Raw genomic sequence first — 57,671 nt, 5'->3', positions numbered from 1 at the left:
GGTTGCCGGGCAGTTTGGTTTTGCCTCTGCCGTGCCCGTCATGAATCAGATCAACAGCCTGCTGATGAGTCGCCTCGGCAGACGTGACGTTCCGGGCGATCCGCGGCCGGCCTCGGTGACGGTGGCGACCATTTGCTGGCCTGGCGGTCAGCCGTTGCCCGCCGGAGACGAAAACTGTCGCCAGCGGCGGCAAAGCTGGGTTGCCGCCGACACGCTGCCGCCTACATTGCTGGCTCCCGGTCAGGAGAGCCTCAGCGGATTACGCCTGGGCTACTGGCAGAATGCGCAGGGACTGCGCGTCGCAGCAGACTGCCCCGACGCCACCCGCCATGAACGGCTGGTCTGGCCGCTGCCGCTGGAGGCCTGGCTGCCGCCTCAGGAGCGGCGGGCGCAACGTCTGCCCCCTGTCGATGCCCGGTGTCCGCCGTTACAGCAGGGCAGCAGCGCACCGCTGATCGTTACCGGCGTGATTGAGGGGCAAATTGTCAGACCGCTGCCGGGCAGGAGCGCGCTGACAATGCCGGTCGCGGTGCAGGGAGGGCAGGGCACACAGCGCTGGTGGTTCCTGAATGGTGAGCCTCTGATGACGCAGAACGCCGCAGACAGCCTGTCGCTGCAGCTCGATCATCCGGGCGAGTATCAGCTGGTGGTGATGGATGAAGAGGGGCAACTTGTCTCGGTCACCTTCAGCCGGGGCTGACGCTTTTTTGCGCTAAATCATAACTATGGCGCGTCTGCTTCGACTCAGATCAAGAATTTTCATCAAATTAGGGATCTCTGATAGGCAATGCCGGACTCAGCCCCTATAATCGGCGCCGTTTCTTAACCGGGGCGGACGCCACCGGTTTCTTCAGAACGTCAAGACAGAGGTCATCATGGCAATCGAACGTACTTTTTCTATCATCAAGCCAAACGCCGTCGCTAAAAATGTGATTGGTGCTATCTACAACCGTTTTGAAAGCGCTGGCTTCAAAATCGTTGGCGCAAAAATGCTGCAGCTGAGCAAAGAGCAGGCTGAAGGTTTTTACGCTGAGCACCAGGGCAAGCCATTCTTCGATGGTCTGGTTGAATTCATGACCTCTGGCCCGGTTGTTGTTTCCGTGCTGGAAGGTGAAAATGCCGTTCAGCGTCACCGTGACCTGATGGGTGCGACTAACCCGGCAAACGCACTGGCTGGCACACTGCGTGCTGACTACGCTGACAGCTTCACCGAAAACGCCACGCACGGTTCAGATTCTGCTGAATCCGCTGCCCGCGAAATCGCTTATTTCTTTGGCGAAAACGAAATCTGCCCACGTACCCGTTAATCGCCTGGCGATAAACGTTACGTAGGCTTTACAAAAATCTGCGTAGGGGAGGTCACTCCCGCCTGTTATCAGGCTGCAGATGTTGTACAATATTGCGCCTTCATTGACTCAGCTTAATGAAGGCGCAATTTTTTTCACCTATCCCTGAACAGCGCCATAACGTGTAACAACGAGGCCAGAGAATATTATGTCCGAACAGATTGTGACGTCCGCGTCAGCATCCCCTATTGTCGTCTCCCCCAAAAGCCAGAAAATAAACCTGCTGGATCTCAACCGTCAGCAGATGCGCGAATTCTTCCTGTCGCTGGGCGAAAAGCCCTTCCGCGCCGATCAGGTCATGAAGTGGATTTATCACTACTGCTGCGATGACTTTGAGCAGATGACCGACATCAACAAAAAGCTGCGTAACCGGCTGATGGAGCTGACGGAGATCCGTGCGCCAGAAGTGGCAGAAGAAATGCGCTCTACCGACGGCACCATCAAATGGGCCATTCGCGTGGGCGACCAGCTGGTGGAAACGGTCTATATCCCGGAAGGGGACCGCGCCACGCTCTGTGTCTCTTCACAGGTGGGTTGTGCGCTGGAGTGTAAATTCTGTTCGACCGCACAGCAGGGCTTTAACCGTAACCTGCGGGTGTCAGAAATTATTGGTCAGGTGTGGCGCGCGGCGAAAATTGTCGGCGCAGCCAAAATCACCGGCCAGCGTCCTATCACCAACGTGGTGATGATGGGCATGGGCGAGCCGCTGCTCAACCTCAATAACGTGGTCCCGGCGATGGAGATCATGCTGGATGACTTCGGTTTTGGTCTGTCGAAGCGTCGCGTGACCCTCTCTACCTCGGGTGTGGTGCCCGCGCTGGATAAACTGGGCGATATGATCGACGTCGCGCTGGCGATTTCCCTGCACGCGCCTAACGATAAGCTGCGTGATGATATTGTCCCGATCAACAAAAAGTACAATATCGAAACCTTCCTGGCGGCGGTGAAACGCTACATTGGCAAATCCAACGCCAATCAGGGACGCGTGACCATTGAGTATGTGTTGCTGGATCACGTCAATGACAGCACAGATGATGCGCATGAACTCGCCGCATTACTGAAAGAAACACCGTGTAAAATCAACCTGATCCCCTGGAACCCCTTCCCGGGCGCGCCTTATGGCCGTAGCTCCAATAGCCGCATCGATCGTTTCTCCAAAGTCCTGATGGACTATGGTTTTACGACCATCGTGCGTAAAACCCGTGGCGACGATATCGATGCCGCCTGTGGTCAGTTAGCCGGTGAGGTGATCGACCGTACCAAGCGTACGATGCGTAAAAAAATGGCGGGTGAAGCCATCTCTGTGAAGGCTCTCTAGAAGAGTGACTCAGAGCGTTTCCTGAAGTGATGACGCGTGGCAGGCTGCAGCCTGTCAACGTCAACCGGATGGAAACGATTATGCGTAACGGATTACCTGCCGTTTTACTGGCGCTGTTTGTTGTAAGCGGGTGTGTCAGCCAGCATCACGAACCCGGAGCAGAAGAGGTGCGTCTGCAGTTAGGGATGCACTATCTGGCGGGTGGCGACTATGCCGCAGCTGAGCGAAACTTTCTGCGGGCACAGGCCGCCGCGCCAGAGGATTACCGGGTCTCGCTTGCGCTGGCTCGACTGGCGCAGAAGCAGGGTAATCAGACAGCGGCGCAGGCACGGTTTATACTGGCACAGCAGCAGGCCCCGGATAATGGTTTTGTTGCTAACAATTACGGTGCGTTTCTCTGCGCTTTAAGGCAGTATGGCGAAGCGCATCAACAGTTTAGTCGGGCAAGCGCAGCACCGCAGTTTGATGCACGCAATGACGCGCTTGAACTGGCAGGGTTTTGTTATCTGCAGGCTGGCGATATTGCCGCTGCCCGCAGGACACTACGCCAGGCCATTGAGGCTGACAGACGCAAAGCTGATTCGCTGCTGTCGGAAGCTGAAAAGCAGTTGGCAGATAACCATCTGGCGAAGGTGCAGGTTTTGCTTGATATTTACCAGCAACAGCTGCCCGCAACGGCACGAAGTCTGGCGTTACACTTACGTTTCGCCGCGCTACAGGGAGATGCCGCTGACGTTTCACGTTATGGCGACCAGTTAGCGCGACGTTTTCCGCAATCGATACAGTACCAGCGTTATTTAGCTAATGAATACTGAAGCCACTCAAGAAAACTCTGCATTACATTCAACAGGTGAACGCCTGCGTCTGGCCCGTGAGCAGATGGGGCTGACGCAGCAGAACGTCGCTGAACGCCTGTGCCTGAAACTTTCTACCGTGCGTGATATCGAGGAAGACAAATCGCCTGCCGATCTGGCCTCCACGTTCCTGCGCGGATACATTCGCTCCTACGCGCGTCTGGTGCACATTCCTGAAGAGGAACTGCTGCCGATGATGGCGAAACAGACACCGATTCGGGCTTCAAAGATCGAGCCGATGCAAAGTTTCTCGCTGGGCAAACGCCGCAAGAAACGCGACGGCTGGTTGATGATTTTCACCTGGCTGGTGGTGTTTGTGGTGGTGGGTCTGACCGGTGCCTGGTGGTGGCAGAATCATAAAGAGTCGCAGGATGATTTGGTGCCGATGACCGATCAGAACAGCAGCAGCGGTGATAGCGGTCAGTCGATTCCGCTGGGTGAATCCAGCGGTGACAGCGCGGCACCTGCCGCGCCTGACGAAAGCAATACCACCAGTGACAACAGCGCAGCCAGTGCGCCAGCGAGTGCGGCGCCGGCCGCCACTGGCAGCAATAGCGCGACCACCGCACAGCCGGATACCACCAGCAATGCCGTGGTTTCACCGAGCCAGGCGCCCGTGGACAACTCAGCGGCTGCGGCCGCGAACACGAATACCAATACCAGCACGGCACCTCAGATGCCAGTAGGTGCAGCGGCGGTCAGTGAACCGGCTGCTGACCCTAATGCGGTGGTGATGACCTTTAACGCCGACTGCTGGCTGGAAGTGAGCGATGCCACCGGCAAAAAACTGTTCAGCGGCATTCAGCGCAGTGGTGGTAAACTCAGCCTCGCAGGAACGCCTCCGTATCGTCTGAAAATTGGCGCGCCTTCCGCTGTTCAGGTGCAATATCAGAATCAGCCCGTTGATTTAAGTCGTTTTATCCGTAATAACCAGGTTGCTCGCCTGACGTTGGGTGCGCAATAACAGCGTATCGCGTACCGGGCAATTGTGGAGAAGAAATATGCATAACGAAGCACCCATTATCCGTCGTAAATCCAAACGCATTTACGTCGGCAAGGTGCCGGTCGGTGACGGCGCACCCATCGCTGTCCAGTCGATGACCAACACCCGCACCACTGACGTGGAGGCGACGGTAAATCAGATCAAAGCCCTTGAGCGAGTCGGTGTCGACATCGTTCGTATCTCGGTGCCTACCATGGATGCCGCAGAAGCATTCAGGCTGATCAAACAGCAGGTAAACGTCCCGCTGGTTGCAGATATTCATTTTGACTACCGCATCGCCCTGAAAGTCGCCGAGTATGGCGTCGACTGCCTGCGCATCAATCCCGGTAACATCGGGAACAATGAGCGCATCCGTATGGTGGTCGACTGCGCGCGCGACAAAAATATTCCGATTCGAATCGGCGTGAACGCCGGTTCGCTGGAGAAAGATCTGCAGGAAAAGTATGGCGAGCCGACGCCGCAGGCGTTGCTGGAATCTGCCATGCGCCATGTCGATCATCTCGACCGTCTTAACTTCGATCAATTTAAAGTCAGCGTTAAAGCTTCTGACGTTTTCCTCGCGGTTGAATCTTATCGTCTGCTGGCGAAACAGATTGAACAGCCACTGCATCTCGGTATCACCGAAGCGGGCGGCGCGCGGGCTGGCGCAGTGAAATCGGCGATTGGACTGGGTCTGCTGCTGTCAGAAGGGATCGGCGATACGCTGCGTATCTCGCTGGCCGCCGATCCGGTAGAAGAAGTCAAAGTCGGTTTCGATATCCTCAAGTCACTGCGCATCCGTTCTCGTGGCATCAACTTCATCGCCTGTCCGACCTGCTCACGTCAGGAGTTCGACGTTATCGGCACGGTCAACGCGCTGGAGCAGCGTCTGGAAGACCTCATCACCCCGATGGATGTCTCCATTATCGGCTGCGTGGTCAACGGACCCGGCGAGGCGACTCTCTCTACGCTGGGCGTGACCGGCGGCAGCAAGAAGAGTGGTTTCTACGAAGATGGTGTGCGTCAGCGCGATCGTCTCGACAACAATGACATGATCGATCAGCTGGAAGCGCGCATTCGTGCTAAAGCGTCGATGCTGGATGCCAGTCGCCGTATTGATGTGCAGCATCTGGAAAAATAATGGCGTACGCGGTTTACGTGCGTGACTTTTTTGACTGAACCTGTGCGGTTTCATCCTCATAAGGTATGATGCCGGACAGGTTTTTTTGCATTAAGAGATTCTAACGTGGCGAAGAATATTCAGGCGATTCGCGGGATGAACGACTACCTGCCTGCGGATACCGCCCTCTGGCAACGGATTGAAGGCGTTCTCAAGCAGACGCTGGCGAGCTACGGTTACAGCGAAATTCGCTTACCGCTGGTGGAGCAAACCCCACTGTTTAAACGCGCCATCGGTGAAGTCACCGACGTGGTTGAAAAAGAGATGTATACCTTCGAAGACCGCAACGGTGAAAGCCTGACGCTGCGTCCGGAAGGCACTGCAGGTTGCGTGCGAGCCGGTATTGAACACGGTTTACTCTACAACCAGGAGCAGCGCCTGTGGTATATGGGCCCGATGTTCCGCTATGAGCGTCCGCAGAAAGGCCGCTATCGTCAGTTCTACCAGATTGGCGTGGAAGTGTTTGGTCTGCAGGGACCGGACATCGATGCTGAACTGATCATGCTGAACGCCCGCTGGTGGAAAGCCCTGGGTATCTCTGAGCACGTTCGTCTGGAACTCAACTCTATCGGTTCGCTGGAAGCACGCGCGCATTACCGCGACGCGCTGGTCGCCTTCCTTGAACAGCATAAAGAGGTGCTGGATGAGGATTGTAAACGCCGCATGTACACCAATCCGATGCGCGTTCTCGACACTAAAAATCCTGATATCCAGCAGCTACTGAATGATGCGCCACAGCTTGGCGACTATCTTGATGACGAATCACGCGAACATTTCAGCGGCCTGTGTGCCCTGCTGGATGACGCCGGGATCAGCTACACCGTCAATCAGCGTCTGGTACGCGGTCTTGATTATTACAATCGCACCGTGATTGAGTGGGTCACCGATAGCCTGGGTTCACAGGGCACGGTATGTGGTGGCGGTCGCTATGATGGCCTGGTTGAGCAGCTCGGTGGGCGCGCAACACCTGCCGTTGGCTTTGCCATGGGCATGGAGCGTCTGGTGCTGCTGGTTCAGGCGGTTAATCCTGAATTTGAACCGACGAGCAATGTGGATGTCTATGTTATCGCTTCAGGTCAGGGCGTGCAGTCTGCAGCAATGCAGCTGGCTGAGAAATTGCGTGATGAAGCGCCAGAACTGAGGCTGATGACCAACTTTGGCGGCGGCAACTTCAAGAAACAGTTTGCCCGTGCTGACAAGTGGGGCGCTCGCGTCGCACTGGTGTTAGGCGAGGACGAGGTCAAAGCCGGTCAGGTCGTGATTAAAGATCTGCGCCGTGGCGAGCAGCAAACGCTGGATCAGGCAGAGGCTGCTGCTGTCTTGCGCTCGCTGTTACAGTAAGCGTGACACAGCACCAACCATAGAAAGGAGAGGGATTGCGTGGAAGTGTATAGCAATGAGAACGAGCAGACCGACGCGCTGCGCAACTTTTTTGCCAACAATGGCAAAGCGTTAGCTATTGGCGTGGTGATCGGCATTGCTGCGCTGGGCGGCTGGCGTTACTGGAGCAGTCATCAGGACGATACGGCGAAGACAGTATCAGCGCAGTATCAGCAGCTCACCAGCGCCATGCAGGCGGGCAAACCGGAGACGCTGGAAGCGGTAAACCGTTTTGCCAGTGAAAACAGCAACACCTACGGTGCGCTGGCTGCGATGGATCTGGCGAAGCAGTATGTTGACGCCGGTCAGCTTGATAAAGCCGCGACGCTGCTGCAAAACGGACTGAAAGATACCAAAGATGCCAATCTGCAGGCGGTGATTAACCTGCGCCTGGCACGCATTCAACTGCAACAGAATCAAGCGGATGCGGCGCTTAAAACCCTTGACGGTGTGAAGGGTGATGGCTGGACAGCCATTGTGGCCGATATTCGCGGCGAAGCGCTGCTGACCAAAGGCGACAAGCAGGGCGCGCGCGATGCCTGGAGTAAAGGGGTTGAATCTGACGCCTCTCCGGCATTGAAGCAAATGATGCAGATGAAGATGAATAACTTAAGCTAAGCCAGTCAAGAGAGAGCGCATGGAATTACGTAAATACCTGCTGCCGGGACTGATTTCAGTCACTTTGCTCAGCGGTTGTTCGCTGTTTAGCGGCGAAGAAGATGTAGTAAAAATGGCCCCGTTGCCGAAGGTGGAAAATCAGTTCACGCCACAGAAAGTGTGGAGCACCTCGGTAGGCGATGGTGTCGGTGATTTCTACTCAAATCTGCATCCTGCCTGGCAGGATAATACGGTTTATGCTGCCGACCGCTTTGGTATCGTCAAAGCGCTCGATGCCGCAGACGGTAAAGAAAAATGGAAAGTCGATCTCTCTGAGAAAACCGGCTTCTTCTCGAAAAATCGCTCAGCCATGTTATCAGGTGGCCTGACGGCTGATGGCGATCGGGTCTATGTTGGCAGCGAGCGCGGCCAGGTTTATGCCCTCAACAGCAGTGATGGTAGCCTGGCGTGGCAGACGAAAGTCGCCGGTGAAGCACTGTCACGTCCGGTAGTCAGCGATGGTCTGGTGCTGGTTCATACCAGCAACGGCATGTTGCAGGGCCTGGATCAGAGCAGCGGTGCCGTGAAGTGGAGCGTCAACCTGGATATGCCAGCGTTGTCTCTGCGCGGTGAATCTGCTCCGGCTGTCGCTTTTGGTGGCGCGATTGTCGGTGGCGACAATGGTCGTGTCAGTGCCGTGGTGCTGAACCAGGGACAACTGGTCTGGCAGCAGCGTATTTCCCAGGTCAGCGGTGCCACTGAGATCGATCGTCTTAACGATGTCGATACCACACCGGTTATCGTCAATGGCGTGGTTTACGCGCTGGCGTATAACGGCAATCTGACAGCACTGGATCTGCGTTCCGGCCAGATTTTGTGGAAACGCGAAATTGGCGGTGTGAAAGATCTGATTGTGGATGCCGGCCGCATCTATCTGGTCGATCAGGACGATCGTGTGATTGCGCTTAACGCTGACGGCGGTGTCGCCATCTGGCGTCAAAGCGATCTGCTGCATCGCAACCTGACTTCGCCGGTGCTCTACAACGGCTATCTGGTTGTCGGCGACAGTGAAGGTTATCTGCACTGGCTGAACACCACGGATGGTCGTTTCGTTGCGCAGCAGAAACTGGATAGCTCAGGCTTCCAGACCGAGCCGGTGGTCGCCAGCGATAAGCTGCTGATCCAGTCGAAAGATGGTGAGGTTTATGCGATTACCCGTTAACGGGTACACGTCTGGCAGGTGAAATCCTCCGTTCCGACGGCTCCTGATTTAATCAGGGGCCGTTTCGTTTTTAGTCAGGCATGGTATTCTTTGCGCCTTAAGCCTGAACTTGACGGCCAGAGCCGTTATAATCACGCCATTCGGGCGATTAATTATTTATTGAGGCATTTTGTTATGGTACCTGTGGTCGCGCTGGTTGGGCGTCCCAATGTGGGAAAATCTACGCTATTTAACCGCTTAACCCGCACACGTGATGCGCTGGTAGCGGATTTTCCTGGACTGACTCGCGATCGCAAATATGGTCGCGCCGAAGTGGAAGGGCGCGAATTTATTGTTATTGATACCGGTGGTATCGACGGCACCGAAGAGGGTGTTGAAACGCGGATGGCCGAGCAGTCACTGCTGGCGATTGAAGAAGCGGATGTCGTGCTGTTTATGGTCGATGCGCGTGCGGGCATGATGGCCGCCGATCAGCAAATCGCTAAGCATCTCCGTTCCCGCCAGAAAGCGACTTTCCTGGTGGCCAACAAAACTGACGGGATGGATCCTGATCAGGCGGTTGTGGACTTCTATTCACTGGGCCTGGGCGAGATCCACGCCATTGCGGCATCGCATGGTCGTGGTGTGAGCAGCCTGATAGAAGAGGCACTGCTGCCATGGATGGACAAAGTTGAGACGGTCGAGCTCACGGAAGAAGAAGAGAACCAGGCGTACTGGGCTGCGCTTGAAGCTGACGAGATTGCTGAGCAGGAAGCCGCAGAGGAAGAAGAAAACTTCGACCCGACGGGCCTGCCGATCAAACTGGCGATTGTTGGCCGTCCTAACGTAGGTAAGTCAACGCTTACCAACCGTATTCTCGGTGAAGACCGCGTAGTGGTCTACGATATGCCGGGTACCACCCGCGACAGCATCTATATTCCGATGGAGCGTGATGGACGTGAATACGTTCTGATCGACACGGCGGGCGTGCGTAAGCGTGCCAAAATCTCTGACACTGTAGAGAAATTCTCGGTGATCAAGACGCTGCAGGCGATTGAAGATGCCAACGTGGTGATGCTGGTGATTGATGCCCATGCCGGTATTTCCGATCAGGATCTGTCGCTGCTTGGCTTCATTCTCAACAGTGGTCGTTCGCTGGTGATTGTGGTCAACAAATGGGATGGCCTGTCGCAGGAAGTGCGTGATGAAGTGAAAGAGACACTGGACTACCGTCTGGGCTTTATCGACTTCGCCCGCATCCACTTTATCTCTGCGCTGCACGGCAGCGGCGTCGGCAATCTGTTTGAGTCGATCACTGAAGCCTATGACTGTTCGACGAAGCGTGTAAACACCTCGCTGCTGACCCGTATCATGAACATGGCGGCAGACGATCACCAGCCACCGCTGGTACGCAGTCGTCGCGTTAAGCTCAAATACGCGCACGCGGGGGGCTATAACCCGCCTATCGTGGTAATCCACGGTAATCAGGTTAAGGATCTGCCCGATTCTTACAAACGCTACCTGATGAACTATTTCCGTAAATCACTCAACGTGATGGGAACGCCAATTCGTATTCAGTTCAAAGAGGGTGATAACCCTTATGAAGGCAAACGTAACCTGCTGACACCAACGCAGCAGCGTAAACGTAAGCGTCTGCTGGCGCATATGAAAAAGAACAAGCGTTAAGAATAGAGGGCCATCTGGCCCTCTTTTTTTTACCCTGAATAAACCGGAGCAGGGAGAAAATAGTGACTATTATTTGCGAAAAATGTCAGCAACCGCTGTCGCTCAGTGACGGTGAATTTATCTGTAATACCTGCGGTACGCATTACCCCGCACAACCCTGCTGTCCGGCGTGTCATCAGCCGCTTGAGGTGCTCAAAGCCTGCGGCGCGGTGGACTATTTTTGCCGGAACGGACATGGCCTTATCTCCCGCAAGCGCGTCCTTTTCCAGCCGCCAGGTCACTGACGCCGCTTTCAGCTACGCTTAAAACGTCTGAGAATTCAGAGCGACGACTGGCTCATTTTGTAGCAAAAATGCTATTGCGCCGTAACAAATGAGTTGTGGATGTTCACTCTGTAATGTACCAGGTGGTACAATCCTGCCGCGTCGTGGGAGGGGCAAGCCACATCCGTGTTCTTCCGGCCCCTCGATCTCACGGACGCGGGTCTGTTTATATTCGATTTGAAACCGAGCGGTGCCCGGCGCGGACTGACTTAACGCGCCGGCGTCCGGATGGCATCTGTCCGGGCGCTCTGTTTATTCAGGAGAGTAAGTATTATGGCTGAAACATCCTCCCGCTCCGGAAAGGGGCTGGGAATAGCATCCGTGCTGCTCGGACTGGTGCTGCTTGCCACCGGTCTGTTTTTTGCAATTGGCGGCGGCAAACTGGTTGCACTTGGTGGCAGCGGGTACTTTTTAATTGCGGGTATCGTCACTGTACTCTCCGCAATTCAGTTCTTCCGTCGCAAATCCTCGGCAGTGGTTCTGTTCCTGCTGGTCTTTGTCGGCACCCTGATCTGGTCGCTATTCGACGCGGGCCTGGAGTTCTGGCCGCTGGTATCACGCCTGATGGTGCCTGCCGGACTGATGCTGCTTGCCTTCCTGATCTGGCCTTCACTGCGTAAGCATGAAGGTAAGCACTCACTGGCAAAACCCTCTTATGCGTTCTCTGCGCTGCTGGCGGCAGGCATGGTTGTTACGCTGGTGCAGATGTTCCAGCCACATCCTACCGTTGCAGGCACGGGCGAAGAGCTGCCGCTGATCCCGGTAGATAAAGCGAAACAGCAGAAAGACTGGAATAACTACGGTAATACTCCGCAGGGCAGCCGCTTTGTGGCGCTGGATCAAATCACCCGCGACAACGTGAAAGATCTGCAGGTGGCCTGGACCTTCCGCACCGGTGATACCCCTGTCAGCCCGACCGGCAACGGCGCAGAAGATCAGCAGACACCGTTGCAGATTGGCAATACCCTTTATCTCTGCACACCGCACAACAACGTCATCGCCGTTGAAGCCAACAGCGGTAAGCAGATCTGGAAACGTGAAATCAATGCCAAAGCGGAAGTCTGGCCACGCTGCCGTGGTCTGGCTTACTTTGACGCCACGAAACCGCTGCAGCAGCCAGATAAGCCGGGGTCTTCACCTGTGACTGCCGCAGTGTTGCCAGCCGGTGACAGCTGTCAGCGTCGTATTCTGATGAACACCATCGACGCGCGTCTGATTGCGATCAATGCTGACAACGGTGAGTTCTGTGAAAACTTTGGCGATCACGGCATCGTTGATCTCAAAGCGGGCATGGGCAAGGCACCGGATCCGCAATATCAGCTGACCTCAGCGCCAACCCTGGCTGGCACCACTGTGGTGGTCGGCGGTCGCGTAGCGGATAACGTACAGACGGATATGCCGGGTGGCGTGTTGCGTGGCTTTGACGTTATCACCGGCCAGATGCGCTGGGCGTTTGACCCAGGCAATGTTGACCCGAATGCGATATTGATGCCGGGTAAAGATTATACCCGCAGTACGCCGAACTCATGGGCGCCAATGTCTTACGACCCGGCAATGAACACCGTGTTCATTCCAATGGGCAGTTCGTCGGTTGACCTCTGGGGTGCGAACCGTACTGAGCTGGATCACAAATATGGCGCATCGGTTCTGGCGCTGGATGCCACGACCGGTAAAGAGAAGTGGGTCTATCAGACCGTGCATAACGATCTGTGGGACTTTGACCTGCCGATGCAGCCAAGCCTGATCGACTTCCCGCAAAAAGATGGCACTACCACACCTGCGGTAGTGATTGGCGGCAAAACCGGCATGATCTTCGTGCTTGACCGTATGACCGGCAAGCCGCTGACCAAAGTCGAAGAACTGCCGATGCCGCAGGGTCATATCCCGAACGAGCAGTACACCAAAACGCAGCCACACTCGACCGGGATGCCGCAGATTGGCAACCAGACGCTGAAAGAGTCTGACATGTGGGGTGCCACGCCGTTTGATCAGCTGGCCTGCCGCATTGGCTTCAAATCCATGCGCTATGACGGCCTGTTCACCGTGCCGGACACCGACAAGTCTCTGAGCTTCCCGGGTTCGCTGGGCGGTATGAACTGGGGCAGCATGTCGGTCGATCCGAACAACCACCTGTTGTTCGTCAATGATATGCGTCTGGGTTTGTGGGTTCAGATGATCCCGGCTGATACCAGCAATATTGCGCGTGGCAGCAACGGCGGCGAAGCGATCAACACCGGTATGGGTGCCGTTCCGCTGAAAGGCACGCCATATGCTGTGAATAAAAATCGCTTTATGTCACCGCTGGGTATCCCATGTCAGAAACCGCCATTTGGTACGCTGTCGGCGATTGACATGAAAACGCAGAAAATCGTCTGGCAGGTGCCGGTCGGCACGGTGCAGGATACCGGACCATTCGGTATCAAGATGCGCGTGAAAATGCCGGTTGGCATGCCAACGCTGGGCGGTACGCTGGCCACGCAGGGCGGCCTGGTGTTCATCGCGGGTACGCAGGATTACTATCTGCGCGCCTTTGATTCTTCAACCGGGAAAGAGGTGTGGAAAGCACGTCTGCCGGTGGGCAGTCAGGGTGGCCCGATGAGCTACGTCTCACCGAAAGATGGAAAGCAGTACATCCTGATCTCGGCAGGTGGCGCACGTCAGTCACCGGACCGTGGTGATTATGTGATTGCTTACGCGCTGCCAGACAGCAAGTAACAACGCTTAAGGAAAAGGGCCGACATAGTCGGCCCTTTTTTTTGCTTATTTGCCGTCGCGCCACAGCGCCTGCAACTCAGGCGGCGCCACCTGTTCCGGAATCAACAGCACTATCGTCCCAACCTCGCGGTGGGTTGCATACTGAATCTGGATGCGAAAATAGCGTTGATCGCCACTGCCCACCTGCGCGGCTTTCTCCTCAGGTTCGCCCAGCGGCATCGCCTGCTGCAGCGCATGGCAGACGCGCTCTCTTTCTGGCGGCGGCAGCTCGCCCAGCATAAAGCGTCGTTCGGCGCGTAGCCCCGGAATAAAGGCCATGCCGCCTTCACGCGCGACGATGATGGTGGCGTCATCAGTGAGTTCGGGCAGGTCACTCATAGCACGCCAACCTCCTTCCACGCCTGTTCAATGGCACTGCCGACCGATTCGTTGAACCGTTTTTTACCATGCTGAACGGTGAAGCGGGCAAAGGTCTTAAAGTCAGCATCCTGTGGCAGTTCGTCGTCACACACCGTATCGTACCAGGCATATCCCGCCTGTTCCCACGCATAACCACCCAGCGCTGTTGCTGCCAGATAAAAAGCCCGGTTAGGGATGCCGGAGTTGATATGAACCCCGCCATTATCTTCACGTGTCTTCACGTAGTGATCCATGTGTGCCGGTTGCGGATCTTTGCCCAGCATCGGGTCATCATAGGCAGAGCCAGGTTCAGACATCGATCGCAGACCACGCCCATTGATGCCGCTTGCCAGCAGGCCTTCGCCGATAATCCAGTCCGCCTCATCGGCGCGCTGTTTTTTACTGAACTGTTTCACCAGCGAGCCAAACACATCTGACAGTGACTCGTTCAGTGCACCAGCCTGCTCGAAGTAGATCAAGCCGGCTTCATTTTCCGTCACGCCATGCGCCAGTTCATGCGCCACAACGTCAATCGCAATGGTGAAGCGATTAAAGATTTCGCCGTCACCATCACCAAATACCATTTGCTGACCGTTCCAGAAGGCGTTCTGGTATTTGTCACCGTAGTGCACGGTACCGAGCAATTTCAGCCCCTGATTATCCAGCGAATTACGCTGATAAGCCTGCCAGAAGAAGTCATAGGTTACGCCAAGATAGTCCCAGGCTTCCTCAGCCGCTACGTCGTCATTGCCGGGCTGGCCCTCCTGACGAATCAACTTACCTGGCAGGGTCTGCTGACTTTGCGCATCATAAATTTCACGATCCACGTGGCCGCCTGCCGCGGTTTTTGCCACCGGCTGCTTTTGCCAGTGTTCCGCCATCAGGTGCTGGACGTGTGTCAGGGTGCGACGCGCCTGCTCCTGCTGGTGGCCGGAACCGTGCGCGATGATTTTGCGAAGGATATAGGGAGGAATAACGCAATAAGCCATCTGAAACTCCTTGGCGACAGGGAATGTGCCAGAAAGTATAGACCCGTCAGGCTGGTTAGACCTCATTAGTGAGGCCAGCGTTAAGTGTAAAAGTGTGAGCTGACGGGCAGAGTCAGGAGGCGGTTTTGCGGCGGCGCTTTTTCTCAGGCAGTAACTGCGTCACCTGGCTTTCAACCCAGCCATCATCAAGACGGGTACGGAGCAGGTCGCCGCTCTGGAGCTGTGCGGTTTTCTTCACCACCTGTCCGGCAGTGTCGGTGGTCACGCTAAAACCACGCGCCAGCGTCGCCAGCGGGCTGACGCCTTCCAGTTGCGCCACCAACTGACCAAAGTGCTGTTTGCTGGTGCTCAGCTGTTTTGTCATGCTCTGCTGCAGGCGGTAGTGCCAGCTTTGCAGCTGTTTTTGCGCATCGAACAGCCGCTGCTGAGGCTGCTGGGCATTGAGTCGATGCGACAGGCGATCCTGCTGACGCGTGGCCTGACGCAGGTGGGTTTCCATTGCTTCCCCCAGTCGCTGCTGCAGGCGGAACAGGGCGGTCTGCTGACGGGCCAGACGCAGCTGCGGATGCTGCTGTTGCAGACGATGTTCAAGGCGGGAGTAAAGCCGCTGCTGACGTGCCAGGTAGTAATCCATCGCCATCTCCAGCCGCTGTTGCTGTGACTGCAACTGACGCAGTAACTCCAGCTGGTTACGGCTGACAATTTCAGCCGCGGCGGAAGGGGTGGGTGCACGTAAATCGGCAACGAAGTCGGCAATGGTGACATCGGTTTCATGACCCACCGCGCTGACGATGGGAATGCGGCTGGCAAAAATGGCGCGCGCCACGCGTTCATCGTTAAAGCCCCACAAATCTTCCAGCGAACCGCCGCCGCGTCCGACAATTAATACGTCGCACTCGTTGCGCAGGTTGGCGATTTCAATTGCGCGGACGATAGCCGCTGGCGCATCGACGCCCTGAACCACGGTCGGGTAGATGACCACGGGCAGGGAGGGATCACGGCGATGCAGCACGCGTAACACATCGTGCAGCGCCGCGCCGGTGGAAGAGGTGATTACCCCGACCTGACGCGCTGGTTCCGGCAGCGGTTGCTTATGCTGCGGATCAAACAGCCCTTCGGTGGCCAGTTTTGCTTTCAGCAGTTCAAACTGCTGCTGCAGCAAGCCTTCACCCGCCGGATGCATACTTTCGGCAATCAGCTGATAGTCACCGCGTGGCTCATAGAGAGTGATGTTGGCGCGAACCAGCACCTGCTGACCATGCTGCGGACGAAAGGTAACGCGTCGGTTACTGTTGCGGAACATAGCACAGCGAACCTGAGCGCCATCATCTTTCAGCGTGAAGTACCAGTGACCGGATGCCGGTTGCGTGAAGTTGGAGATCTCGGCGCTGATCCAGACCAGGCCCATCTCTTTCTCCAGCAGCTGACGCACTGTCGTATTGAGACGGCTGACGGTAAAAATATTGGCGATGGGTGGCAGCGACATGTGACGAAGATCAAATTCCAAATCAGCAGGTTAATTCATCGATACTACAGGGCTGTCAGTGCGGATCAAGAGTTTTTCGTAAATAATGCTGGAGGCAATCGATTACGGCCTGTATAATGCCGCGGCAATATTTTATCTATTCTCAATCACCCGAGGTGGAGTATTGCCATGTTAAGAATCGCTAAAGAAGCACTCACTTTTGACGACGTTCTGCTCGTCCCTGCACACTCCACCGTCCTGCCGAATACGGCCGATCTCAGCACCCAGCTGACCAAAAATATCCGTTTAAATATTCCTATGCTCTCCGCTGCCATGGACACCGTGACCGAGTCGGGTCTGGCGATTGCGCTGGCACAGGAAGGCGGCCTTGGCTTCATCCATAAAAATATGTCAATCGAACGCCAGGCGGACGAAGTGCGCAAGGTGAAGAAACATGAAAGCGGCGTGGTGACTGAACCACAGACCGTCCTGCCAACCACCCCACTGGCTGACGTCAAAGCGCTGACCGAGCGCAACGGCTTTGCGGGCTATCCGGTGGTTAACCGCGACAACGAACTGGTGGGTATCATCACCGGTCGTGACGTGCGCTTTGTCACTGACCTTTCACAGCCTGTCTCTGCAGTCATGACCCCGAAAGATCGTCTGGTGACGGTAAAAGAGGGCGAAGCGCGCGATGTGGTGCTGCACAGGATGCATGAAAAGCGCGTTGAGAAAGCGCTGGTGGTGGATGACAGCTTCCATCTGCTGGGCATGATCACCGTTAAAGATTTCCAGAAAGCTGAACGTAAACCTAACGCCTGTAAAGATGAGCAGGGTCGTCTGCGTGTCGGTGCGGCAGTTGGCGCAGGTGCAGGTAACGAAGAGCGTATCGATGCGCTGGTTGCAGCGGGCGTTGACGTGCTGCTGATTGACTCTTCACACGGCCATTCTGAAGGCGTGCTGTCACGTATCCGTGAAACCCGTGCCAAATACCCGGACCTTGAAATCGTCGGCGGCAACGTAGCCACCGGTGCCGGTGCACTGGCGCTGGTTGCGGCAGGCGTCAGCGCCGTTAAAGTGGGTATCGGCCCGGGCTCTATCTGTACTACCCGTATCGTAACCGGCGTGGGCGTTCCGCAGATCACAGCCGTCTCTGACGCAGTCACCGCGCTGGAAGGCACCGGTATTCCGGTGATTGCCGATGGCGGTATCCGTTTCTCCGGCGACATCGCGAAAGCGATCGCCGCCGGTGCGTCCTGTGTCATGGTCGGTTCGATGCTGGCGGGGACCGAAGAGTCACCGGGCGAGATCGAACTTTATCAGGGCCGTTCGTTCAAATCCTATCGCGGTATGGGTTCACTGGGCGCGATGTCTAAAGGCTCTTCTGACCGCTACTTCCAGACCGATAACGCCGCTGACAAACTGGTGCCTGAAGGTATCGAAGGTCGCGTGGCCTATAAAGGCCGTCTGAAAGAGATCGTGCATCAGCAGATGGGCGGCCTGCGCTCGTGCATGGGCCTGACCGGTTGCCCGACCATTGATGACCTGCGTACTAAGGCGGAGTTTGTCCGCATCAGCGGCGCCGGCATCAATGAGAGCCACGTGCATGATGTGACCATCACCAAAGAGTCACCGAACTACCGCATGGGTTCATAATCCCGATTTCCCGCCCGGCTTCAGCCGGGCGCTTTTATTGATCAAGTCACCGTTCTGGAAAACCCTCAATGACGACGGAAAATATCCATAAGCATCGCATTCTGATTCTCGATTTCGGCTCACAATATACTCAGCTGGTTGCACGTCGCGTGCGCGAGCTGGGCGTTTACTGTGAACTCTGGGCATGGGATGTCACCGAAGAGCAGATTCGCCAGTTCAATCCAAGCGGCATCATCCTTTCCGGTGGTCCGGAAAGCACCACCGAACTGAACAGCCCGCGTGCGCCTGAATATGTCTTCAGCGCTGGCGTGCCGGTGCTGGGTGTCTGCTACGGTATGCAGACGATGGCGATGCAGCTGGGCGGTACCGTTGCTGGCTCAACCGAGCGTGAGTTTGGTTATGCGCAGGTTGAAGTGACGACGCCAAGCGCCCTGGTTCGCGATATTGAAGATGCGATCAGCGCCGCTGGCAAACCGCTGCTGGATGTCTGGATGAGCCACGGCGACAAAGTCACGGCGATCCCGGCTGACTTCGTAACCGTTGCCAGCACAGAAACCTGTCCGTTCGCCATTATGGCTAACGAAGAGAAGCGCTTCTACGGCGTGCAGTTCCACCCGGAAGTGACCCATACCCGCCAGGGCCTGCGGATGCTTGAGCGCTTCGTTATCGACATCTGTGAATGTGAAGCCCTGTGGACGCCAGCCAAAATCATTGAAGATGCGGTTGAACGCCTGCGTGTGCAGGTCGGCAACGACAAAGTGATCCTTGGCCTGTCAGGTGGTGTTGACTCCTCCGTGACGGCAATGCTGCTGCATCGCGCCATTGGCGACCGTCTGACCTGTGTGTTCGTAGATAACGGCCTGCTGCGCCTGAACGAAGCACAACAGGTTATGGATATGTTTGGCGACCACTTCGGCCTCAACATTATTCACGTTGAAGGCGAAGCGCGCTTCCTCGACGCGCTGGCAGGTGAGAATGAGCCGGAAGCGAAACGTAAAATTATCGGTCGCGTCTTTGTGGAAGTCTTCGACGAAGAAGCGCTGAAGCTGCAGGACGTTAAGTGGCTGGCACAGGGCACCATCTATCCGGATGTTATTGAGTCTGCGGCCTCTGCAACCGGTAAGGCGCACGTCATCAAATCGCATCACAACGTCGGCGGCCTGCCGAAAGAGATGAAGATGGGCCTGGTTGAGCCGCTGCGTGAGCTGTTCAAAGATGAAGTGCGTAAGATTGGTCTGGAGCTGGGCCTGCCTTACGACATGCTCTACCGCCATCCGTTCCCGGGTCCAGGTCTGGGCGTGCGCGTGCTGGGCGAAGTGAAGAAAGAGTATTGCGACCTGCTGCGCCGTGCCGATGCCATCTTCATTGAAGAGCTGCATAAAGCGGATCTCTATAACAAAGTCAGCCAGGCCTTCACCGTCTTCCTGCCGGTACGTTCAGTCGGCGTGATGGGCGATGGCCGTAAATATGACTGGGTTGTCTCGCTGCGTGCGGTGGAAACCATCGACTTTATGACCGCACACTGGGCGCACCTGCCGTATGAGTTCCTTGGCCGTGTCTCTAACCGCATCATCAATGAAGTCGACGGCATCTCCCGCGTGGTGTATGACATCAGCGGTAAGCCACCAGCGACGATTGAGTGGGAATGATTTAACGTCTGGCAACAGCCTGCACGTATAAGCAATAAAGCACCTCTAAGCCCGCATCACTGCGGGCTTTTTCATTAGTGCACTGGAGAATTTTGCCTCGTCAGGCAGTCTGTTGCAAAAGCCTGACAGGTTGCAGGATTTGAATCTGATGCCAGAATCGACAGTCGATGTTACGCCGCCTCTTACAGGCAGCGTACGGTAAAAAAAGCGAAGTCATTTTTCTAAAGACTGGTCAAAACGTCTACAGGTCATGCTGATATGGCTTTCAGCTCACTGCAGAACTCTCCTGATAATCATGTCATGCAGACGTTTGCTTAATCCTGCCAGCCATGCGAAAAGTGGCGGCTATGCTACCAGTATTATCCTGATATCGTTCACATTCGTTAATGTTGGTCCCGTTATCAGCAAATCATTGATTGCGTGAAAATAGCTGTAGCTGTCATGCGCGTTCAGACAGGTGAGTGCATCAAGCCCGCGATTTTTTCCGCGCGTCAGCGAATCCGGATAAATCATCGCGCCCGCTGCATCTTCGGTGCCATCAATGCCGTCGCTGTCACCCGCTATGGCCCAGATTCCCCTTTCTCCACGGAGTGCGCAGGCTAATCCCAGCAAAAACTCAGTGTTACGGCCGCCTTTACCCGCACCTTCATTACTTACGGTAACCGTTGTTTCCCCTCCCGACAGCAAAACAGCAGGGCCCTTCAGCGGCTGACCATGCTGCTTCACCGATTTCGCAATGCCTGCCATGACGGTTGCCACTTCCCGGCTCTCACCTTCCAGGGCATCACCGAGTATCAATGGGGTAATACCATGATTACGCGCAGCCCTGGCTGCGGCCTGTAATGCCATTGCTGGTGTGGCAATCATCCTGACCTCACCAATGGGCAGCATGCCTGACAACGCCAGCGGCTGGCTCAACACATGGCGAACCTCGGCGGATACCGGAATAGCGTAGCGCTCGAGCACCTTCAGTGCATCTTCTGGCGTGCTGTTGTCAGCCACAGTCGGACCTGATGCCACATCTGCCGGATTGTCACCCGGGACATCGCTGATAATCAATGAAACCACCCGTGCAGGCTGCGCCAGTGCAGCCAGCCTGCCGCCTTTTATCGCCGAGAGGTGACGCCTGACCAGATTCATTTCCCTGATGCTGGCACCGCTGTGCAGCAATGCACGGGTAACAGACTGTTTATCGGCCAGCGTGATACCCGGCGCGGGTAATGCCATCACGGCGGAGCCGCCGCCTGATATCAGCGCCAGTACCAGATCGTCGGGTGTCAGGCCGCGCAGCGTTTCCAGAATCAGCATAGCCGCCGTTTCACTCATCGCATCTGAAACCGGATGGGAAGCCTCCAGAATACGGATACGCCCGGCGGGCACTGCATGACCATAGCGAGTCACCACCACGCCACTGACATCCACGTCTGGCCAGGCGGCATCCACAGCCGCCGCCATGGCGGCCGAAGCTTTGCCTGCCCCGACCACGATACAGCGGCCAGCAGGCTTCTGCGGCAGCGCCGCCGGAACGACAGGCCCGGGACGGGCACTGTCAACCGCCTGCTTAAAGATATCCTCCAGTATCGTTGCGGCCTGATTGTTTCTCATTGTTATGCAATCTCAGCAACGGTTGAACGGGATTCGATGAACTGCACCACAGCACGCGTGACATCGGCCGTTGTGGCCGTGCCGCCCACATCGGGCGTCAGGATGCCGCAGGTGCAGACATGTTCGATGCTTCCCATGATCAGTGCAGCGGCTTCATGCTCGCCCAGATGCTCCAGCATCTGTACCGCCGTCCAGAAGGTGGCGATCGGGTTAGCGATGCCCTTACCGGTGATATCAAAGGCTGAGCCGTGAATCGGCTCGAACATCGATGGAAAGCGCCGCTCAGGATCGATGTTCGCTGTTGGCGCTACGCCAAGGCTGCCAGCCAGCGCCCCGGCCAGGTCGGATAAGATATCGGCATGCAGATTGGTGGCGACGACCGTGTCCAGGCTCTGCGGGTGCAGCGTCATGCGGTGCGTCATGGCATCCACCAGCATTTTGTCCCACTGCACATCCGGGAACTCCAGCGCCACTTCAGCCGCAATTTCATCCCACATCACCATGCCATGACGCTGCGCATTGGATTTAGTGACCACCGTCAGCAATTTACGTGGGCGCGACTGAGCAAGTTTAAAGGCATAGCGCATGATCCGGGTGACGCCGACGCGGGTAAAGATCGCCACTTCGGTTCCGACCTCTTCCGGCAGACCTTTATGGGCGCGGCCGCCATTGCCTGAGTATTCTCCTTCGGAGTTTTCACGCACGATGACCCAGTCGAGGTCACCTGGACCCCGATTACGCAGCGGCGAGGTAACGCCAGGCAAAATTTTTGTCGGCCGCACATTCGCATACTGATCGAAGCCCTGACAAATCGGCAGGCGCAGCCCCCAGAGGGTAATATGGTCAGGCACATCCGGAGCGCCGACCGCGCCGAAATAGATAGCATCGAATTTTTTCAGCGTCTGTAAGCCGTCTTCCGGCATCATCACGCCGTAGCGTTTGTAGTAGTCGGAACCCCAGTCGAAAGTCTGAATATCAAATTTCAGCTGCGGATCGCGATGTGACAGCGCTTTCAGGACTTCAATGCCGGCAGAGATGACTTCAGGGCCGATACCGTCAGCAGGAATTGCGGCAATAGAGTAGTTACGCATGATGTTTCTCCGTATTAATTAATGAGTGTGAGGTTGATGAAGTTCTGTGGTCTGAGGCTTTTTCGCTTTTCCGGACAGAATCAGTACCGTCAGGGCTGAAATCAGCAGCAGTCCGGCCACGAAATAGAGTCCCCCGGTATAGCTACCGGTTTGCTGGCGGATGATGCCAATCATCATCGGTCCGACAAATCCACCGAGGTTGCCAATCGAATTAATGGCTGCAATGCCCGCTGCCGCCGCTGGCCCGCTCAGGAAAAGGGTAGGCATGCTCCACAGCGGGGGCTTGGAAGCGCTGATCCCAACGGTGACGAGTGTCAGGGCGATAATCACTGAGAAAAGGGTTGTGACGCTTCCGGCATAAATCAGCCCGGCCGCGGCCAGCAGACAGGCAGCAATAACATGCCAGCTGCGTTCACGGGTACGGTCCGAGTGGCGGGCCCAGAGGATCATGCCGAGAACACCGGCCACCGCAGGGAAAGCATTCAGGAAGCCGATTTCTAACGATGAGGCACCAAAGCTGTGAATAATCTGCGGTGCCCAGATACCCAGGGTATAAAGACCGGCTGAGGTGCCAAAATAGACCAGCGCCAGTGCCAGAACCCGCTTATCCGCCAGACCGCGCCATGCGCTGGTGTGGCTTTGCCCGGTTGCGCGCGCCTGCTCTTCAGCCTGCAGAGAGTTTTGAAGCCAGGTCCGCTCTTCTTCGGTCAGCCATTTTGCTTTGGCAGGACGGTCGGTGAGCCAGAACAGAACGACGATGCCCAGCAGTAAAGCGGGGATCGCCTCCAGCACAAACATCCACTGCCAGCCAGCAAAGCCCATCAGCCCATGCATCTCCAGCAGCGCAGCGGAGATAGGGGAGCCAAGCGCAGTAGAGAGTGGTGCTGCGGCCATAAAAATGGCGGTAACCTGCGCACGTTTTACAGCCGGGAACCAGTAGCTGAGATAAAGGATGATACCAGGAAAGAAACCGGCCTCGGCTACGCCGAGCAGAAAGCGGAGAATATAAAAACTGGTGGTGCCCTGAACAAATGCCATACAGCCGGAGACCAGTCCCCAGGTAATCATGACGCGGGCGATCCAGATACGGGCACCGACTTTATGCAGAATAAGGTTAGAGGGGACTTCAAACAGAAAGTAGCCAAGAAAGAAAATCCCGGCCCCCATACCGAAGACCATCGGCGAAAAACCTAGGTCCTGATTCATGGTCAGGGCGGCAAAGCCAATATTAACCCGGTCGAGAAACGCGATAAAATACAGCAGCATGATAAAAGGAATAATCCGCAGCGTTACTTTGCGCATTACCTTTTTTTCGAGGTCATTGTGCATATCAGGATGCTCCACAGTCAGGTAGGGTTGTTATCATTTTGTTGTGAACCCAGTATGCTGTTTTGACTGGCGTTATCATCGGCAAGGGTTTATATAAATAACTTGTATAATCTGAGTGCGGGCGAAAAATGGATATAAATCAGCTGAGATGCTTCGTAGTGGTAGGTGATGAACTTCACTTCGGCAGGGCTGCCCGGAAGCTTGAAATGATGCCTGCGTCACTCAGCCGTTTTATCCGCTTGCTGGAAGAGGATCTGGGTATACGCCTGCTGAATCGTTCTACCCGGAACGTTTCTCTGACCCGGGAAGGCGCGGAGTTTTTGAGTGAGGCTAAGTCCGTTGTTGCGGATTTTGATGCGTTACGGTTGCGGTTCCATAAAAACATCGCGTCGCAGAAAAAAACGTTGCGGATCGGTGCCATTGACAGCGCGGCGAGAGGATTACTGCCGAAACTGCTTAACCTGTTTGTCAGTGCGTTTCCTGATGCCGATATCCACATCAGTGAAGATAAATCGCACAGCCTGATCCCACGACTCACCTCGGGCTGGCTGGACCTGGTGTTTGTGCGACCGCCAGAACAAACAGATGTCATTCTGACCACTCGCTTTATCGCCCATGAAACCTGTGTACTGGCAGTCCCTGCTCATCACCGGTTGGTGCATTACGATCGGGTAAGCATTGAGGATTTTTGCAATGAGCCGGTGATTGTGCCGGAAAGACGTTCCCGTCCCCACAGTCATGACCTGACGATGAACCTGTTCAGAGCGGCCGGTAAATATCCGGTTATCGCTCAGTATGCTGAGGAAAAACAGACAATACTGAGCTTTGTTGCTGCTGGGCTGGGTGTGGCGCTCGTGCCATCCTCTTACCGCAACATGAACGCGGATGGCGTAACCTATCTGCCACTGGCTCCGGTCGACAATATAGCCGGGCTGCCACTGTGCGTGATGTGGCACCAGGGAAACAGGGATATCTACGTTAATGCGGTGCTTAATATCCTTGCGGACAATCTTGAGGTATTAACAAAAGAGCTGTAGTGGCAGGCCTTACTTCTGACTAAAAGAGTACGTACATCCTGTTTATATCTGCAGGTATAGCGCTAACAGTGAAAACGCCACGGTATGCCTCATGTTCGCTGATGCTTAGGTTTTATCAGAGCAACGACTTTATAGTTTCGACAAATTGGCGTTCACTCAGGGCAGTGTGATTCCCCTCGGGTTATGCCTGCAGCAGGAAGTCAGGGCCGGATAAAAAATAATGAGTTTATTAAAAGCGTTAAATACCCTGAAACAGTAAGGACGCTTTATGGGTTACTGACACCAGGGTTTTAATGCGAAGGCATGCGGTTATCACTTATTCAGGAAAACTCGCTCATCTATTGATGAAACCCTGCCAGGTAACGGATTACGATGTGGTTATCGCATTCGCCGTGCTGTTTTAACTTTTCAGCGCATCCCGCCTCGCCGCTGGCGTTTTATTATTCACTTTGCCGGAAATTACGCTATCCTCCATGCAGTAAAAGCCCGCAACTGACGTCAGTTGTGTCCCGCTCTTAACCGCCGCTTTCACCGATCGTCCGTATCCCAAAGCCGCCGCTTACTGAAACCGCCTGCTGAACAGGCGATTCGCGATTCTTACGTCACCAGGAATGTTGTCATGCTCTCACTTAAAGTGTTCAGCCTGTTTTTTGTTGTCGTACTGCTGCTATCGCTGGGAGCCAGCATTGCGCAGGCGACGCGTCACAGCGAAACCGCAGAGCCGGGCGGCTGGGCGACCGCCCGACGTGATTCGTCCGGGATAGCACCCGACCCGCGCGCTTTATATAGCCTGGCTATTGTACAGGTCTATGCTGCGCCGACCTATGGCTGGAAAGGGGCGGTGGCGGTGCATCCGTGGATCATCTTCAAGCGCGCAGGTGAAACTCGATTCACTCGCTACGAAGTGATTAGCTGGGGCAGCGGCGATAAAGTCCGGCGCAACACCAACCTGCCTGATGGCTACTGGTATGGCGCAAAACCGCGGCTGCTGGTGGAACATCGCGGACCGGAAGCAGAAGCGATGATCCCGCAGATTGAAGCCGCCATTCAATCCTATCCGTGGCCGACAACCTATCGCGCCTGGCCTGGACCAAACAGCAACACCTTCCTGGCGCATATTGGCCGCGAAGTACCCGCTTTAAGGCTTGATCTGCCCGCTAACGCGCTGGGTAAAGATTACCGGCCACTGTGGCGTCCGGTCGGGCTGCCGCCATCCGGGCGCGGTGTGCAGGTGTCGATTCTGGGTGTGGCGGGAGTGACGCTGGGTGCAGAAGAGGGATTTGAAGTGAATCTGCTGGGCCTGAACATGGGAGTCGATTTCACACCGTTCCGGCTGCGTCTGCCGTTTATTGGCGGCCTGGGAAATGACAACCTTCAGCAGGATAAGCCCTGACAGTCTGGCCCCGTCAGGGGCCGTTTCACTTCAGCACACGCCAAAGTCACCCTCTTCGTGATAGAGATTGACGCTCTCTGCTTTCACTTCGATCTCTTTTTTCGCCGCATCATCAACGCGTGCACACCATAAGGTGTCACCTTCGACGCGCAGCACCTGCATTTTCGGGCCGCCGGTTTTAGACTGAACAAAATCCTCTGCTTTAAACATATTGCCTCCGTTGTTAATCGTTTCTGCTGCCAGATGACTTCTGGCGCTGATCGTTTTTTGTGTGACGTTTTCCAGTTTATACCCTGACTGTTTTACTGCGAGAAAAAGTCTGCGCATGCTGAGCCGCACTAAGATAATTTCATAGGGTTGTCAGTTGACAACTTATCAATTCAGCGTCAGGATAGGGAAAAATATGGCAAGGAAGCGGCATCCCAACAAAGAGATCGAAACGGCGTTACGCTACGCCGAATCCCATGGCTGGCTGGTCGTCACGGGAGGCCATCACGCCTGGGGCAAAATGTACTGTCCGAAAAATCTGTTGATGTGCCGATGTGGGGAGTTTTGTCTGACCTGTATCTGGAGCACACCAAAAAACGCACATCAGCATGCCCGCGCGCTGCGGCGCGTGGTCGACAACTGTCACTATCTGAAGTCCTGATGCAGCACAAGGAGAAGCATATGGAATATTGTTTCACATTACGGTTCAGCCTGCCGGAAGGGCACGCGCCGGTGGATGAACTGCTGGAAACGCTGGCAGCGGCAGGCTGTGATGATGCGCTAATCGGCCTGGGCATGCCGGGCAGAATTGCACTGGAGTTCACCCGCGAGTCTGACTCCGCAACGGATGTATTGAAGCAGGCAGAAGAGGATGTGCTGCGTGCGATACCGGGAGCCACGCTGGTGGAAGCCGCACCCGATTTTGTGGGATTGACGGATGTGGCGGAGATCATCGGCATGACGCGTCAGAATATGCGTAAGCTGATGCTCAGCCACCGCCCGCCGTTTCCGCTGCCGGTGCATGACGGTAAAACCGCCATCTGGCACTTAGCGGATGTGCTGGAGTGGCTGATTCAGCGTGGTAACTATACGCTGCCTGCGGCGACCCGAGAGCTGGCACAGGTAACGCGGCAGCGCAATCTTAACGGGTCGCTGCAACGTTACGGCCTGCAAGCCTGAAGATTAGTGCGGCAGCAGGAAGATCGTCGCCAGTCCCAGGAAAATAAAGAAGCCGCCGGTGTCAGTAAGGGCGGTGATCAATACGCTGGAGCCGACGGCGGGATCGCGATTCATTTTAGTCATGACCAGCGGCACCAGCACGCCCATCAGCGCGGCCAGCAGCAGATTCAGCGCCATGGCCAGCATCATAACGCCGCCCAGCGCCATATTGTCATACATCAGCCAGGTGATACCGCCCATGATGCCGCCCCAGAACAGGCCGTTGATCAGCGCCACGCCAAGCTCGCGGACGATCAAAAACGAAAAGTTGCCCGGTTCAACCTGATGTAAGGCCAGCGCCCGCACAATCATGGTGATGGTCTGATTACCGGTATTGCCGCCGATACCCGCGACGATCGGCATCAGCGTGGCCAGCGCCACGATTTGCGAAATCGTCCCTTCAAACAGCCCGATAACCCGTGAGGCGACAAAGGCGGTACAGAGGTTAATCGCCAGCCAGGCCCAGCGTTTACGTACCGATTTACGCACCGGCGCGAACACATCCTCTTCCTGACTGATCCCCCCCATTTTACGAATGTTGCTTTCGTTTTCGGCATTCACCAGGTCGATGATGTCTTCAATGGTCACGCGGCCTATCAGCTTGCCTTTGGCGTCGGTGACGGCGGCAGAAATGAGGTTATAACGTTCAAAGGCGCTGGCTGCGTCTTCGGCCTTATCATTGAGCTGGAAGGTGGTAGGGCGCGCGTTCATCACGTCGCTCACCAGGGTTTTGGGTTTGTTAAGCAGGATGTCCGTCAGCAGCAGCTCGCCCAGCAGCTGATTATCTTTATTGGTGATAAAGAGTTTATCGGTACCGCCCGGCATGCTTTTGCGCTTGCGCAGAAAGCGTTGCACTGTTGCAAGCGTGACATCTTCACGCACCGTCAGGATATTGAAATCCATCACCCGGCCCACGCGGTCACGGTCAAGCTGCACCATATCGAGCATGCGGGCGCGCAGGGCGGGCTCTACAGTTGCCAGCAGGCGTCCGGTCAGGTCACGTGGCAGATAACGCGCCAGCCAGACCTGATCGTCGATATCCAGCGGCTGGATAGCGCGCAGGATATCGCGGTCGCTCATCTCTTCGGTGAGGCTGGCCCAGACCGTTTCAGACGCTTCAACCAGCACATGGCCGCGCCGCTCGTTCGGCACCAGCCGCCACAGCGCCTGACGTTCTTCTTCGGGCAGGGCTTCTAGAATATCCGCGAGGTCAGCGGCATGCAGTTGCAGAATGTCCTGTTCCAGCGCGTCACGCTGGGCCGCATTTTCACGTTGCTGTTCAGGATTGAGATCGCCCGATTTCTCCAGCAGGGCATCAACCAGGTCGTGCTCGCTGAGCAGCAGCGTCAGAATGCGATGACGTATTTCACTTAAACGTTGAGAGTGAGAGGCAGACACATTGGATCCCTTAAGTCTGAAAGCACCAGCACGAAGTGTAGCGTTTCGCCTGAAAAAGGGATGCAAAAAAGAGTCCAGTTATCTGGATAACGTTTAAGTTTCAGGTGCGTTTCAGGCGAAAGGTCGTTATTGGTTATTCGCTATCGCGTATCGCCTGATGTTATGGCAACCGGTTCAGGAATAGCTTTCTGTTGCTGATGATGCTCGAAGGCAGCAGGCAGGATAAAAATCAGGCGACTAAAAAGAATGATAAAACTAATCAGCAGCACAATGCGGGTCATGGTGCCGGTTTTTTGACGTCTTCGGGGAGAAATAGCGCTGTTCACGCGGGGTGGTTCCTGTAATGACCCCATCTGGGGCGACTGCAATATTTAGTCACAGTCGCCTGATGAAATCAATCGCTGTTGAAAAAAACAGCAGATAAAAATCAGTAACTCGCTTTTTGCGCCAGCAGCGTCGCAAACCGACAGGTGATGCGGTTGCCATTTTCATCTGTGCGATGCAACTGGCCAGGGTGCTCGTTGTACTTCACGATGTGCCAGTTGCGGTAGTAGTGGCTGAGCTCGCCTGATTTAAACGCAAAGGAGAAATCAGCCGGGCAGGGCATATCGTCCGTGTTCATCGCCGCCACGATCAGGTTAAAACCGTCTCTGACCGTACAGGCCTGCATGTCGGCAATCAGCTGCGGAATGATCTTCGGCTGCAGAAACATCATCACCACGGTCGATAGCACAAAGTTGAAGCCGCCATTAAAGCGCGTGTTGTTCAGGTCGCGCTGCTCGGTATGTATGCCGCTGAGATTTTCCTGCGCAATAATCTCCTGCAGGCGCGCCAGGCTTTGCGGATTATGATCCCACGCCGTGACGTCAAAACCGTGCTGATTCAGAAACAGCGTATTGCGTCCCACGCCACAGCCAAGGTCAAGCGCCTTGCCGACATTGAGCTGGGGCAGCGCCGCAACCACTTCGGAGTGGGGCGGCGTTAAACCATAGGTTTCGGCAAAATAGTTTTCGCCTGAAAGGGGTGCGGTTGGTTGTGTCATATTCATCATTTCAGTTAAACGGGCGCCAGGCGCCCGTGTTGTCAGACTTCTTCTTCGAGGATCAGTTTCCATCCCGTGACGTCATTCCAGTAAACCTGCTCCCGTTCAAGATCGAGCTGAACCAGGTTGTTCTGCGTGAAGTAGCCCGCCGGGAAGGTCAGCGTCCAGTGGCCATCATCGCATTTCAGGGTTAACGCCTCCGGACGCGTGGTGGCCTGTCGCTGATTATTCAGCAGGGTACCCAGGCGAAGCAGGAAGATCAGCGGCACAAACTGCTTTTTCTTGAACAGCGTCACGCGCGGCAGCTCATCAAGCTTTATCGCTTTACGATGGAATCTGACCAGCGCCGCCAGCAGCATCTGCTGATCCTGATTGAAGCCCGGCAGATTGGTGTTTTGCAGAATATAGGCTGAATGGCGTTGCAGGCCGCTGTGATTAATGGTCAGGCCCACTTCGTGCAGCATCGCCGCCCATTTCAACAGCGCGGCCAGTTGTGGATTCGCCAGTTTCTGATTCTGCTCGCGCCACTGCAGATAAAGCTGCTCGGTGGTGTCGAGCACGCGTCGTGCCTGATCGCTGTCGATAGCGTAATGGTTCGCCAGACTCTGTGCCGTACGGCTGCGAATATCCTGATGGCGGAAACGGCCCTCCATCTCATAGAGCACGCCTTCACGCAGCGCACCGTCGGAGAGGCGCAATTCGCGAATGGCCAGCGCATCAAATACGCCGCACAGAATCGCCAGCCCGGGTACAAACACGCCTTTACGCTCTTCCGACAGACCCGGCAGGCTGAGTGCAGCAAAGGATTTGTGTTTCATCACCTCGTCATAAAGCTTTTCGAGGCGCTCAGGCGTAATCAGCTTTTCTTTTTCATCCATCGCCAGCAGCACTTCGCAGGCGGCTTTGATGGTGCCGGACGCGCCCAGCGCATATTGCCAGCCATGCAGACGATATTGCCACGCCAGCGTTTCCAGCTTCTGCGCGGCCGCTAAACGGGCGCGACGGAAGTTTTCACGGCTGATTTCACCTTTCGGGAAATAGAGCTGGGCGAAACTGACGCAACCCATGCGTCGGCTCTCAACCAGTTGCGGTTCAAAATCCTCGCCAATGACCAGCTCGGTTGATCCGCCGCCGATATCGATCACCAGCTTGCGGCCTTTCTCCGGCTGGGTATGTTCAACGCCCATAAAGATCAGGCGAGCCTCTTCATGGCCCGAAATCACCTCGATCGGATAGGGGATCACCTCGGCCGCACGTTGCAGGAAGGTTTCGGCGTTGACCGCCTCGCGCAGCGTGTGGGTACCGACAATCGTCACGTTGCTCGGACTGAACCCCTGCAGGCGCTCGGCGAACAGGGCCAGGCAGGCTAACCCCCGCTCCATCGCTTCCTCGCTGAGGTTGTGCCGGGCATCCAGCCCGTCAGCCAGATGGACGCGCTGCTTAAGGCGGCCCAGTACCTGCATCGCACCATCGACAACCCGCGCAATCACCATATGGAAACTGTTCGAGCCCAGGTCAATCGCCGCAAACTCCTGGGGTTTTGGCGTACTTTTATGAGAAATTGGCATAGGATTTATTCAGGTTGTTCCAGTTTCTTGATGTAATCATAAATGGCCAGCTGCGATCGCACTTTACGACGATTGCCGCGCTGGACGTAATGGTTACTCAACTCTTTATCGACGATGCGGGCTTTCACCGTATCACTCAACTGAATAGCAATAATGTCGAGTATGCGCTGCCGGATGTGGGGATCGAGAATCGCCACTGCCACTTCGATACGGTAATCAATGTTACGTGTCATCCAGTCAGCGGAGGAGAGGAACACCTTCTTATCGCCGCCATTCTCAAAAATATAGACGCGATCGTGTTCCAGATAACGGTCAACAATACTGATGACACGAATATTTTCACTGATCCCGGGCAAGTCAGGGATTAATGAGCACATTCCGCGCACCAGAAGATTAACCTTCACCCCTACGCTGGAGGCTGTATAAAGCCGATCAACCAGACCTTTGTCCACCAGATTGTTGATTTTCAGAGTAATGCCGCAGGGCTTATTCTGCTGCGCATTAGCAATTTCGGTGTCGATTAGCTCATACAGCATCCGGCGCGAGTTCTGCGGCGAGACCATCAGATGATCGAACGTCACGGGCCGGTAGGGATTCTCAATAAAGTTGAACACCCGACGTACTTCATTGGTGATGCGCGCATCCGCGGTCAGCAACGAGTAATCCGTATAGAGACGCGCGGTTTTCTCGTTAAAGTTGCCGGTACCGATATGCGCGTAGCGCACAATCTCTTCGCCTTCGCGGCGTGAAATCAGGAACAGCTTGGCGTGGATCTTCAGGCCTGGTGCGGAGAAAATGACATGCACGCCCGCTTCAGTCAGGCGTTTCGCCCAGTAAATATTCGCTTCTTCATCAAAGCGCGCCTGCAGCTCCACCACCACCGTGACTTTTTTACCGTTGTAGGCGGCATGGATCATCGCATCCATGATGCGGGAGTGTTTAGCAACGCGGTAGATGTTGATTTTTATCGCCAGCACGCTGGGGTCGAACGACGCCTGGCGCAGCAGCTCCAGCACATGCTCAAAGGTGTGGTACGGGTAGTAGAGCAGCACGTCGCGATTGCGAATCGCATCAAAGCCGTTGCGGAAGCCATCAAAGCCGATGTGGCGAATCTGCGGCAGCGGGCGGTTCACCAGGTTATTTTTGCCGACGTTAGGGAAGCCGATAAAGTCTTTGAAGTTGTGGTAGCGGCCGCCTGGCAGGATGGAGTCCAGGTTTGAGATGGAAAGCTTGTGGCACAGCAGCGACACCATCGTGTCTGGCATATCGCGCTGATAGACGAAACGCACCGGTTCCGCCGTCAATCGCTGCTTCAGGCTGGAGGACATCAGTTCCAGCAGGCTCGACTCCATCTCCGTGACCAGGTCGTACTCGGCGTCACGCGTCATTTTCATTGAATAGGCGTTGAGCGCGTCGTAGTCGTAGAAGCCTTTAAAAATGTCATCCAGGCAGTAACGCAGGATGTTATCCAGCAGGATCATCGGTTTACGGCGGCGCGGTGGCTCAGCCGGTAAATTGATGAAACGCGGGACTTTGTCGGACGGAATTTCCAGCAGCGCATACTGAATATTGTCACCGCGAATGATCTCTACCGCCAGATAGGTGTAGTCATCTTTAAGGAATTCGGTCAGATCCGTTTCATGGGTGATCAGAATCGGCGAGATATGCTGACGCAGTTCGTGCTTGAAGTAGTGGCGCAGCCACGCCTGCTGATTGGATGAGAGCTGACGTTCGTTGATCAGGAAGATCTGGTTACGTGCCATCTCCAGCAGCAGATCGTTATATAACGCATCAAACTCCTGATCGGACTTCATTACCCGCTGCTGAATTTTCTTAAACAGATGGCGTGGCGTACTGGCGGAACCCTGCTCTTCACCAATCAGAATGCGGCGTTTGAGGTCGGCGAAACGCACTTTATAGAATTCGTCGAGATTATTGGAGTAGATACCCAGAAAGCGCATCCGCTCAATCAGTGGATTGCTTTTGTCTGCTGCTTCCTGCAAAACCCGTTCATTAAAGGATAACCAGCTTAATTCTTTTTCAATATAAAGCTTTACCTGACCCATTCTCACTCCATTTAGCGGTTGCAGGACTGAAGATCCAGTATCCACCAACATTATGGCGAGAGTATGGCAGCGTTGTCCAACGCCAGGAGTTGTCTTATCAATCGGCTACGGGCAACATAGCGGCTTATTTTGGCCTGCTAGCGGAACCGCATGAGCGCAAACCACATTCCTGTCCAATTCAGCGATCGTAAGCGTCGTGCTGTTGACCGTCTGACGCGGCGACTGGTCACCTGCTGTGGCGTGGCGATCCTGCTATTGATGCTGCTGCTCTTCTGCTGGCTGATTGGCGTGGTATTACCGCTGTTTAATGCGCCGGGCCTGCAGATCGCGGCCAGCCAGCAACTCTGGGATCGTGCGCCAGCCTTAGCGATTGGCAATCAGGGGAAGGTCGGCTGGCGCATCAGCGAGCGCGGTGCAGCGCGTTTTATTCCGCTGGATGGTCAGCCTGCGGAACCGGCACTGGCGCTGACCCCGCCACCCGGGGAGATAGTGCGGAGTGCCGATGAGCAGACGCTACTGCTGAATATGCAGGGTGCGCTGACACTGATGCAGCCAACCGCCGACCAGCAGTGGCGTTTTCCGCTGGGCGATAAACCTTTTCATCTGCCTGATGGCGCAGTGACGAAGATGGCGCTGGCTACGCGCCATGCGGGTCAGTGGCGTATAGCCGCACTCACTGAGGCCGGACTCCGGGTGCTGACGCTTGGCACCGATCGCCAGGCCTCGGTTATCCCGCTGCCGCAACGCCAGCTGGATCTGCTGGCGCTCTCTCCGTCCGGCGATCTGCTCTACACCACCGAAGGCAATCTGCTGCGGGTCTGGCAACTTGACGATGACCGTGCACTATTGCGCGAAACGCACACCCTGCCGCAGCGGCCAAAAAGTCTGCATCTGCTGGTGGGCGGCACAAGCCTGCTGATCCAGGATGGCAGCGGCGTCACGCAGTGGTTTGCTATCGCCAGCGAACAGGGGCCGCGCCTGCAGCGCATTCGTACTTTTGCCAACAGCGACGGTGAGACCATTCTGGTGACGGAATCACAACGCCGCGTGTTTGCGACGCTCAGTAAACAGGGGATGCTGCGGCTGTTTGCCAGCAAGCAGGATGGCCCGATACTGCAGCGTCAGCTGGAACCTGGCATTGTGCAGGCGCAGTTTTCGCCACGTGGCGACAGCCTGCTGATTGAACGGGCGGGAAGCTGGCAGACCCTGCGGCTTGATAATCCGTGGCCGGACGTCACCTGGCGCAATTTCTGGCAAAAAATCTGGTATGAAAATTACCCCGGACCGGACTGGATCTGGCAATCGACCGCGGCGGGTGACAGTTATCAGGCCAAGTTCAGCCTGATGCCGATGGTGATGGGTACGCTGAAAGCGGCGAGTTTAGCGCTGCTGTTTGCCACACCGCTGGCGCTGGCGGCGGCGATGTACACCGCCTGGTTTATGGCGCCAGGCCTGCGACGCTGGGTTAAACCGGCCATTGAGATGATGGGCGCGCTGCCGAGCGTAGTGGTGGGGCTGATTGCCGGGATCTGGCTCGCGCCGCATATTGGTCAGGCGCTGGTGGGTGTGCTGCTGCTGCCGCTGACGCTGGCGGGCACGCTGCTGCTGTGCGGCGTATTCAGCGCGCGTTTACCGCCGCGCTGGCGTCAGCCGGGTCGTGAAGTGCTGATTCTGCTGCCGCTGTTGCTGCTGGTCACGCTGCTGACGCTGTGGCTGCCCACGCTGTTGATACCGGATGCGGGCGACTGGCTGCCGCATTACGAACAGCGCAATCTGCTGGTAGCCGCGCTGGCGATGGGCTTTGCGCTGGTACCGCTGATCTTTACCCTCTCTGAGGATGCGCTGTTCAGCGTGCCTGCTGCACTGGGGCAGGGCTCGCTGGCACTGGGCGCGACGCCGTGGCAAACCCTGACCCGCGTCGTGCTGCCGGGTGCTTCCGCCGGTATTTTTGCCGCTCTGATGATTGGTCTGGGGCGTGCCGTAGGAGAAACCATGATTTTGCTGATGGCGACCGGCAACACGCCGCAAAGTGAAGGTGGCCTGTTCAGCGGCCTGCGCGCACTGTCCGCCAATATCGCCATTGAGATGCCGGAAGCGGCGGCGGGGAGTGCCCATTATCGCGTGCTGTTTCTTAGCGCCCTGATGCTGCTGCTGTTTACGCTGGTGATCAACACGGTTGCCGAGCTGATCCGTCAGCGGCTGCGCCAGCGCTACAGCCAGCACGAGGAGCAGGCATGAAAGCGATGCAACAGAACGATCGCTGGCGCTGGCTAACCGCCGGTGCCGTAGCCGTCTGCCTGCTGGCCTTTACGCTACTGATTGGGTTACTGGCCTGGCAGGGTGTGCGCGCTTTCTGGCCGCAGCGCGTCGATCTCTACACGTTTAGCCAGCCTGAAGGGGGCGAGACGCGCCTGCTGGGTGAAACTCTGGAACATCAGCGGCGCTTTCCGGCCCCGGCAGATGAGCAGGGCAACAGCGGCGGACAGGTTAATCGTTATCTGATTAAAACCGGTAACCGTGACTGGGACGCACCCGATTTCCGGGTGGTTTACAGTCGCACGGCGGCGCAGGTCAGCCAGCCAGCGGACATCATGGTGCTGCAGCGCCGCAGCCACGGTCAGGCATACGGCTGGTTTGTCGGCCTGCGTGAGGATAATGAAGAGCTGACTGCGCAGGATCCCGATGCACTGCTGCATCAGCGGCTCGGACAGGTGCAGATGCTGGTGCGGCAGGCTAATCAGATTCGCCGGGTCGATATGGCGCGCCTCAACAGCCAGCGTGAGCAGCTTGATGAGCAGGCGGCCACAAACCGTGCTGCCGGGCGCTTTGATTTGCAGGCCGAGTCAGAATATCAGGCCAATCAGGCCGCTTTGCAGCGCCGTTTTAATCAGCTGAGCGAGACACTGGCTTCGCTGCAACAGCAGAGTCAGCGCGATCTGTTAATCCTGCGGGATGTGCATGGCACCGAACATGCGATCCCGCTGACCGAAATCGTTGACAGCTGGAAGCCGAACGCGATGACGCTGACCGGCAAAACGCTGCATTTTCTGCATCAGCTGTGGCGTTTCGTCAGTGATTCACCCGCTGAAGGCGAGAGTGAATCCGGGGCGTTCCCGGCGATCTTTGGCACCGTGCTGATGGTGCTGCTGATGTCGGTGGTCGTGATGCCGCTGGGTGTCATCGCCGCCATCTGGCTGCATGAATATGCCGGACGCAATGCGCTGACCAGACTGGTGCGCATCGCGGTGGTCAATCTGGCAGGCGTTCCTTCAATCGTCTATGGCGTATTTGGTCTGGGCTTCTTTGTCTGGCTGGTGGGCGGCACGATAGACCAGCTCTTCTTCGCCAGCGCGCTGCCCAATCCCACCTTCGGGACACCTGGTTTGCTGTGGGCGTCGCTGACTCTGGCGTTACTAACGCTGCCGGTGGTGATTGTGGCGACCGAAGAGGGACTATCCCGCATTCCCAACAGCCTGCGGCAGGGGTCGCTGGCGCTGGGCGCGACTCAGGCGGAAACCCTGTGGAACGTGGTGCTGCCGATGGCGGTGCCTGCCATGCTGACCGGCCTGATTCTGGCGGTGGCGCGTGCCGCTGGTGAAACCGCGCCGCTGATGCTGGTTGGCGTGGTAAAAATGGTGCCGGAACTGCCCGTCGACGCGGTGTTTCCTTATCTGCATCTGGATCGCAAATTTATGCATCTGGGCTTCCAGATTTACGATCTGGCGTTTCAGAGTCCGAATATTGAAGCTGACCGGCCACTGGTGTTCGCCACCGCGCTGCTGCTGGTGCTGATTATTCTGTCGCTTAATCTGCTGGCGATGGGCCTGCGTCACCGTCTGCGTGAACGCTATCGCCTTATGACTCAATAACAGGCTATGACTATGACGTCCGACACGGATATCGCGCTGACCGTTAACCAGCTATCGCTGTGGTATGGCGAGCGCCAGGCGCTGCAGGCTATTTCGCTGCAGGTGCCGAAAAACAAGATTACCGCGCTGATTGGTCCCTCCGGCTGTGGCAAATCGACGCTGCTGCGCTGCTTTAATCGCATGAATGATGTGATTGATCATTGCCGGGTCGAGGGTGAGGTGTTGCTGGGATCGCAGCCGATCCTGCGACCTGAGCAGGATCTCTCGGCGCTGCGTCGTCGGGTCGGCATGGTGTTTCAGCGCCCCAATCCTTTTCCAAAATCGATCTATGAAAATGTGGTCTACGGGCTGCGTTTACAGGGTGTACGCGATCGGCGGGTGCTGAACGAAGCCTGTGAACGTGCGCTGCGCGCGGCGGCGCTGTGGAGTGAGGTCAAAGATCAGCTGTCACAGAATGCGCTGACGCTCTCTACCGGACAGCAGCAGCGGCTGGTGATTGCCCGCGCCATTGCGATTGAACCGGAAGTTCTGCTGCTGGATGAGCCGACCTCCGCGCTCGATCCCATCTCAACGCTGGTGATTGAAGAGCTGATGACTACGCTCAAGCAGCATTTCACACTGGTGCTGGTGACGCACAACATGCAGCAGGCTTCTCGCGTGTCAGATTACACCGCGTTTATGCATCAGGGCGCGTTAGTGGAGTTTGATGAGACTGACCGTATCTTTACCGCGCCAAAACAGCGACGGACCGAAGATTATATTACGGGGCGCTACGGTTAAGTCAGTAACGGGAGCAGAGCAGGTTGTTATGTCAGACGGCTCATAGGCTCCCTGAGTCTTTACCCCGACCGCCAGCACTTCAGGGAAAGCCCCGGCTTCCCCTGTCGGGTCAGTCGTTAGCATAACCCTGCGGCGGCAGCGGTTCGCCATCCAGCCAGGCCTTACCGTCACGCATCGCCAGACGACCCTCAACAAACCAGCCGATTACCATCGGATAGATGGCATGCTCCTGATGCTGCACCCGCTCCGTAATCTCCGCTTCGCTGTCGCCGGGAAATACCGGGACTTTTGCCTGCAGGATCACCGGACCCCCATCCAGCTCGTCAGTGACGAAATGTACAGAGGTGCCATGTTCGCTATCGCCATTTTCCAGAGCCTGACGATGCGTATGCAGACCCGGATATTTCGGCAACAGGGAAGGGTGGATATTCAGCAGGCGATCGTGAAAATGGGCCACGAACGCGCTGCTGAGAATGCGCATATATCCTGCCAGCACAATCAGGTCTGGACTGTAGGCTTCGATTTCAGCGATGAGCTGGCGATCGAAGGCTTCGCGGTCAGTGAAGTCGCTGGCGGCAAGCGAGTGGGCGGGAATCCCTGCCTCCTGCGCCCGCGTAAGGCCATAAGCGGCGGCGCGGTTGCTGAACACGGCAGCCACGCTGCCGTGAATCCGCCCGCTTGCACAGGCGTCAAGGATGGACTGAAGGTTACTTCCGTTGCCGGAAATCAGTACAACCAGCTTTTTCATCCGTTGATGACCACACGCTCTTCGGCATCAGACGCTTTAATTACGCCGAGCTTCCAGGCTTTCTCGCCCGCAGCCTGCATCAGCGCAATCGCGTTGTCCGCGTCTGCCGGACTCAGGGCGATGATCATGCCGACGCCGCAGTTAAAGGTGCGGTACATCTCGAAACGGCTGACGTTGCCTGCCTGCTGTAACCAGCTGAAGACGGCCGGCCACTGCCAGCTCTTCTCGTCGATGACGGCCTGAGTGTTGTCGGGCAGCACGCGCGGAATATTCTCCCAGAAGCCGCCGCCGGTCAGGTGTGCGATAGCGTGCACATCGACCTGCTCAATCAGGCTCAGGATATTTTTCACGTAGATGCGGGTCGGTTCCAGCAGATGATCGGCCAGCGGTTTGCCTTCCAGCTGTTCAGCCAGCGGATCGGTGTTGCTGACTTCCAGAATCTTACGCACCAGCGAATAGCCGTTGGAGTGCGGGCCGCTGGAGCCGAGGGCGATAAGTACGTCGCCATCCTGCACCTTGCTGCCATCAATGATCTCTGACTTTTCCACCACGCCAACACAGAAACCGGCCACATCGTAATCTTCGCCGTGATACATGCCTGGCATCTCAGCGGTTTCACCGCCCACCAGCGCACAACCCGACTGCAGACAACCTTCGGCGATGCCGGTGATCACCGCAGAGGCGGTATCCACATCCAGTTTGCCGGTAGCGTAGTAGTCGAGGAAGAAGAGGGGCTCGGCGCCCTGTACCACCAGGTCGTTGACACACATCGCCACCAGGTCAACACCAATGGCATCGTGACGTTTGAGATCCATCGCCAGACGCAGCTTGGTGCCAACGCCATCGGTGCCTGAGACCAGCACCGGTTCACGGTATTTCTGCGGCAGCGCGCAAAGCGCACCAAAACCGCCCAGTCCACCCATCACTTCCGGGCGACGCGTCTTTTTCACTACGCCTTTAATACGGTCAACCAGAGCGTTACCAGCATCAATATCAACACCGGCGTCTTTGTAACTGAGAGAGGTTTTGTCGGTCACTGCGAGGTCCCCACGCGAGTTGCGGTTGGTGGTTTAAAATAAAGCGCGGCAATTCTATCAGTGCAGGCAAACGTTTGCGAGTCCGGGATTGCGCATCGGGCGATTTTCATTAATCCTCTATTTGTCCCGGTAAAACCCGCGGCTTTGCGCAAGAGCAGGTGGCGCGGAGCGCAAAAGGCGGTATAATCCCGCGATTTTTTTTAGCTCAACTCATTCCGGGAGAACACCAATGAAGATCGTGGAAGTCAGACACCCGCTGGTCAAACATAAACTGGGCTTGATGCGTGAGCATGATATCAGTACAAAGCGTTTTCGCGAGCTGGCGTCTGAAGTGGGCAGCCTGCTGACCTACGAAGCGACCGCCGATCTGGAAACAGAGCGCGTAACCATTGAGGGCTGGAACGGCCCGGTAGAGATCGATCAGATCAAAGGCAAAAAAATCACGGTGGTGCCGATTCTGCGTGCAGGCCTGGGCATGATGGAAGGGGTGCTGGAGCACGTTCCCAGCGCCCGTATCAGCGTGGTGGGTGTTTACCGTGATGAAGAGACACTGGAGCCGGTTCCCTATTTCCAGAAGCTGGTCTCTAACATCGAAGAGCGCCTGGCGCTGGTTGTCGATCCTATGCTGGCGACTGGCGGTTCCATGATCGCCACCATCGACCTGCTGAAGAAAGCGGGCTGCACCAGCATTAAAGTGCTGGTACTGGTTGCCGCACCAGAAGGGATTGCCGCGCTGGAGAAAGCGCATCCTGACGTTGAGCTTTACACCGCGTCAGTGGATCAGGGACTGAATGAGAAGGGTTACATCATTCCCGGGCTCGGCGATGCCGGGGACAAGATTTTCGGAACCAAATAAATCGCATAGCCGACCAGAGAGTCGGCTTTTTTTTGGCAAAAAAAAGATCCCCGAACGGGTTCGGTGTGGCTGCGAGGCTCACCGGCGTGCCTGCTGCTGTGCCAGAGGCGCGCGCCCTGGGGGATAAATAACACAAGGGGATAAATGATGACTCGTCGCGCCATTGGCGTCAGTGAACGACCGCCGTTACTGCAAACCATTCCACTCAGCCTGCAACACCTGTTCGCCATGTTTGGTGCCACGGTACTGGTACCGATTCTGTTCCACATCAACCCGGCGACGGTGCTGTTATTTAACGGCGTAGGCACGCTGATCTACCTCTTTATCTGTAAAGGCAAAATTCCCGCTTACCTCGGTTCCAGTTTTGCCTTTATCTCGCCAGTACTGCTATTGCTGCCGCTGGGGTATGAGGTCGCGCTGGGCGGATTTATCCTGTGCGGCGTGCTGTTCTGTCTGGTGGCGCTGATTGTCAAACGCGCGGGCACCGGCTGGCTCGATGTGATGTTTCCCCCGGCGGCGATGGGCGCGATTGTCGCCGTCATCGGTCTGGAGCTGGCAGGGGTAGCCGCTAATATGGCGGGTTTGCTGCCCGCGGAAGGCAGTGCGCCCGACAGAACAACCGTGCTGATTTCGCTGGTCACGCTGGCAGTGACGGTATTCGGTTCCGTGCTGTTTCGTGGCTTCCTGGCGATCATCCCGATTCTGGTCGGGGTGGTAGCGGGTTATCTGCTCTCTGCATTTATGGGCATTGTTGACTGGAGCGGCGTGATCAAAGCACCCTGGTTTGCGCTGCCAACTTTCTATACCCCGCGCTTTGAGTGGGTGGCGATGCTGACGATCCTGCCTGCGGCGCTGGTGGTGATTGCCGAGCATATCGGTCATCTGGTGGTCACCGCCAACATCGTAAAGAAAGATCTGATTCGCGACCCTGGCCTGCATCGTTCGATGTTCGCCAACGGCTTATCAACGGTCATCTCCGGCTTCTTTGGTTCAACGCCTAACACCACCTACGGCGAAAACATCGGTGTGATGGCAATTACCCGCGTCTACAGTACCTGGGTGATTGGCGGCGCGGCGATTCTGGCGATCCTGCTCTCCTGTGTCGGCAAACTGGCGGCGGTGATCCAGGCGATCCCGGTACCGGTAATGGGCGGCGTGTCGCTGCTGCTGTATGGCGTGATCGGCGCATCCGGTATTCGGGTGTTGATCGAGTCCAAAGTCGATTACAACAAAGCGCAAAATCTGATCCTGACCTCGGTGATCCTGATCATCGGCGTCAGCGGTGCGAAGGTGCATATCGGTGCTGCGGAGCTGAAAGGCATGGCGCTGGCGACAATCGTAGGGGTTGGATTAGCGCTGATCTTCCGTGTGATCTCACTGCTGCGTCCGGAAGAAGTGGTACTGGAGGCTGAAGAATCGCGCGAGCCGTGATCGCAGCAAGCCTGACAGGATCGGGGCAGGGACGCCCCATTCATCTCTTTCTGAAAACTGTGTTAGACTTCCCCCGATTTTTTGCTTGTTCTCTTGCTGAGGTGCTTCTGAACACGCCGGCACAATTGTCATTGCCACTCTATTTACCTGACGATGAAACCTTCTCCAGCTTCTGGCCGGGGGAAAACCCGTCGCTGATTGCCGCGCTGAAAGGCGCTCTCAACCAACAACATGGCAGCTATCTCTACTTCTGGTCACGCGAAGGCGGAGGGCGGAGCCATTTGCTGCACGCCGCGTGCGCCGAGATGTCAGCGCGCAGCGAAGCGGTCGGTTACGTTCCGCTGGATAAACGCACCTGGTTTGTACCGGAAGTACTGGAAGGGATGGAGCAGCTGTCACTGGTCTGCATCGATAACATCGAGTGCATTGCAGGCGAGCCTGAATGGGAAATGGCGATCTTCGATCTCTATAACCGTATTCTGGAAACCGGCAATACGCGCCTGTTTATTACCGGCGATCGTCCGCCACGCCAGCTTAATCTGCAATTGCCCGATCTCGCCTCGCGGCTGGACTGGGGGCAGATCTATCGCCTGCAGCCTCTCTCCGACGAAGACAAATTACAGGCGCTGCAACTGCGCGCCGGGTTACGCGGATTTGAGCTGCCGGAAGATGTGGGGCGCTTCCTGCTGAAGCGACTGGATCGTGAAATGCGCACCCTGTTTGATACGCTGGATCGGCTTGATCGCGCCTCGATCAGCGCCCAGCGTAAACTCACCATTCCGTTTGTGAAAGAGACACTCGGCCTTTAAAACAGGTCGAGCACCGCTTCGGGCGGACGCCCGATCCGCGCCTTGTCGCCATTGATCACTATCGGCCTTTCAATCAGCACCGGATGTTCCACCAGCGCATCCAGCAGTGCACTTTCGCTTTTGTCGCTGAGTGCCAGTTCGCTATAGATCGCCTCTTTAGTCCGCATCAACTGCTGTGCGCTCTGCATTCCCAGTTTCTGTAACAGGATTTGCAGTGTCTCGCGATCGGGCGGCGTTTGCAGATAGAGCACCACGTCCGGCTCTATCCCGCGGGCGTTCAGCAGCGCCAGCGTCTCGCGGCTCTTGCTGCAGCGCGGGTTGTGGTAAATCGTCACCATCTCAGACTCTCCTCTATTCGCAGCGTGAATGCTCAGCCTTTCTGATATTGCTTAAAGCGCTGTTGTAACTGGCGCAGCTGATCGATACGGGCATCGTAGCGCGCCTGTTTCAGGCTGCCGAGCGGCACCTGTGCGCTGGCGCTGCCAAGCGCGGTGATCGCCTGATCGAGCTGGCCATTCAGCGCCAGACTCTCTGCCCGCGCCGATAACTCTTCATCATTCAGTCCCTGCTGTGCAGACGCCTGGGCCAGCAAATCCCAGCCGTTGGGATCATCTTTATTAGCCCAGGTGTAGCGATTCAGAATGCGGCTGGCGTTGGCATACTGTTTCGCTTCAACGTAGGCATTGGCCAGGTTGAGCTGCACCACCGGGCTGTTTTTTGCACTGGTGGCGGCGCTGAGCAGGGCGATCGCCTGTTGTGGCTGATTCAGGCCGATATCGATGTCCGACATAAGATCCAGGAACCAGACGTTATTCGGCTGTTTCGCCAGCAGCGGCGTCATAATCCGCTTCGCATCGGCAAAGCTTTTCGCCTGCAAAAACTGTATGGCTTTGCCATATTGTGACGCCAGCTGCTCACGAGAATTGCCGCTGGCATACTGGCTCAGCAGTTCGTCGGTGAGCTGATTACGCCCGGTGGAGTACATGCCCAGTGAACGCACCTTTGCCAGATAGAAATCTTCTGTAGATTGCACCACCACCGGCCGCATCTGGTTAGCGCGGTTGCGGGCATCCGCCAGACGGCTGTCGGGCAGGGGATGCGTCAGCAGAATTTCAGGTGGCTTCGAGGAGAAGCGGCTCTGATCGGCCAGCTTCTGTAAAAAGTTCGGCATCGCCTGGGGATCAAACCCGGCGCGCTGCAGTACCTGAATTCCGATGCGGTCAGCTTCCTGCTCATTACCCTGGGTAAAACTGATAATCCCCTGCTGAGTTCCCGCCAGAGTGCCGGTCAGTGCTGCCATGCCCGCCTGCGGATTGGCCATCGCCAGCAGAATAGAGCCCAGCGCACCGACCCATGTCAGTGGCGCATTGCGCTTCTGATCTTCCATTGCGCGCGCCAGATGGCGCTGGGTAACGTGTGAGATCTCATGCGCCATTACTGATGCCAGCTGGCTTTCATTTTCGGTATAGCGGAACAGCGCTGAGTGCAGCACCACGTTGCCACCAAAAAAGGCAAAGGCGTTAAGCTCATCGTTCTGAATCAGAAAGAAGTGGAACGGGGTTTTCACTGAGTCGGCGTGCGACACCAGTCGCTGACCCAGCTGATTAATATACTGATTAAGCAGCGGATCGTTGATCAGCGGCGCACTGGCACGCAGCTGGCGCACATAAAAGTCGCCCATCTGCAGTTCCTGATTAATCGACAGCGTCGAACCGGCCGTAGTGCCAATATCGGGAAGTGAATCACTGACATCGGCGTAAGCAGGTGACAGAGTAGTGAAAATGAGCGTCGGAAGGAGCGCGGCGATCAGCGTTTTCTTTAACCGGTTCAACATGCCTTAATCCTGTAGAGAGGCCCTGAAAATGGACAGGTGCGCAGCGGGAATGTTCCATTTTTCGCAGATAACGACGGTTCGTGACTATCTTAACCAGAGCATCAAAAGAATGAAATGTCGTTTTCTGGCAAACGACCGACGTAATTTGTGCAAGATCACCCATTTTGACGAAAAAAACTGAACATCCTGCCAACTTAAACCGCGGTTAAACGAATAAAAACCGGCGGAGTATCGCCGGGTTTGTGAGCGGTTAAGTAACGCCTTATTCATTTATTCCCAATGCGCTTCGGCAGAATAAAGCAGAATCTGCTGCCGCGCAGATTTAGCCTGTGAGCGGATTTTTTTAAAGTTATGTAAATTCACTCAAAAAAACTGACTATGGCATGAGTTTTTCCAGGTCTACTCTGAAAAAATAGCCCTCTCTGAGCCGTGAATCTCCTCTTCGCCATTGATAAATTAAATCGTAGCTCCCGCCTTTATCCTGCTTATTCCAGCTACGCCTGGCTGTTATTTATTGCTGTTAATGTCACAGGAAGTGAAAAGAGCACAAAGAGTCAGGTCCATTCTGATTAAGAACTTTTTTTCCTCATAATGAAACTTTTCGATTAATACGGAAGGTGAATAATTTCAGCGGTTATCAGCCGCGCGCTGACCTGAATTTACGCAGGCGAGAATTATGCCTGCGCTGTGATATAGATAGCCGACCTGATTCAGTCCTGAATCTGCCAGCCATTATTTGCCGGAGAGAAGTGTTATGCGTTCAGTTGTTTCATACGCGTTAATCGCCATTATTGGCGGAGTCGTTGGCGCGGCTGTCACACAGAGTGGCGAGATTTATGACAAAGTGACACGCCATTTTGCAACCGAGCCACAGGAAGCTCCGGGATTCTGGAGCACACCAGCGATTGAAGGTTACGGCAAAATTCATTATGAGCCCGACGCCGCGTTTAAACCGGTGGCGGGCCTGAGCAATAAAATTGTTTTCCAGATTACCCGAAGCGATGGCGCGATGACCGCGCCCAATCTGGGACTGGAGCGTGTGGCGCGCGTGGTGAATTTATATATCGCCTCCGGCATTCCGGCCGATCAGCTGAAGTTTGTCGTTTCGGTCACCGGCGATGCGACGCCCGCCATGCTGGATAACGCCCATTTTAAAAAGTTTTATGGCATCGAAAATCCAAACCTGAAGCTGATTAATGAGCTGAATCAGGCGGGAGTGAAAGTCTCGGTCTGCGATCAGTCCGTGGCATTCCATCACTATCCCAATAACTGGATTGATAAATCTGTAGTCCATGCGCTTTCCAGTCCGACCACCGTATCAACCCTGCAAAACCAGGGATACGCGTGGCTGGCAATGTAATTAATGTTTTAAACGATCGGGAGAAGAGTTAATGCGTCCAGCAGCTTTAGTGGTGATGGCAGCCGTAGCGGGATTTATCGGAGGCAATGTTTTACAGTTGCCGGAATTATTCGATAAGGTCAGCGGAAAAATGGCGGATAATAAATCCGAACCTGCTGATTTCTGGAGTACGCCAGCGATTGAAGGCTACGGAAAAATACATTATGTCGATACGCCTGCATTTAAACCCGGCACGACAGCTGGCCTGAGTAATAAAATAGTATTCCAGATCAACCGCAGTGAAGGGGATATTCGTAAGCCGAATCTCGGTCTGGAGCGCGTAGCGCGCGTCACCAACCTCTATTATGCGGCAGGTGTGCCACTCGACCAGCTGAAATTTGTGGTGTCAATTAACGGCGACGCGGTTTCATCAGCGCTGAATAATGACCAGTTCAGCAAAGCCTACGGCGTCGATAACCCGAACCTGAAGCTGATCAGCGAGCTGAAAAAAGCGGGCGTTCAGGTCACTATCTGCGATCAGTCAGTGGCGTTTCATCAGCTTGAGCGCAACTGGATCGACCCGATGGTCACTCACACTATCTCCAGCGGCACCACCGTTGCGACCCTGGAAAACAGCGGTTACGCCTTCCTGATGCTTTAATTCCCCCACAGCGGCGTCACTGCCGCTGTCATCTGCCCGTCAAATTGCTGTGATGCCCCTGTCATAGAACGCCGCTAGTGTTGTCGCAATGAGATCGATCTCATCGACAATAAACGAGGCAGTCATGACCGATTTAATCAGCGTAGCCAGACTGGCAGGGGTCTCCCGCGCAACCGCTGCGCGCGCCTTTTCTGACCCTCATCTGCTAAAACCGGGCACGCTGCAAAAGGTGCTTGCCGCCTCGGAACAGATCGGTTTCCGCCCGAATCATATTGCCCGTCAGCTCCGCACCCAGCACTCCACCACGCTTGGCGTCCTGTTGCCTTCACTGCTCAATCCGGTTTTTGCCATGCAATTACAGGCGATGGAGCAGCAGGCTCGTCTGGCGGGATATGGGCTGCTGGTAGCAACCAGTGATTATCAGGCTGAGCGGGAAGCGGCCATTGTCGAACATATGCTGCACCAGCGTGTCGCCGGTCTGGTACTGACGGTGGCAGATGCCGACAGCAGTGCGCTGCTGCCGACACTGGCGGCGGCGAAGATGCCCTTCGTGCTGACCCACAACGTACCGCAACAGCACGAATGGCCCGCGCTGTGCGTAGATAACCGCAAAGCCATTGCCGAAGCGACCGCCCATCTGGTGTCACTGGGCCACCGCCACATCGTGATGGCTGCGGGCCCTATGCAGCAATCTGACCGCGCCCGTCTGCGCTATCTCGGCTACTGCGATGCCATGCAGCAGGCCGGTCTGACGCCGCAGGCGATGATTGAGATGCCCAGCCATATCCAGTCCGATTTCCATCTGTTGCTGCCGCTGATTAATGCACCTTCGCCGCTGACGGCGGTGATTTGCAGTAACGATCTGCTGGCTATCAGCCTGCTGGGCGCCGCTGCGCGTGCCGGCGTCAGCGTTCCGAATCAGCTCTCCGTGGTCGGCTTCGATGGCATTGAGCTGGGCGAACAGCTTTCACCTTCACTGGCCAGCGTGGTGCAGCCGATTGCGCTAATGGGCGCGCGCGCCATTGACCTGCTTCTGAATCCCGTCGGCGGTAAAACCCATCTGCTGGCTCATCATTTACGTCTCGGGGAGAGTGTCGCCCCGGCATTTCATGGCTCTTTTTCAGGGAAACATCATGTCACTCACCGTTAACTTCAAACCTATCGCCAGCGCTGCGCTGCTGGCCGGATGCACGCTTGCCTCATCGTGGGCGCAGGCGGCTGAAAATGCTATCTGCTACAACTGCCCGCCAGAGTGGGCCGACTGGGCGACACAGCTCCAGGCGATCGAAAAAACGACGGGCATTCATGTGCCGCAGGACAATAAAAATTCGGGTCAGGCGCTGGCGCAGCTGGTCGCCGAGAAAAGCAATCCGGTCGCCGACGTGGTCTATTACGGCGTCAGCTTCGGCATTCAGGCAGTCAGTGCAGACGTGGTCAGCGCTTACAAACCGGCAAACTGGGATCAGATCCCGGCAGGCATGAAAGATCCTGCTGGCAAGTGGGTAGCGCTGCACTCCGGTACCATGGGTTTTATGGTCAATGTTGATGCGCTGGGTGGCGCGCCGGTGCCGCGTTCCTGGGATGATCTGCTGAAGCCGGAATATAAAGGCATGGTGGGTTATCTTGATCCGGCCAGCGCCTTTGTGGGCTACGTTGCAGCCGTCGCGGTGAACCAGGCGAAAGGCGGCAGTCTTCATGACTTCACCCCGGCCATCAACTGGTTCAAAGCGCTGCAACGCAACCAGCCGATTGTGCCTAAGCAGACCGCCTATGCCCGGCTGATTTCAGGCGAAATCCCGATTCTGATCGACTACGACTTCAACGCCTATCGCGCCCGCTACAAAGATCACGCCAATGTGGAATTTGTGATCCCCAGCGAGGGGACGGTCACGGTGCCTTACGTCATCAGCCTGGTGAAAAATGCGCCGCATCCGGCCAACGGTAAGAAAGTGATCGATTTCGTGCTGTCAGATGCCGGTCAGGCGATCTGGGCTAATGCCTGGCTGCGTCCGGTCCGGGCGGGGGCGATGTCACCCGAAGCGAAGAAATATTTTCTGCCTGACAGCGACTATGCGCGCGCTCACACGGTTGATTATCAGCAAATGGCCGACGCGCAGAAGAGCTTCTCCGCCCGTTATCTGAGCGAGATCCGCTGATGTCACTCTCAGAGATCAATCCGTTTGCTGCTGGCGACTCAGTTCGCCACCGCCTTCGGCCGCTGGGGGCAAACTGGCCGTGGATGCTGCTGCCTGCGCTGCTGTTCTTTGCTGCCTTCTGGCTGTTGCCGTTTGCTCGTCTGTTGCAGATCGGTATGACGGAGGATCGCACGACTCACCACAGCGGCTACTGGACGGTAATCAGCCAGCCGCAATATCTGCAAAGCCTGCTGAATACCGTGCTGCTCTCGGCGGCGGTCACGCTGGTGACGCTGCTGATTGCTGCGGTGGTCGGCTGCTTTCTGGCACGGCAGCGCTTTACCGGGCGAGGCACGCTGCTGGCGCTGCTGACCTTTCCGCTGGCCTTTCCGGGCGTGGTGGTGGGATTTCTGATGGTCATGCTGGCGGGGCGTCAGGGTGTCCTGGCGCAACTCAGTCTCAGCCTGTTTCATGAGCGCTGGATCCTGGCCTATTCGCTTAGCGGCTTATTTATTGGCTATCTCTATTTTTCGCTGCCGCGCGCCATCGTGACGCTGGTGGCGGCCAGTGAAAAGCTGGACCGTTCGCTGGAAGAGGCCGCCCGATCGCTGGGTGCCAGCCAGTGGCGCATCATCATTGACGTCATCATTCCTGGGCTGAAACCGGCGCTGCTCTCCTGCGGCGCGCTCTGTTTCGCCACCAGCATGGGCGCCTTTGGCACCGCATTTACCCTTGGCACAGAGCTCGCGGTGCTGCCGCTGACCATTTATGGTGAGTTCACTAATTACGCCAACTTTGCCACCGCAGCGGCACTTTCGGTGGTGATGGGGGCGGTGGCCTGGCTGGCGCTGATGCTGGCGAACGGACTGGTTGCCCGCCGTAAGGAGAAGGCATGAAACGCCGGGGGCTGTTCTGGCTGCAGGTGGTGATCACCAGCCTCACCGCGCTGTTTATGATTGTGCCGGTTGTGCTCTCGATGCTGGCGGGCGTCACGCAGAACTATTTCACTGGCCTGCGCAGCGGCCTGACGCTGAAGTGGGTGGAACAGGTGTGGCAGATGTATGCCGACACCTTCTGGCTGTCGCTGCTGATCGCTGTGAGTTGTCTGGCGGTGACGGTTATTGCTGGCGTGCCAGCCGCCTGGGGCTTACTGAAATCACCGTCACGCTGGGCCAGCCGCATTGAGGAGTGCCTGATGCTGCCAGTCGCATTGCCGGGCCTGGCCACCGCACTGGGCATCATTCTGCTTTATGGTCAGTTCAGCGCGTTGCGCGACAGCTGGCTCTTCATCCTGATCGGCCATGTGCTCTTTACCTTGCCCTTTATGATCCGACCGGTGCTGTCGGTGATGCAGGCCATTGATCTGCCGCGCCTTGAAGAAGCCGCCGCCAGCCTGGGGGCGGGCTTCTGGCGCCGCTTCTTTACCGTGGTCGTCCCGAACTGCCGCAACGGCATTCTGGCGGGCGCATTTATGGTGATCACCCTGTCGGTGGGGGAGTTCAACATTACCTGGATGCTGCACACGCCACTGACCAAAACCCTGCCGGTCGGTCTGGCCGACAGCTACACCTCGATGCGGCTGGAAGTCGGGTCCGCCTATACCCTAATCTTTATTATGATGATTTTACCGCTGCTGCTGTTGCTCAACGCCTGTAATCACTGGCTGGAACGGCAATCTTCGCGGCAGCAGAGAGAGGAAACCGTATGAATGAGGCCGTCAACGTGACGCTGCGCCACTGCTCGCGTCGCTTTAATCAGCAGGTCGCGCTGCATCCGCTCGACCTGCAGGTTCACGCCGGTGAAACACTGGTATTGCTGGGGCCGTCAGGCTGTGGCAAAACCACGCTGCTGCGTATTATCAGCGGTCTGGATAGCAGCGATCCTCCGGGAGAGATCTGGTTTGACAAGCGTAACGTCACCGCGCTGCCGATTGAGAAACGCAACGTTGGCATGGTGTTTCAGAACTACGCGCTGTTCCCGACGCTCAACGTGGCGCAGAACGTCGCCTATGGTCTGAAGGTACAGGGCGTGCCACGTGCCGAGCGTGATGCGCGGGTCGCGGAGATGCTGGCACTGGTTGACCTGACACATCTGTCTCACCGGGCGATTGATAAATTGTCCGGCGGGCAGAAGCAGCGGGTGGCGCTGGCACGTGCGCTGGCTGCCCGGCCTAAAGTTCTGTTGTTCGATGAGCCGCTGGCAGCGCTTGACGCCAGGCTGCGCGATCGGCTGCGGCTGGAGATCGGCGCGCTGCTCAAGCGGCTGGCGATCACTGCGGTTTACGTCACCCACGATCAGCAGGAGGCGATGGCGCTGGGCGATCGCATCGCGGTGATGGAGCAGGGCCGTCTGGTGCAGCTCGATACTCCTCAGGGAATTTATCAGCGCCCGGCCTCCCGCTTTGTAGCGGATTTTGTGGGCGCCATAAACTGCATTGCGCACGATCCCGACGGTCATCCCCTGCGTTTTTGCCGCCCGGAAGATGTGCTGCTGGCCGACGACACCCGCTATGCCCAGCGCGGTGTGGTGGTGGGCAGTACGTTTCTTGGCGCCTCGCAGCGCTTACTGATCGATATCGGGCTGGATAACCCCATTCAGGTCGAGCGTCATGCCCGCGAAATCTGGCAGGCGGGACAGCGCATCAGCTGGTCGCTGACCCGCCAGGCCGCGCTGGAATTTAGTTGCTAAGGAGTCTGTTGTGTCTGTTCAACCCACGGTCATCGCGCAAATCAGCGATCTGCATATCAAGGCTTTTGGTCGTCTCTCTTATAAACAGGTCGATACCCATGCCGCTTTACTGCAGGTTATCGATACCCTTAACGCGCTGCAGCCGCGCCCCGATGTGGTGGTGATTACCGGCGACCTGGTCGATTTTGGCAGGCCGGAAGAGTACCAGTCGCTGCGCGAAGCCCTGCAGCGCCTCCAGTTGCCCTTTTATCTGATGGCGGGCAATCACGACGATCGCGAGGCACTGCGTGCTGCCTTCCCGGATCACACCTACCTGCAGGCGGGGCCGACCCTGAACTGGCAGCTTAGCGTGGGCGGCGTCAGGCTGCTGGCCCTGGACTCCAGCGTACCGCAACAGCCGTGGGGGGAGGTGGATGAGCAGCAGTTGCAATGGCTGGATCAGGCACTGCGCGAGGCCGCGGATCAGCCCACGCTGGTGATGCTGCATCATCCCCCTTTTGCCTGTGGCATTGCGCATATGGATCGGCAACGGTTACGCCATCCTGAGGCACTTGAGGCGATCATTGTCCGCCATCCGCAGGTTGAGCGGGTGCTTTGTGGTCATCTGCATCGCAGCCTGCAGACCCGCTTTGCCGGAACCCTGGCCTGTGTCGCACCCGGCGTGTCGCATCAGGTGGCTCTGGATCTGCACCCGGAGGGGCCGGCTCACTTTATTCTGGAGCCGCCCGGCTTTTTGCTCCATTGCTGGCAGCCAATGCAGGGAATGGTCACGCATCAGTGCGCGATTGGCCACTTTTCGGGACCCTGGCCATTTTACGATAGTCAGGGGTTAATCGATTAGTGCCAGCTAAATCTGTATTAAGCGGGGTGATATTTGTCTTAATGCTGCTCAAAAATGCCGACACAGTGTAGACTTAAGCCCGGCTATCAGGGCTTCTGGCACACATTAAAAAAATAATCAGGCATTCACGACATGACACTCTTCTCCGGGGCGGCGACGCCATGTTAAAGCTCTTTCGGCCCAAGGCCGACTTGCGCAATCTGATCGCCCTGCTGGTGATTGTCAGCATTGTTATCACGCTCGCGAATACGCTCTACGCCACCTGGCGGGTGCAGCGCCAGGTGCTGATTGACACCACGCTTGAGGCTAACCGGGCCTATGCCGCCAAGCTGGCCTCAACCAGTGAAATTTTCTTCCAGCTGGCGCAGTCACAGTTGCACTACAGCGCCAATCAGCTAAGCCGTGACTTTAATAATGAAGGGCTGCTGAATAGCGAAGTCAATCGTCTGCGTGAGCAGACTACCAGTTTCAACTCGGTTGCCGTGGTGGATGAGCAGGGCGCGATCAAAGCGATCTCGCCCGAATCCCTGACGCTGAAAGGGATGCGTGTCACCAGCGACGCCTCCCGCGAAGCGCTGACGCTGCGGCAGCCGATCATCAGTAAACCGACCCTTTCTGCAGCCAATAATCTGCTGGTGTTTGTCTCCTGGCCAATCTGGAGTCCCGATGGCGACTATCTGGGCTACATCGGCGGCACGATCTATCTGAAGAAAAAAAGCATTCTGAATGCGCTACTGGGTGAACAATTCTACCGTGATGGCACTACGGTCTATGTGCTCGACAGTAATAATGAGGTGTTGTATCACCAGAATCGTCAGCTGATTGGTAAAGTTCTGCCCGCCATCGTCAGTCCGCGTGACGAGCAGACCAATGGCTCGCTGATGCTTGCGGGTGCAGGTGAGTCGACGCAGCTGGCGGGCTATGCCGTCGTGCCGACCACCGGCTGGACGGTGGTGGCGCTGAAGCCGATTAACGTCACGCTGAACCCGCTTTCAGGCCTGTTAATGAAAGTCCTGAAAAACTCGGTGCCGTTCGCGCTGCTGACCCTGCTGGTTGCGTTAGGGCTGGCACGGCTGATTGCCCGACCACTGTTCCAGCTGGCCCGCAAAGCCAGCCGTATGGATGCGCAGGGCGTATCAAAAGAGATTGGCGGCATCAGTGCCTGGTATTTTGAGGCGGCGCAGGTCAAGCGCGCGCTGCTCACCGGCATCGGACTGGTGCAGGACAAAATCGGTCGTCTGAGTTCGGAAGCCCAGACCGACCCCCTGACTCAGTTGCTGAATCGGCGTGGTCTTAATGCGGTACTGGAGTACTACCGTACGCTACGTCAGCCTTTCTCGGTGCTGGCGCTGGATATCGATCACTTTAAAAACGTCAACGATAGCTGGGGCCACGATGTGGGCGACCGGGTGATTCAGCAGGTAGCGAGCACGCTGCGTGCCAGCGCCCGTCAGTCTGATGTGGTGTGCCGCAACGGCGGAGAGGAGTTTCTGATGCTGCTGCCGGGAACGGCGCTGGATGAGGCGCAGATTATCGCCGAGCGCGTGCGACTGGGTATTGCAGAAGCCTGGCTCACCGACGTGGGACGCATTACCTTGTCTATCGGCGTCGCGGCCTGGAATGGTTCGCAGGATGTCGGGCTGGAAGGCAGTTTAAAACAGGCGGATGCGGCGCTCTATGAAGCGAAAAATGCCGGGCGCAACTGCGTTATCGTGGCCGCCGCGTAATCGCGTTAACTCACAGTGTTTCGCAACGGCAGGATAAAAATGGGTGGGGAAGGGGAAGCTAAGCAGGGCGCGGCGTTAAGGCTACCGCGCCCCTCAACATCAGGCTGACTTGACGTAATCCAGCACCATGTCGTGGTGATTCGAGGTCTTGAAGTTATCAAACACTTTTTCGATCCTGCCCTCAGCATCTATCAGGAAGCTGATGCGATGAATGCCGTCATAGGTTTTCCCCATAAACGTTTTTTCACCCCAGACGCCAAACGCCTGGCAGACTTCATGGTTTTCATCGGAGAGCAGGGTAAAGTTCAGCAGCTCTTTTTCGACAAACTTTGACAGTTTTTCCGGTTTGTCGGTGCTGATGCCCAGCACTTCCACACCCGCTTTTTTCAACTCATCCATGTTGTCACGCAGACCGCACGCCTGCACGGTGCAGCCTGGTGTCATCGCTTTCGGGTAAAAGTACACCAGAACGCGCTGTCCCTGGAAGTCGGTCAGATTCACGTGTTCGCCGTCCTGATCGGGCAGGCTAAATGCGGGTGCAGTATCTCCGGCTTTCAGTGGATTCATTACATCTCTCCATTTTCTTATTCAGGCTGTGGGTAATACACCATCCGGTCAGAAACGGCCAGAGGGAAAATTACCATCAGGGGGTATTTCACCACATAGCCGGTCACCTTTCAGTGGCAGTAATGTGGAGAAATAACTCCGGTTAATTGACCAAAGCTTAGCGTACCGCGCTGACAGATTCGCTGCTGTCGGCATCTGACACACTGTAAAGGCGCAGCGTTCCCTGAGCATTCAGCTCCTGACACAGGGTATTAAACGCCTGCTCAAACGGGGTGCCACTGGTTCGCGTCGGACTGTGAGCGGTCATTTGAATATAGAGCGTAGGGGGCAAATTGTGTTGCGCTGGCGTAATGCGCGAAACCAGTTCGGCCACATTCATCTGATGCTTATCGATAAGATCGGTAAAGCGTTCAATAATATGCGGCGAATCAGCCACCTCAACCTGAATGAACGCGGTATCGGGCATCGGCGGACGGAGCCGGGCATTGGTGCGCTTCATGACGATCAGCAGTTCGAGTTCTGCCCCTTTCAGTGGCAGGGTCGATTCAATCAGTGTGATCGCGTTCCAGCTGCCCGACAGCAGCATGATAAAGGTGAACTCATCCCCAAGCATGGCAAGACGGCTATCTTCAATATTGCAACCGCAGCTGCTGACGTGTCGGGTAATGGTGTTGACGATACCCGGACGGTCAACACCGAGCGCGGTGATCACCAGATGATGGGGCTGAGATTGCGGCAAAATGGCTTTTCCTCTGCTTTCGCTAATAACCATAAGGTAAACATAAAAAAAACTGCTGACAAGCGCGGGAATGGCGTGGCTGGCTTGCTTTTCCCTAAGTGTAAAACGTACCATGAAGCACTTGTTTGTCGAGGGGATCGCCAATGTTTACGGGAAGTATTGTTGCACTCGTTACGCCAATGGATGACAGCGGTAATGTCTGCCGGTCGAGTCTGAAAAAACTGATTGATTATCACGTCGCCAGCGGCACCGCGGCGATCGTTTCCGTCGGCACCACAGGCGAATCTGCTACCCTGAGCCATGAAGAACATGGTGATGTGGTGATGCTGACCCTGGAGCTGGCCGATGGCCGTATTCCGGTGATTGCCGGAACCGGGGCAAACGCCACCGCTGAAGGCATCTCTCTGACTAAGCGTTTTGAAAATTCCGGCGTTGTGGGTTGCCTGACCGTGACCCCATATTACAACCGTCCGACGCAGGAAGGGCTGTTCCAGCACTTTAAAGCGATTGCGAATAGCACCAGCCTGCCACAGATGCTGTATAACGTTCCCTCGCGTACCGGTTGTGACATGCTGCCGGAAACCGTTGCCCGCCTGGCCGAAATCAAAAATATTATCGGAATCAAAGAGGCAACCGGGAACTTATCGCGGGTTAGTCAGATCCAAGAGCTGGTTAATGAAGATTTCATTCTGGTGAGTGGCGATGACGCGACTGCGCTGGACTTTATGCAACTGGGCGGCAAAGGCGTCATTTCGGTGACGGCCAACGTGGCTGCGCGCGAAATGGTCGAACTGTGTCAACTCGCACAGCAGGGCAATTTCGTCGAGGCACGCCGCCTGAATCAGCGTCTGATGCATCTGCACCAGACGCTTTTCTGTGAACCCAATCCTATCCCGGTGAAATGGGCTGCGAAACAGCTAGGATTAATCGCTAACGACACGCTGCGTCTGCCAATGACGCCACTGACTGCAGCCGGCCAGCCGAAAGTGGAGCAGGCGCTGGTGAAAGCGGGTTTGCGATAATTTAGGGAGTTTGAATGAATTACTCAGTAAAGCGGTCAACAGTAGCCACAGTGGTGGGGCTTTCTACCCTGATGCTGTTGTCGGCCTGTTCAAGCGATCAGCGTTATAAGCGCCAGGTCAGCGGTGACGAATCTTATCTTGAAGCCAGTCAGTTAAATGAACTGAAAGCGCCTGCCGGAATGATCCTGCCGGTGCAGCGTGGTGATTTCGACGTGCCGCGCACGACCAGTCAGGCACCCACCGGCAAGCAGCTCGACATCCGTCCGCCAGCCCAGCCGCTGGCGCTGATGAACGGCACCCGCGCACAGTTCAGCAACAATACCGGCGCGCTGATGATTGATAACAGCCGCGGCTCAGTCTGGTCGCAGGTCGTCAACGTGGTGCAGTCATACAAATTCCCGATTGCCTCACGTAATGACGCAGGCCAGCAGCTGACGACGGACTGGGTGCAGTGGAACCGTGCTGATGAAGATCAGCAGTATCGTGGTCGCTACCAGATCAGCGTGCAGTCGCAGAGCTATCAGCAACAGTTAACCGTTCGTCTGCTGGAGCTGCAGCAGGATGGTAAAACCATTACCTCACCTGTGCAGATCCAGCGTTACACCGCGCAGATGCTGAATGACATCAGCACCGGTATGGACAAGATTGATACGGCGAGTGAAAACGCGGCCTCTGGTCGGGTGAATGGGGCCATTGATGTGCAGAGCGGTGCAGATGATACCGGCCTGCCACTGCTGATCCTGCGTACGCCATACAACGTGGCATGGCAGCGTCTGCCTGATGCAATGAAACGCGTCGGGATGGAAGTGACCGACACGACCCGCTCAACCGGCAGCATGAAGGTGACCTACAAGTCACTGAGCAGCAGCGACTGGGATTCAGTCGGTGCGAAAGATCCGGAATTACCAAACGGTGATTACAAAGTGCAGGTCGGCGATCTCGACAACCGCACCAGTCTGCAATTCATCGACCCGAAAGGGCATGTGCTGACCCAGTCGCAGAACGATGCGCTGGTGGCCGTGTTCCAGGCGGCGCTGAACAAATAAAGTTGCCCCAGGCCGGAGATTCTCCGGCCTTTTTATTTTGTTTTTGGCATAATAGCGCGCGGCGAAG

The 57,671-nt window shown here is 56.2% G+C and carries 53 protein-coding genes (1 of these 53 cut by a window edge); 35 read left to right on the top strand and 18 right to left on the bottom strand.

The genetic code is table 11. The features are described 5' to 3' along the window. The 12 genes from pbpC to HFD95_RS10245 form a co-directional block, all read left to right on the top strand. Window positions 1–700: the final stretch of a peptidoglycan glycosyltransferase PbpC gene (gene pbpC / locus HFD95_RS10300; protein ID WP_010671318.1), read on the top strand. It extends 1,640 nt beyond the left edge of the window; the window shows 700 of its 2,340 coding nt (coding positions 1,641–2,340); its start codon lies beyond the left edge, outside the window; it ends in the stop codon at window positions 698–700. A gap of 175 nt (window positions 701–875) precedes the next feature. Continuing rightward, window positions 876–1,307: a nucleoside-diphosphate kinase gene (ndk, locus tag HFD95_RS10295; RefSeq protein WP_003848684.1), complete on the top strand. Its 432-nt coding sequence runs from the start codon at window positions 876–878 to the stop codon at window positions 1,305–1,307. A 187-nt stretch (window positions 1,308–1,494) separates the two neighbouring features. Then, window positions 1,495–2,664 (top strand): bifunctional tRNA (adenosine(37)-C2)-methyltransferase TrmG/ribosomal RNA large subunit methyltransferase RlmN, encoded by a 1,170-nt coding sequence (locus HFD95_RS10290; protein WP_010257560.1) that lies wholly within the window; start codon window positions 1,495–1,497, stop codon window positions 2,662–2,664. Window positions 2,665–2,744: 80 nt separating this feature from the next. Continuing rightward, window positions 2,745–3,479, top strand: a complete 735-nt coding sequence (pilW, locus tag HFD95_RS10285; protein WP_031292207.1) for a type IV pilus biogenesis/stability protein PilW — start codon at window positions 2,745–2,747, stop codon at window positions 3,477–3,479. Then, window positions 3,469–4,482 carry a cytoskeleton protein RodZ gene (gene rodZ, locus HFD95_RS10280; protein WP_167430197.1) on the top strand — a complete coding sequence of 338 codons (1,014 nt, stop codon included), beginning with the start codon at window positions 3,469–3,471 and terminating at the stop codon, window positions 4,480–4,482. The genes pilW and rodZ overlap by 11 nt, the downstream gene beginning before the upstream one ends. A 37-nt stretch (window positions 4,483–4,519) precedes the next feature. Further along, window positions 4,520–5,641, top strand: coding sequence for a flavodoxin-dependent (E)-4-hydroxy-3-methylbut-2-enyl-diphosphate synthase (gene ispG, locus HFD95_RS10275; protein WP_163798870.1), 1,122 nt, complete (start codon window positions 4,520–4,522; stop codon window positions 5,639–5,641). A 105-nt stretch (window positions 5,642–5,746) separates the two neighbouring features. Continuing rightward, window positions 5,747–7,021, top strand: coding sequence for a histidine--tRNA ligase (hisS, locus tag HFD95_RS10270; RefSeq protein WP_010257545.1), 1,275 nt, complete (start codon window positions 5,747–5,749; stop codon window positions 7,019–7,021). Between the two features lie 39 nt (window positions 7,022–7,060). Continuing rightward, a complete protein-coding gene (locus HFD95_RS10265) occupies window positions 7,061–7,678 on the top strand; it encodes a YfgM family protein (RefSeq protein ID WP_010257542.1) in 618 nt (205 codons plus the stop codon). A gap of 19 nt (window positions 7,679–7,697) precedes the next feature. Beyond that, window positions 7,698–8,879, top strand: a complete 1,182-nt coding sequence (bamB, locus tag HFD95_RS10260) for an outer membrane protein assembly factor BamB (protein WP_033769690.1) — start codon at window positions 7,698–7,700, stop codon at window positions 8,877–8,879. A 174-nt stretch (window positions 8,880–9,053) separates the two neighbouring features. Then, window positions 9,054–10,544 (top strand): ribosome biogenesis GTPase Der, encoded by a 1,491-nt coding sequence (der, locus tag HFD95_RS10255; RefSeq protein ID WP_010257536.1) that lies wholly within the window; start codon window positions 9,054–9,056, stop codon window positions 10,542–10,544. Window positions 10,545–10,606: 62 nt separating this feature from the next. After that, window positions 10,607–10,828, top strand: a complete 222-nt coding sequence (locus HFD95_RS10250) for a zinc ribbon domain-containing protein (protein ID WP_010257531.1) — start codon at window positions 10,607–10,609, stop codon at window positions 10,826–10,828. A 312-nt stretch (window positions 10,829–11,140) separates the two neighbouring features. Continuing rightward, entirely contained in the window at window positions 11,141–13,582 is a 2,442-nt protein-coding gene (locus tag HFD95_RS10245; RefSeq protein ID WP_167430196.1) for a glucose/quinate/shikimate family membrane-bound PQQ-dependent dehydrogenase, read from the top strand. Between the two features lie 45 nt (window positions 13,583–13,627). Here HFD95_RS10245 and HFD95_RS10240 read toward each other — a convergent pair whose 3' ends face one another. From HFD95_RS10240 to xseA, 3 genes are all read right to left on the bottom strand, one after another. Continuing rightward, a complete protein-coding gene (locus tag HFD95_RS10240; protein WP_060680735.1) occupies window positions 13,628–13,960 on the bottom strand; it encodes a protealysin inhibitor emfourin in 333 nt (110 codons plus the stop codon). Further along, window positions 13,957–14,970, bottom strand: coding sequence for a M4 family metallopeptidase (locus HFD95_RS10235; protein ID WP_010671322.1), 1,014 nt, complete (start codon window positions 14,968–14,970; stop codon window positions 13,957–13,959). The genes HFD95_RS10240 and HFD95_RS10235 overlap by 4 nt, the downstream gene beginning before the upstream one ends. 112 nt (window positions 14,971–15,082) lie before the next feature. Next, window positions 15,083–16,456, bottom strand: a complete 1,374-nt coding sequence (xseA, locus tag HFD95_RS10230) for an exodeoxyribonuclease VII large subunit (protein WP_033769693.1) — start codon at window positions 16,454–16,456, stop codon at window positions 15,083–15,085. Between the two features lie 168 nt (window positions 16,457–16,624). Here xseA and guaB point away from each other — a divergent pair, with 168 nt between their 5' ends. Both guaB and guaA read left to right on the top strand, forming a co-directional pair. Beyond that, complete coding sequence (gene guaB, locus HFD95_RS10225; protein WP_010671324.1) at window positions 16,625–18,091, top strand: IMP dehydrogenase; 1,467 nt, start codon at window positions 16,625–16,627, stop codon at window positions 18,089–18,091. 68 nt (window positions 18,092–18,159) lie between these two features. After that, window positions 18,160–19,740: a glutamine-hydrolyzing GMP synthase gene (gene guaA / locus HFD95_RS10220; RefSeq protein WP_022624130.1), complete on the top strand. Its 1,581-nt coding sequence runs from the start codon at window positions 18,160–18,162 to the stop codon at window positions 19,738–19,740. A gap of 345 nt (window positions 19,741–20,085) precedes the next feature. On the opposite strand, the gene HFD95_RS10215 is transcribed toward guaA, so the two are convergent. Genes HFD95_RS10215 through HFD95_RS10205 form a run of 3 tightly spaced genes read right to left on the bottom strand, consistent with a single transcriptional unit; the run spans window position 20,086 to window position 23,765 of the window. Then, window positions 20,086–21,345, bottom strand: coding sequence for a glycerate kinase (locus HFD95_RS10215; protein WP_167430195.1), 1,260 nt, complete (start codon window positions 21,343–21,345; stop codon window positions 20,086–20,088). Between the two features lie 2 nt (window positions 21,346–21,347). Beyond that, window positions 21,348–22,436, bottom strand: a complete 1,089-nt coding sequence (locus tag HFD95_RS10210; RefSeq protein ID WP_167430194.1) for a tartrate dehydrogenase — start codon at window positions 22,434–22,436, stop codon at window positions 21,348–21,350. A gap of 18 nt (window positions 22,437–22,454) precedes the next feature. After that, a complete protein-coding gene (locus HFD95_RS10205; protein ID WP_010260106.1) occupies window positions 22,455–23,765 on the bottom strand; it encodes an MFS transporter in 1,311 nt (436 codons plus the stop codon). A 128-nt stretch (window positions 23,766–23,893) separates the two neighbouring features. On the opposite strand from HFD95_RS10205, the gene HFD95_RS10200 reads away from it, so the two are divergent. Further along, a complete protein-coding gene (locus HFD95_RS10200; protein WP_010260103.1) occupies window positions 23,894–24,802 on the top strand; it encodes a LysR family transcriptional regulator in 909 nt (302 codons plus the stop codon). 619 nt (window positions 24,803–25,421) lie between these two features. Further along, the gene (locus tag HFD95_RS10195) at window positions 25,422–26,195 is read left to right on the top strand and encodes a DUF3750 domain-containing protein (RefSeq protein WP_167430193.1); all 774 of its coding nucleotides are present in this window, start codon (window positions 25,422–25,424) and stop codon (window positions 26,193–26,195) included. Window positions 26,196–26,225: 30 nt separating this feature from the next. Here HFD95_RS10195 and HFD95_RS10190 read toward each other — a convergent pair whose 3' ends face one another. Further along, window positions 26,226–26,405 (bottom strand): hypothetical protein, encoded by a 180-nt coding sequence (locus tag HFD95_RS10190; protein WP_022624131.1) that lies wholly within the window; start codon window positions 26,403–26,405, stop codon window positions 26,226–26,228. A 193-nt stretch (window positions 26,406–26,598) separates the two neighbouring features. Here HFD95_RS10190 and HFD95_RS10185 point away from each other — a divergent pair, with 193 nt between their 5' ends. Together HFD95_RS10185 and HFD95_RS10180 are read left to right on the top strand one after the other, a co-directional pair. Beyond that, window positions 26,599–26,844 (top strand): hypothetical protein, encoded by a 246-nt coding sequence (locus HFD95_RS10185; RefSeq protein ID WP_010671328.1) that lies wholly within the window; start codon window positions 26,599–26,601, stop codon window positions 26,842–26,844. A 20-nt stretch (window positions 26,845–26,864) separates the two neighbouring features. After that, window positions 26,865–27,362, top strand: coding sequence for an AlpA family transcriptional regulator (locus tag HFD95_RS10180; RefSeq protein WP_010671329.1), 498 nt, complete (start codon window positions 26,865–26,867; stop codon window positions 27,360–27,362). A gap of 3 nt (window positions 27,363–27,365) precedes the next feature. On the opposite strand, the gene mgtE is transcribed toward HFD95_RS10180, so the two are convergent. From mgtE to ppk1, 5 genes are all read right to left on the bottom strand, one after another. Continuing rightward, complete coding sequence (mgtE, locus tag HFD95_RS10175; protein WP_010671330.1) at window positions 27,366–28,799, bottom strand: magnesium transporter; 1,434 nt, start codon at window positions 28,797–28,799, stop codon at window positions 27,366–27,368. A 140-nt stretch (window positions 28,800–28,939) separates the two neighbouring features. Next, window positions 28,940–29,125, bottom strand: coding sequence for a YfgG family protein (locus HFD95_RS10170; protein ID WP_010671331.1), 186 nt, complete (start codon window positions 29,123–29,125; stop codon window positions 28,940–28,942). Between the two features lie 101 nt (window positions 29,126–29,226). Further along, window positions 29,227–29,841 (bottom strand): tellurite resistance methyltransferase TehB, encoded by a 615-nt coding sequence (gene tehB / locus HFD95_RS10165; RefSeq protein ID WP_167430192.1) that lies wholly within the window; start codon window positions 29,839–29,841, stop codon window positions 29,227–29,229. A gap of 41 nt (window positions 29,842–29,882) precedes the next feature. Then, window positions 29,883–31,409, bottom strand: a complete 1,527-nt coding sequence (gene ppx / locus HFD95_RS10160; protein WP_010260078.1) for an exopolyphosphatase — start codon at window positions 31,407–31,409, stop codon at window positions 29,883–29,885. 5 nt (window positions 31,410–31,414) lie between these two features. Then, a complete protein-coding gene (gene ppk1, locus HFD95_RS10155) occupies window positions 31,415–33,475 on the bottom strand; it encodes a polyphosphate kinase 1 (protein WP_010260075.1) in 2,061 nt (686 codons plus the stop codon). A gap of 150 nt (window positions 33,476–33,625) precedes the next feature. Here ppk1 and HFD95_RS10150 point away from each other — a divergent pair, with 150 nt between their 5' ends. From HFD95_RS10150 to pstB, 3 genes are read left to right on the top strand one after another with little or no spacing between them, the layout of a single operon-like run. After that, complete coding sequence (locus HFD95_RS10150) at window positions 33,626–35,713, top strand: ABC transporter permease subunit (protein WP_167430191.1); 2,088 nt, start codon at window positions 33,626–33,628, stop codon at window positions 35,711–35,713. After that, complete coding sequence (gene pstA, locus HFD95_RS10145; protein WP_060680726.1) at window positions 35,710–37,344, top strand: phosphate ABC transporter permease PstA; 1,635 nt, start codon at window positions 35,710–35,712, stop codon at window positions 37,342–37,344. The genes HFD95_RS10150 and pstA overlap by 4 nt, the downstream gene beginning before the upstream one ends. Window positions 37,345–37,356: 12 nt before the next feature. Further along, window positions 37,357–38,124, top strand: a complete 768-nt coding sequence (gene pstB, locus HFD95_RS10140) for a phosphate ABC transporter ATP-binding protein PstB (protein ID WP_010260068.1) — start codon at window positions 37,357–37,359, stop codon at window positions 38,122–38,124. Window positions 38,125–38,233: 109 nt separating this feature from the next. Here pstB and purN read toward each other — a convergent pair whose 3' ends face one another. Together purN and purM are read right to left on the bottom strand one after the other, a co-directional pair. Next, the gene (gene purN / locus HFD95_RS10135; protein ID WP_033788088.1) at window positions 38,234–38,872 is read right to left on the bottom strand and encodes a phosphoribosylglycinamide formyltransferase; all 639 of its coding nucleotides are present in this window, start codon (window positions 38,870–38,872) and stop codon (window positions 38,234–38,236) included. Continuing rightward, on the bottom strand, window positions 38,869–39,909 hold the full coding sequence (gene purM / locus HFD95_RS10130) for a phosphoribosylformylglycinamidine cyclo-ligase (RefSeq protein ID WP_010671337.1): 1,041 nt from the start codon (window positions 39,907–39,909) through the stop codon (window positions 38,869–38,871). Before purM ends, purN begins: the two co-directional genes overlap by 4 nt. 229 nt (window positions 39,910–40,138) lie before the next feature. Here purM and upp point away from each other — a divergent pair, with 229 nt between their 5' ends. The 3 genes from upp (at window position 40,139) to hda (ending at window position 43,005) form a co-directional block, all read left to right on the top strand. Next, window positions 40,139–40,765, top strand: a complete 627-nt coding sequence (gene upp, locus HFD95_RS10125) for a uracil phosphoribosyltransferase (RefSeq protein WP_009088774.1) — start codon at window positions 40,139–40,141, stop codon at window positions 40,763–40,765. A 147-nt stretch (window positions 40,766–40,912) separates the two neighbouring features. Beyond that, a complete protein-coding gene (uraA, locus tag HFD95_RS10120) occupies window positions 40,913–42,196 on the top strand; it encodes a uracil permease (RefSeq protein WP_167430215.1) in 1,284 nt (427 codons plus the stop codon). Window positions 42,197–42,303: 107 nt separating this feature from the next. After that, window positions 42,304–43,005 (top strand): DnaA inactivator Hda, encoded by a 702-nt coding sequence (gene hda / locus HFD95_RS10115; RefSeq protein ID WP_195719715.1) that lies wholly within the window; start codon window positions 42,304–42,306, stop codon window positions 43,003–43,005. On the opposite strand, the gene arsC is transcribed toward hda, so the two are convergent. Together arsC and HFD95_RS10105 are read right to left on the bottom strand one after the other, a co-directional pair. After that, a complete protein-coding gene (gene arsC / locus HFD95_RS10110; RefSeq protein WP_167430190.1) occupies window positions 43,002–43,343 on the bottom strand; it encodes an arsenate reductase (glutaredoxin) in 342 nt (113 codons plus the stop codon). The genes hda and arsC overlap by 4 nt on opposite strands. Window positions 43,344–43,375: 32 nt before the next feature. Then, window positions 43,376–44,839: a M48 family metallopeptidase gene (locus HFD95_RS10105; RefSeq protein WP_010260049.1), complete on the bottom strand. Its 1,464-nt coding sequence runs from the start codon at window positions 44,837–44,839 to the stop codon at window positions 43,376–43,378. A gap of 754 nt (window positions 44,840–45,593) precedes the next feature. Here HFD95_RS10105 and HFD95_RS10100 point away from each other — a divergent pair. The 9 genes from HFD95_RS10100 (at window position 45,594) to HFD95_RS10060 (ending at window position 54,230) form a co-directional block, all read left to right on the top strand. Next, window positions 45,594–46,199, top strand: a complete 606-nt coding sequence (locus HFD95_RS10100) for a DsrE family protein (RefSeq protein WP_010671340.1) — start codon at window positions 45,594–45,596, stop codon at window positions 46,197–46,199. 31 nt (window positions 46,200–46,230) lie between these two features. Further along, the gene (locus HFD95_RS10095) at window positions 46,231–46,839 is read left to right on the top strand and encodes a DsrE family protein (RefSeq protein ID WP_010671341.1); all 609 of its coding nucleotides are present in this window, start codon (window positions 46,231–46,233) and stop codon (window positions 46,837–46,839) included. 124 nt (window positions 46,840–46,963) lie between these two features. Continuing rightward, window positions 46,964–47,989, top strand: a complete 1,026-nt coding sequence (locus HFD95_RS10090; RefSeq protein ID WP_167430189.1) for a LacI family DNA-binding transcriptional regulator — start codon at window positions 46,964–46,966, stop codon at window positions 47,987–47,989. After that, a complete protein-coding gene (locus tag HFD95_RS10085) occupies window positions 47,973–48,995 on the top strand; it encodes an ABC transporter substrate-binding protein (protein ID WP_033769710.1) in 1,023 nt (340 codons plus the stop codon). The genes HFD95_RS10090 and HFD95_RS10085 overlap by 17 nt, the downstream gene beginning before the upstream one ends. Continuing rightward, the gene (locus HFD95_RS10080) at window positions 48,995–49,870 is read left to right on the top strand and encodes an ABC transporter permease (RefSeq protein WP_158131455.1); all 876 of its coding nucleotides are present in this window, start codon (window positions 48,995–48,997) and stop codon (window positions 49,868–49,870) included. Before HFD95_RS10085 ends, HFD95_RS10080 begins: the two co-directional genes overlap by 1 nt. Next, window positions 49,867–50,682: an ABC transporter permease gene (locus HFD95_RS10075; protein WP_010671345.1), complete on the top strand. Its 816-nt coding sequence runs from the start codon at window positions 49,867–49,869 to the stop codon at window positions 50,680–50,682. The genes HFD95_RS10080 and HFD95_RS10075 overlap by 4 nt, the downstream gene beginning before the upstream one ends. After that, window positions 50,679–51,662, top strand: a complete 984-nt coding sequence (locus HFD95_RS10070) for an ABC transporter ATP-binding protein (protein WP_010260026.1) — start codon at window positions 50,679–50,681, stop codon at window positions 51,660–51,662. Before HFD95_RS10075 ends, HFD95_RS10070 begins: the two co-directional genes overlap by 4 nt. Window positions 51,663–51,672: 10 nt before the next feature. Next, a complete protein-coding gene (locus tag HFD95_RS10065) occupies window positions 51,673–52,503 on the top strand; it encodes a phosphodiesterase (protein WP_167430188.1) in 831 nt (276 codons plus the stop codon). Window positions 52,504–52,664: 161 nt separating this feature from the next. Continuing rightward, window positions 52,665–54,230 carry a sensor domain-containing diguanylate cyclase gene (locus tag HFD95_RS10060; RefSeq protein WP_010260020.1) on the top strand — a complete coding sequence of 522 codons (1,566 nt, stop codon included), beginning with the start codon at window positions 52,665–52,667 and terminating at the stop codon, window positions 54,228–54,230. 99 nt (window positions 54,231–54,329) lie between these two features. Here the strand turns inward: HFD95_RS10060 and bcp are convergent, their stop codons facing one another. Together bcp and HFD95_RS10050 are read right to left on the bottom strand one after the other, a co-directional pair. After that, a complete protein-coding gene (gene bcp, locus HFD95_RS10055) occupies window positions 54,330–54,797 on the bottom strand; it encodes a thioredoxin-dependent thiol peroxidase (RefSeq protein ID WP_010260016.1) in 468 nt (155 codons plus the stop codon). A gap of 157 nt (window positions 54,798–54,954) precedes the next feature. Continuing rightward, the gene (locus tag HFD95_RS10050) at window positions 54,955–55,536 is read right to left on the bottom strand and encodes a glycine cleavage system transcriptional repressor (protein ID WP_010260011.1); all 582 of its coding nucleotides are present in this window, start codon (window positions 55,534–55,536) and stop codon (window positions 54,955–54,957) included. A gap of 143 nt (window positions 55,537–55,679) precedes the next feature. Here HFD95_RS10050 and dapA point away from each other — a divergent pair, with 143 nt between their 5' ends. Next, the gene (dapA, locus tag HFD95_RS10045) at window positions 55,680–56,558 is read left to right on the top strand and encodes a 4-hydroxy-tetrahydrodipicolinate synthase (protein WP_010260008.1); all 879 of its coding nucleotides are present in this window, start codon (window positions 55,680–55,682) and stop codon (window positions 56,556–56,558) included. A 14-nt stretch (window positions 56,559–56,572) separates the two neighbouring features. Next, window positions 56,573–57,604 carry an outer membrane protein assembly factor BamC gene (gene bamC, locus HFD95_RS10040; RefSeq protein WP_010260005.1) on the top strand — a complete coding sequence of 344 codons (1,032 nt, stop codon included), beginning with the start codon at window positions 56,573–56,575 and terminating at the stop codon, window positions 57,602–57,604. Window positions 57,605–57,671: the final 67 nt, after the last annotated feature.

This window comes from Pantoea sp. EKM10T, from assembly GCF_011800685.1.
Lineage (GTDB): Bacteria > Pseudomonadota > Gammaproteobacteria > Enterobacterales > Enterobacteriaceae > Pantoea > Pantoea agglomerans.
Note: the sequence above shows the minus strand (reverse complement) of the source record. Positions and strands in the feature narration are given on the sequence as shown.

Excerpts from the sequence above, each read along its gene's own strand:
- HFD95_RS10095 (WP_010671341.1), top strand. The coding sequence starts at position 46,231 with ATGCGTCCAGCAGCTTTAGTGGTGATGGCAGCCGTAGCGGGATTTATC.
- HFD95_RS10185 (WP_010671328.1), top strand. The coding sequence starts at position 26,599 with ATGGCAAGGAAGCGGCATCCCAACAAAGAGATCGAAACGGCGTTACGC.
- HFD95_RS10240 (WP_060680735.1), bottom strand. The coding sequence starts at position 13,960 with ATGAGTGACCTGCCCGAACTCACTGATGACGCCACCATCATCGTCGCG.
- bcp (WP_010260016.1), bottom strand. The coding sequence starts at position 54,797 with ATGAATCCACTGAAAGCCGGAGATACTGCACCCGCATTTAGCCTGCCC.
- pilW (WP_031292207.1), top strand. The coding sequence starts at position 2,745 with ATGCGTAACGGATTACCTGCCGTTTTACTGGCGCTGTTTGTTGTAAGC.
- der (WP_010257536.1), top strand. The coding sequence starts at position 9,054 with ATGGTACCTGTGGTCGCGCTGGTTGGGCGTCCCAATGTGGGAAAATCT.
- bamB (WP_033769690.1), top strand. The coding sequence starts at position 7,698 with ATGGAATTACGTAAATACCTGCTGCCGGGACTGATTTCAGTCACTTTG.
- ndk (WP_003848684.1), top strand. The coding sequence starts at position 876 with ATGGCAATCGAACGTACTTTTTCTATCATCAAGCCAAACGCCGTCGCT.
- HFD95_RS10060 (WP_010260020.1), top strand. The coding sequence starts at position 52,665 with ATGTTAAAGCTCTTTCGGCCCAAGGCCGACTTGCGCAATCTGATCGCC.
- upp (WP_009088774.1), top strand. The coding sequence starts at position 40,139 with ATGAAGATCGTGGAAGTCAGACACCCGCTGGTCAAACATAAACTGGGC.
- HFD95_RS10290 (WP_010257560.1), top strand. The coding sequence starts at position 1,495 with ATGTCCGAACAGATTGTGACGTCCGCGTCAGCATCCCCTATTGTCGTC.
- guaA (WP_022624130.1), top strand. The coding sequence starts at position 18,160 with ATGACGACGGAAAATATCCATAAGCATCGCATTCTGATTCTCGATTTC.
- rodZ (WP_167430197.1), top strand. The coding sequence starts at position 3,469 with ATGAATACTGAAGCCACTCAAGAAAACTCTGCATTACATTCAACAGGT.
- xseA (WP_033769693.1), bottom strand. The coding sequence starts at position 16,456 with ATGTCGCTGCCACCCATCGCCAATATTTTTACCGTCAGCCGTCTCAAT.
- bamC (WP_010260005.1), top strand. The coding sequence starts at position 56,573 with ATGAATTACTCAGTAAAGCGGTCAACAGTAGCCACAGTGGTGGGGCTT.
- dapA (WP_010260008.1), top strand. The coding sequence starts at position 55,680 with ATGTTTACGGGAAGTATTGTTGCACTCGTTACGCCAATGGATGACAGC.
- HFD95_RS10210 (WP_167430194.1), bottom strand. The coding sequence starts at position 22,436 with ATGCGTAACTACTCTATTGCCGCAATTCCTGCTGACGGTATCGGCCCT.
- purN (WP_033788088.1), bottom strand. The coding sequence starts at position 38,872 with ATGAAAAAGCTGGTTGTACTGATTTCCGGCAACGGAAGTAACCTTCAG.
- ispG (WP_163798870.1), top strand. The coding sequence starts at position 4,520 with ATGCATAACGAAGCACCCATTATCCGTCGTAAATCCAAACGCATTTAC.
- guaB (WP_010671324.1), top strand. The coding sequence starts at position 16,625 with ATGTTAAGAATCGCTAAAGAAGCACTCACTTTTGACGACGTTCTGCTC.
- HFD95_RS10215 (WP_167430195.1), bottom strand. The coding sequence starts at position 21,345 with ATGAGAAACAATCAGGCCGCAACGATACTGGAGGATATCTTTAAGCAG.
- HFD95_RS10150 (WP_167430191.1), top strand. The coding sequence starts at position 33,626 with ATGAGCGCAAACCACATTCCTGTCCAATTCAGCGATCGTAAGCGTCGT.
- ppx (WP_010260078.1), bottom strand. The coding sequence starts at position 31,409 with ATGCCAATTTCTCATAAAAGTACGCCAAAACCCCAGGAGTTTGCGGCG.
- HFD95_RS10075 (WP_010671345.1), top strand. The coding sequence starts at position 49,867 with ATGAAACGCCGGGGGCTGTTCTGGCTGCAGGTGGTGATCACCAGCCTC.
- uraA (WP_167430215.1), top strand. The coding sequence starts at position 40,913 with ATGACTCGTCGCGCCATTGGCGTCAGTGAACGACCGCCGTTACTGCAA.
- HFD95_RS10105 (WP_010260049.1), bottom strand. The coding sequence starts at position 44,839 with ATGTTGAACCGGTTAAAGAAAACGCTGATCGCCGCGCTCCTTCCGACG.
- HFD95_RS10090 (WP_167430189.1), top strand. The coding sequence starts at position 46,964 with ATGACCGATTTAATCAGCGTAGCCAGACTGGCAGGGGTCTCCCGCGCA.
- arsC (WP_167430190.1), bottom strand. The coding sequence starts at position 43,343 with ATGGTGACGATTTACCACAACCCGCGCTGCAGCAAGAGCCGCGAGACG.
- HFD95_RS10205 (WP_010260106.1), bottom strand. The coding sequence starts at position 23,765 with ATGCACAATGACCTCGAAAAAAAGGTAATGCGCAAAGTAACGCTGCGG.
- HFD95_RS10080 (WP_158131455.1), top strand. The coding sequence starts at position 48,995 with ATGTCACTCTCAGAGATCAATCCGTTTGCTGCTGGCGACTCAGTTCGC.
- HFD95_RS10070 (WP_010260026.1), top strand. The coding sequence starts at position 50,679 with ATGAATGAGGCCGTCAACGTGACGCTGCGCCACTGCTCGCGTCGCTTT.
- HFD95_RS10190 (WP_022624131.1), bottom strand. The coding sequence starts at position 26,405 with ATGTTTAAAGCAGAGGATTTTGTTCAGTCTAAAACCGGCGGCCCGAAA.
- HFD95_RS10085 (WP_033769710.1), top strand. The coding sequence starts at position 47,973 with ATGTCACTCACCGTTAACTTCAAACCTATCGCCAGCGCTGCGCTGCTG.
- pstB (WP_010260068.1), top strand. The coding sequence starts at position 37,357 with ATGACGTCCGACACGGATATCGCGCTGACCGTTAACCAGCTATCGCTG.
- pstA (WP_060680726.1), top strand. The coding sequence starts at position 35,710 with ATGAAAGCGATGCAACAGAACGATCGCTGGCGCTGGCTAACCGCCGGT.
- HFD95_RS10195 (WP_167430193.1), top strand. The coding sequence starts at position 25,422 with ATGCTCTCACTTAAAGTGTTCAGCCTGTTTTTTGTTGTCGTACTGCTG.
- HFD95_RS10245 (WP_167430196.1), top strand. The coding sequence starts at position 11,141 with ATGGCTGAAACATCCTCCCGCTCCGGAAAGGGGCTGGGAATAGCATCC.
- HFD95_RS10200 (WP_010260103.1), top strand. The coding sequence starts at position 23,894 with ATGGATATAAATCAGCTGAGATGCTTCGTAGTGGTAGGTGATGAACTT.
- ppk1 (WP_010260075.1), bottom strand. The coding sequence starts at position 33,475 with ATGGGTCAGGTAAAGCTTTATATTGAAAAAGAATTAAGCTGGTTATCC.
- HFD95_RS10180 (WP_010671329.1), top strand. The coding sequence starts at position 26,865 with ATGGAATATTGTTTCACATTACGGTTCAGCCTGCCGGAAGGGCACGCG.
- HFD95_RS10235 (WP_010671322.1), bottom strand. The coding sequence starts at position 14,970 with ATGGCTTATTGCGTTATTCCTCCCTATATCCTTCGCAAAATCATCGCG.
- HFD95_RS10100 (WP_010671340.1), top strand. The coding sequence starts at position 45,594 with ATGCGTTCAGTTGTTTCATACGCGTTAATCGCCATTATTGGCGGAGTC.
- tehB (WP_167430192.1), bottom strand. The coding sequence starts at position 29,841 with ATGACACAACCAACCGCACCCCTTTCAGGCGAAAACTATTTTGCCGAA.